Consider the following 56775-nt stretch of genomic DNA (forward strand, 5'->3'; position numbering starts at 1 on the left):
GGGCATCGCCAACCCGATCGCGATGATCGCCTCCTTTGCCATGTGCCTGCGTTATTCCTTCAACCTGGTGAGGGAAGCCGACAATCTGGAGAAGGCGATCGCCGCCGTGCTCGACCAGGGCATCCGCACCGGCGACATCATGGCCGAGGGTGCGAAGAAGGTCGGCACGACGGAAATGGGCGACGCCATCCTCGCCGCGTTCAAGGCACTGTCGGCCTGAGCCACCAACGATTCCAGTCGGCGTGATCTGACGCCGACCTGCAGACAAGAACAGACACCTCCGGCACACATCCGGAGGTGTTTTGCGTTTGCTGATCTCGTACAAACAAGATTGCGAGCTGTTACTGCGACGTCGCAGAAAGGAAGAGGACGTAACCAGATCCTCCTCATTTCTGTGCCTGTCACAGAAATCCAGCCAGACCAAGTCCTTGGGCTGAAAGGCCCTTGACCCGACGGACGTCGGGTCGCTGGATCCCCGCCACAGGGGCGAGGATGAGGGAGATTGGGTTGGCTCCTCTCGGAAAATCGAAAACTTCCGGGTTGAGCAGCGGTCCTCTCCGATGATGTTGCGCCGCCTGTCAGCGGGCGGCCGCGTGCGTCAGATCGTAATGCCACCATCGATATTGATCGCCTGGCCGGTGATGAAGGCTGCTTCGTCGGAGGCGAGGAAGGCGCAGATGGCGGCAACCTCCTCCACCGTGCCGAAGCGTCCGGCCGGCTGGCGGCTGATGAAAGACCGGTAAGCCTCGTCACGGCTTCCCAGCTTCTCGCCGAGTTCGCCGATGCGCTCCTCCAGAGAAGGCGACGCGATCGTTCCGGGGCAGATCGAATTGCAGCGAATGCCATGGGACACATAGTCGGCGGCGACCGCCTTGGTGAGACCGATGACACCGCCCTTGGCGGCACCATAGGCGGCGCGCCGCGGAAAGCCCTTGATCGACGAGGCAACCGAACCGATGGTGATGATGCTGCCGCCTTCGGCCTTCATCTTCGGGATCGCGCCGGCAATGACGTTATAGGCGCTGTCGAGCGTGATGTTGACCGAGCGACGCCAGTCCTCGGCCGAGCACTCCTCGATCGTGCCCTGGTGCACATAGCCGACCGCATGGACGAGAATGTCGACCCGTGCGAAGCCGGCGAAGTAGGCGGCGACTGCCGCGTGATCCGTCGCATCGAGCGTCGTCGTTGCGGCACCGTCGAGCGTTGCGAGCAGGTCGGCATTGATGTCGCTGGCGTGGACCTCCGCACCCTCGGCCATCAACCGCTCGGCAACGGCACGGCCGATGCCCTGGCCTGCGGCGGTGATCACGGCCACGCGTCCGGCCGATCGTCCCGTATTTCCATTCATGGTCAGGCCTTTCCGTATCGATCTAGAGGGACTGAACGATCAGCCGCTGGCGGCCGAGGCCGTCGATCCCGAGTTCCACCACATCGCCGGGCTTCAGATAGCGCGGCGGCCTTTTGCCCATGCCGACGCCCGGCGGCGTGCCGGTGCAGATGAGATCGCCCGGCTCCAGCACGCAGAACTCGCTCATGTAGGAGACGATGGTCGCGACATCGAAGATCATGCGCGCGGTGGTGCCTACCTGCATGCGTTCGCCGTTGACGTCGAGCCACATGGAAAGCGCCTGCGGGTCCGGCACTTCGTCGCGGGTGACGAGCCAGGGGCCTGTCGGGCAGAAATTGGGAAAACTCTTGCCCTTCACCCATTGGCCGCCGCGCTCCATCTGCCAGGCGCGCTCGGAGACATCGTTGACAACTGTGTAACCGAAGACGTGATCCATCGCGTCGGCGCGCGATACGTTCAGCGCGCGCGCGCCGATGACGATGCCCAGTTCGACTTCCCAGTCGAGCTTCGACATTTTTTCGGAATGGAGAAGCGGCGCGTTCGGACCGCAATAGGTGCCGGCCGCCTTGTTGAAAAGGATCGGTTCAGTCGGCACCGGCAGGCCCGCTTCTTCCGCGTGGTCGGAATAGTTGAGCCCGACACACCAGATCGTTCCCGGCCTTGCGACCGGCGGCAGGATATCGGCGTCGATCACCGGCACCACGGGCAGGGCCGATAGATCAATACCAGACAGCGCCACCCTGACAGCTGACAGGGTTTCCGCCGTGAAGTCCTGCACGAGCGAGGAGACATCCCGCGCCCGACCCTCGCCATCGAGGATGCAGGGCACGGCGAAGCCGTCGACGGTGAGGCGCAACAATTTCATTCTCTTGGCCTTTCAATGCGAAATGTCTGGGCGAGCGACGCTCAGCCCAAGCGAGCGGCTTCGACGGAAAGCCGGTAACGGGTGGTGAAGGTATGGCCGGGCTCGAACGCGATTGCCGTCGCAATGCCGGATGCCGCCAGAGGGTTGGCAGCCGTTGAGATGGAAGGTCCGAGGTCGAAGGCGGAGGCGATCGGCTCGACGCCGAGCGCCACATGTCGTCCGTCCCAGGGATAGGCCTTGCGGCCGCGGTTGCTGTACCAGAGCAGCAGGCTCGGAAAGTGTTCCTTCTGCCAGGAAAGCCGCGCGCGAAAACCTTCGTCGCGGTAGTGAAGCGCGACGCTGCCATCGATGCCCGAGAGCTGCAGCAGGTCCTCGGTGTCTTCCATGAGCGGCACCTGGGTCGCATCCATCGTCGCACCGCAGCGCGCCTCGGCTTTGTCGAGCGACGACCATTGCCGATCGGGCGTGAACAACGCTGCACCCGGTTCGACATCGCCGGGAACACTCCAGACGCGATCGTAGGCGCCGGGTTCAATGACGACCGAGCCCGGCCGCGGCGACAGGCGAAATGTCGGATGTAGCCCGATCGGAAGGCGGCATGGCCGCCGCGCCTCGATTTCCAGCGTGATGTCGATGGCAGCCGCGCTTTGATCCGGAACGATCCGCCGGCGAAGCAACCGGATCGGATGGTCGTCGGGGTAGTGGCATTCCATGGTGATCTGGCGGACATCGCAGTCGCCCGAGGTCCAATGGACATTGGAGCCGTGACCATGTGGCACACCGGCACCCTCGAAGCTCTCGCCCGTTGCGGACCAGCCTGCGGGGAGCGACCGGTTGGTGTCGCTGCCGAAGGGGACGCAGGGCCATTCGCCGCGCAGTTGTTGCAGAATTTCCGGCAGTGTCTCGCGCTCGGGATCATTGCCCCAAGGCGCGACATGCAGCGGGCTGACCTGACGTCCATCCGGCAGCAGGAACAGCACGGGGCCGAGCATGCCGCCGAGCGACTGCACCGAAAGGCACCCATGCGCCCAGGCAAGGGCGCGTCGTGTCGTCTCCGCGCTCACTTGGTCGCTACCCCGTAGCGGTTTTCCGGAAGGCCCGCGACCTCGACCCGCATTGCATAGAGGCTGCCGGCCAGGCGCTCCTCCGGCCCCGAGCCGGCGGTGGTGATGTAAAGCGTCTTCAGATCCGCCCCGCCAAAGGTGCAGGTGGTGATGTTGGTGACCGGCATGTCGATCGCCTCGGCAAGACTGCCGTCGGGCGCGATGCGCGTTATGCAACGGCCGCCATAGCGGCAGTTCCAGAGAAAGCCTTCGCTGTCGATCGCCGAACCGTCGGGCGAACCTCGGTCGAACCCGGTGAAGAAATGCCGCTCTTCCGATATCGCCCCCACCTTGGCATCGTAGTCGTAGGCGTAGATCTCGTTTGCCAGCGTATCGCCGAAATAGAAGGTGCATCGGTCCGGACTCCAGCAGAGGGTGTTGGAAATACCGAGCCCATGCCGCCATTCGCTGACGGCGCCATCCGGCGCGATCCGGTAGAGAATGCCCTCTCCCGGCCCAACCTCGCCAAGCTGACCATCGGGCAGAACGTTGTTCTTCATCGAACCGACCCAGAAATTCCCGGCCGGGTCGGCGCGACCATCATTGAGCCGCACCCGCGGCGTACCGGGCAGGACGAAGCCGTGATCCTCGCGCCGGTCGGTCTGCGGCCACCACCAGATCAGCTTCGATCCAAGCGCGACGAGCAGCCGGCCGTCTTCCTCAGTCAGCGAGATCGCGACCACCGGCTCCTCGAACAACCAGGTCCGGACGGCACGCGTCGCTTCGTCATAGCGATGGATCAGGAAGCGGTTGATGTCGGTCCAGTAGAGCGCCGCCTCCGCCGTCGACCAGACGGCGCCCTCGCCGCAGCGGTCGCCGACGGGCGCGACACAGATGAGATCGCGTGCCATCTGCGTCTCCTATTCCGCTGCCACTCTCGTCGGGATCGACTGCGACGGCCCAAGCGCCTCAGCGTTTTGCACCAGCGCCTTCATGTAGCCGAGCGCAAAAGCCTTGCCGGCGTGCCAGGAGGCGCCGCAGGTCATCGCCGGCGTATGATCCGGGATCATCACGCCCTGATAGTTCTCGTCACGTAGGATGCGGATGATTTCGGCCATGTCGATATCACCCTCGTCGACGAAGGTTTCGACATAACGCGGCATCTTTCCGCGTACGTTGCGGAAATGGATGTAGCCAATGCGGCCGGAGCGGGCGAAACGGCGGACGTGCTCATAGATATCGCCGCCCGGCATCTCCTGCAGCGAGCCGAGGCAGAGCTCCAGGCCGTTCGACGGCGAGTCGACGATGGCCATCAGCCGGTCGTATTTTTCTGGCCGATTGACGAGCCGCGCAGTCCCGCGCAACTCCTCCGCCGGCGGATCATCCGGATGGGCGCCGAGCACCACACCCGCCTCCTCGGCGACCGGGACGACTTCCTTCAAGAAATGGGCAAGCCGATCCCAGAGCTCCGCCGAACTGACGGAGACCGAAGCGGCTCCCGCGACACCACGGCGGTAGCGCATGTTCCAGACCATGCCGTCGGGAATCGGCGCATCCGGGCTTGGCGCGATGCTGTTTTCGACCCCGAAGCCGACGGACTCGGCGCCACCACGGGCATAGGGGCCGCGTGTCCAGCCATAGACGCCGGCGAGCGAGAAGTTATAGCCGATGCAGGGGATGCCGGCGCGACCGGCATCGCGGATCAGCTGTTTCAGCCCCTCGATCTGCTGGGCGCGCTCAGGTCCATCGAGAAGCACGTCGAACCAAAAGCGCGGCGAGAAATTCTCGATCGCCGCGATCTCCAGGCCGCCGGCGCGCACGTCCTTCACCAGTGCCGACAGCTCCTCGTAAGTCCAGAGCCGGTCGCCGGAACAATCGCCCCAGCCGCCCTGGTCACCGCTGTCAATCTTCGGATCCTTGCCGGCGAAATAGTTGGTCAGATGCGCGACCACATGGGTCGCACCTGCCTGCTGCGCAAACTGAAAATTGTCCGGGGTGAGCTGTTCCCGGTAAAGCCCGAGGCCGATCTTCATCTTATCAATTCCTGTCTGATTACTTGACGCCGATACCGGCAGTGAGGCCGCCGTCGATGCGGAAATCCGAACCGGTGACGAAAGCGGCGCGGTCGGAGGCGAGATAGGCGACGAGTTCCGCCACCTCCTCCGGCTCACCGATGCGTCCGACCGGGTGCGCGGCGCCGAAGCGGGCGAAGGCTTCCGCCTCGCTGACGCCCTCGCCGCCATAGGTGCGGGCCGCGAGCGAGAGCAGCGGCGTGCGTACGGAGCCGGGACTGACCGAGTTTACCCGAACCTTCGCCGCCGCATGGTCCAGCGCCATGGCACGGGTCAGCGCATGGATCGCGCCCTTGGAGGCGACATAGGCCGCAACGTTCTGCTGGCAGGCATGGCCCTGCACCGAGGAAATGTTGACGATGGCGCCGCCGCCGCGCTTCATCATTTCCGGAATACCGAAGCGACCGGTCAGATAGATCGAGCCGACATTGACCGAGAGGCAGCGCGCAAAGGTCTCGGCGCTGGTATCGAGAACCGTGCCATAGGGATGAACGGCCGCCGCATTGACGATGATGTCCAGCCCGCCACGGCGCAGCACCGCTTCGCGCACCGCTGCCTCCACCTCAGCCTCGACGGAGACGTCCGTCAGCCGTGTCGACATCGGCAGGTCGCGTTCTTTGGCAATCCGATCGAAGATCTCATTGATGGCGACGTCATTGCCGCAGGCCAGCACAGTCGCCCCTGATGAAGCCAGACGGATTGCCGAGGCGAGGCCGATCCCTGAGGTGCCGGTGACCAGCGCGATTTTTCCCTTGAATTCAGTCATGATTGTCTCCGCGATGGATCGCGATGGTCTCGGGCCGCACAGACCCGAAATCACAAGCGTGATCGATTTTCTTGAGGGAGCGGGATGCGAGCACCCCGCTCCGGTCTCAACGCACCCGTTCCAGGACCTGGTTGAGAAGCACGGCGCCGAGGATGATCCCGCCGCGCACGACGTATTGCCAGTACTCGCTGACATTCATCAGCGTCATGCCGTTGGAGATGCAGCCGAGGAAAAGGACCCCGATCAGCGTGCCCCAGATACGGCCCTTGCCGCCGAAGAGTGACGTGCCGCCGATGATGACGGCCGCGATCACGTCGAGCTCCATGCCGGTTGCCGTCGTCCCGGTTCCAGCCCCAATCTGCGAGGCGATCAGCGTGCCGGACACGGCGGTCAGCGCGCCGGTGAGGCCGAGCGTCAGCGCCTTCACCTTCCAGATGTCGATGCCGGAAAGGCGTGCGGCCTCCATATTGCCGCCGACGGCATAAACCTCGCGGCCGAAGCTCGTGTACTTCATCAGGAAGTGCATGCCGGCAAAGGTCAGCGCGAAGATATAGACCGGGAACGGAATGCCGAAGAGATAGCCGCCGCCGAGGAAATCGAAGCCCAGCGGGAAGGACGACATCGGGAAGCCGCCGGTGATCAGGTTGGCGACACCGCGCAGCGCCGCGAAAAGCGCGAGCGTGGTGATGAAGGTCGGCACGTTGAACCATTGCCGGAAGCGACCGGTGAGGTAGCCGAGCGTGAAGCCGAGTAACAGCGCCACGCCAAAACCGACCGTGACCGCACCCCAGTCGCCGAAGACACCGGCGAAGCGGTCGGCGAACCAGGCGACGATGCAGCCGGCGAGCGCGGCACCGGCTCCGACCGAAAGGTCGATTTCGCCGCTGATGATCACGGCGGTCATGCCGAAGGCGATGATGCCGAGCATCGAGACCGTGCGCAGCACGTTCAGCACATTGCCGGTAGAGGCGAAGCCGGGCGCGACCAGGATCAGAAAGATCACCAGCGCCGCGAGAATGATCTCCATCGGGTAGGTTTTGAGGAACTTGAGCGGCGTGTTCTGGCCACCAGCTTCGGTCGTTTGGCTCACAAGTGTCATTGCTTGGCCCCTTCCATGCACAGGCCGTAAAGTTCGGTAAGGTCGGTTTTCGTCGGATCCACCTCGGCGACGACAGCGCCGTGGTGCATGACGAGGATGCGGTCGGCGACTTCCAGCACTTCCTCGAGTTCCGTCGAGACGAAGAGGCTGGCGAGACCGTCAGCCGCCTGCTGCCAGATGATGTCGAAGATCTGCCGCTTGGCCTGGACATCGACGCCGCGGCTCGGCTCGTCGAAGAACATCACCGAGGGCTGCCGGTTCAGCCATTTGCCGATCACCACCTTCTGCTGGTTGCCGCCTGACAGCGACGACACCGGCAGTTCCGGATCGCCGCACTTGATGTGCAGATCGGCAATCTGACGGCGGACATGCGGCTGCTCGCGCCGGCGCGAGATGAAGCCGTTGCGTGAAATCGGCCCGAGGCTCGCCATGCAGAGATTGTCCGCCGTCGAGAGCGACTGCACGAGGCCGACCTCCTTGCGGTTTTCCGGCGTATAGCCGAGCCCGGCCTTGCGCATGTCGCGCGGGCTGGCACCGGTCATGTCGCGACCGTCGAACGTGACCGAACCGCCGTCGATCCGGTCGGCCCCAAAAATCGCCCGCATGAGCTCGGTGCGGCCGGCACCAAGCAGACCGGCGATGCCGAGGATCTCGCCGGGATAGAGATCGAAGGAGACATCCTGAAAATGTCCGGCCCGACTGAGATTGCGGACCTCGAGCACGGGTTTGGCGCGGTCAAGCGTTCGCCGCGGCGGACGTGTGGCGCGCGCCGCATCGCCGAACATCATGCCGACAATCGCGGAAGGCGTCGTCTCCTTCATCGCAACGGAACCGATATAGTGGCCGTCGCGGATCACCGTGCAAGTATCGGCGATTTCGAAGAGTTCGCTCATGCGGTGGGTGATGTAGATCATCGTCACGCCACGGGCGCGCAGCCGCTCGATCAGCGCGAAGAGCTGCTTGACCTCGCGGGAAGCGAGCGCCGAGGTCGGCTCGTCCAGAAGCAGGATAGACGGGTTGAAGGACATTGCCTTGACGATCTCGACCACCTGCTGCTGGCCGACGCTGAGTGCGGAGACCGGTTGGCGGGAATCGATCGCAAGCCCCATGTCGGCGAGCAGTTCGCCGGCGCGCCGGTGCAGGCCGGCCCAGTCGACGACGCTAAAGCCGGCGCGGCGGCGGTGCGGCAGCCGACCGAGAAAGATGTTCTCGCCGACAGAGAGCTCCGGCACCAGCGAGAGCTCCTGGTGGACGGTGACGATGCCGGCGGCAAAGGCATCATGCGGCGATGTGAAATGGCGGTCCTCGCCATTGACGCTGATCGTGCCGGATGTCGGCTCGGTCACGCCGGCGAGAAGCTTGACAAGCGTCGACTTGCCCGAGCCGTTCTTGCCCATGAGGGCATGCACCTGGCCGGGTGCGAAGCTGTGGGTGAATTCGGAGAGGGCTACAGTCGGGCCGTAACGCTTGGTCACGGTCCGAAAGTCCAGCCGTCCCTGCACCCCTTGCAACGCGGCTGACCTTGGCTGCGGATAACTCATGCGGATTTCCTGCTGTCGGCGGCGAAGGAGCGGCGGGCGATGCCCGCCGCTCGGTTCACTCTTAGGCTCTTACTTCAGGGCCTTCAGGCCTTCCTTGTAGGCAGCGACCCCTTCAGCGTTGACGCGTGTCAGAGGCAGAACGGGCACGTTGACCTTGGTCTCGATCTTTTTGCCGTCGAGCAGGTTCTGCGCGGCTTCGATTGCCTGCTTGCCGACCTCGAGCGGCTGCTGCGCCGTCGTCGCCTGCAGCACGTTGTCGGAGTTTAAGAGCATATTGGCGAGTTGCTCGGAACCGTCGGTGCCGAAGACGAAGACCTTGCCTTCAAGGCCCGCCTTCTTGACCGCCTGCACTGCACCGATCGTGCCGCCTTCGTTGGCAGCATAGATCACCCGGATATCGGGATTGGCCGTCAGCATGTCGCTTGCGACGGCGAGTGCCTTTTCGGCGAGCCAGGCGTCCTGTTGCGCGACGATGTCCACCTGATCCTTGACGACACTCAGGAAACCATCGACGCGGGCATTCGACTGTTCGGGAAGCAGCGCCTTGAAGGCGAGCGTGCCGATCTTGACCTTCTCGCCGTTGCCGAGCGTCTTCAAGAAATCGGTCGCGGCCTTGCCAGTGCCGATGCCGATATCGCGGTCCGAGCTCGTCACCGTCGCCTGGGCGACGTCGCCATTGGCCGAGGTGCCGTAGGTGACGACCGTGATGCCGGCGTCACGCGCTTTCTTCAGAGCCGGCACCGAAGCGTCGGCCGAAAGCGGCGCGACGACGATCGAGTTCACGCCGCGGGCGATGTAGGTGTCGATGAGCTGAGCTTCCTTCTCCAGCTTGCTGTCGCTGTTGCCGGCGAGCAGTTCGTCGCCGGCGGCTTCGGCCGCCTTTTCCATCCCGATCTGGATGCCGCGGAAATACTGGTCCTGCTGAAAGACGATGCCGGCGATCGCCTTGCCGCCGGCATGTGCCGCACCCGGCGCAAGGCTGACGGTGGCAAGCAATGCTGCAAGCGCCAGAATGTGACGTTTCGAATTGTTCATGTCGGTTCTCCTCCCAAGTGCCCTGTTCGTGCCGCCGGACCAACGGGCGAGCGGATCCGGCAAACGGATGCCAGCACCGCCCATTTGGGGAGCGGTCCAGGCGAAAATCTCTATGTGCTCATCGCGACGGCTGGCCGCCGGGCGCGGCATCGACGAAGCGGATGCCGAACTCCAGGTGGCGGCTCATCAGGTAGACGTAGGCGATGCGGTCGCGGGCCCTCAGCGCCCTGATGATCTCGGCATGGGCCTCGAAAGTCGCCGCATGCACCGGGCGCTCCGCCTTGCCGAGCCGCATGACCTCCTCGATCACCGAGCGCAGCATGTGGTAGGCGGCGACCGTCGTGCGATTGCCGGATAGCTCCACGATCGCCTGATGGAACTGGTAGTCGCACTGCGCCGCTTCCTCGACGCTGTCCGCTTCTAGGATCCGCGCGTTGATCGCATCCAGCCGGTCGAAATCGGCGTCAGCAGCCGTCAGGATGATGTGCTCGCCGACACCCGTCTCGATGATGCGGCGGAAGCCCTGCAGGTCGCGGAAAGAGTCCGGCGAGATGCCGTTGTGAAAAGCAAAGAGCCGGCGGATCGCCTCGCCGTGGCCGCCGCTGATAACGGCGCCGACCTTCGGTCGCGTCTCGACCATGCCATAGGCGCGCAGCACCTGCAGCGCCTCGCGCACCGTGTTGCGCCCGGCCTGGAATTGTTCGCCAAGATCGCGCTCGGTCGGAAGCGCATCGCCGATACCGAGACCGCGCTCGGAGATCATGTCGCGGATCTGCTCGACCAGCCGGTCCACGGCCGAGGTCTTGCCTGGCTCGACGGGCTCCACACCCGACAACGCCTCTTCTCGTACAGAACTGCTCACCGGCCATCCTCCCTGCGATGCTCTATTTGTTGGTCCAGTTTGCGCGTTCAGTCAAGCGCAATCTCTCAAAATTCGCGCAAAGTTGCCAACATCGTCCGAAATTGCGCCCATAAGGCTTGAATTGTTGGGCCAATCGGACATTATTGACAGGCGTGGTCCAACAATAGCCACTGACGCGGGGTAGGAGTTCTGCATGAGACTGATGGAAGAGTGTTTTCGCTGGTATGGGCCAAATGATCCGGTGCCGCTCAGCCATATCCGGCAGGCGGGGGCCACGGGGATCGTCTCGGCGCTGCATCATATCTATGACGGATCGCCCTGGTCGGATGAAGCGATCCTTGCCCAAAAGGCGCTGATTGAAGACGCCGGTATGCGCTGGAGTGTCGTCGAGAGCATCCCGGTGCACAACTCGATCAAGCTCGCGACCGCCGACAGCGCCCGCTACATCGGCTGGTACAAGGACACGCTGCGAGCGCTGGCGCGCGCGGGTATCACGACCGTCTGCTACAACTTCATGCCGGTGGTCGACTGGACGCGCACGGAGTTGATGCAGCCGTTGGCGAATGGCGGTTACGCATTGCGATTCGATGCGATCGACTTTGCCGCCTACGACCTCTTCGTGCTGAAGCGGCCGCGCGTCGCGGATAGTTACTCCGAGCGGCAGATTTTCGCCGCCCGCCAGCGTTTCGATCAGATGGACCAGGCGAAGATCGACCGGATCGAACGCAATCTCATTGCCGGCCTGCCGGCAACCGAGCGGCAGTTCAATCGGTCGAGCTTTCTGGCCGCCCTTGCCGAGTATGACGGCGTGACGGCAGACGCCCTACATGCCAACCTGGCGCGCTTCCTCAAGGAGATCGTTCCGGTGGCGGAGGAGGTCGGTATCCGGCTTTGCATCCACCCCGATGATCCGGCCTTTTCGCTCTATGGCCTGCCGCGCATCGTTTCGACGGCCGCGGATGTAAGGCGCATCCTCGCCGCCGTCGACAGCCAAGCCAACGGCATCACCTTCTGCACCGGATCCTATGGCACGCGCACCGACAATGATCTGCCAGCCATGGTTCGTGAATTCGGCCCACGCATTCACTTTGCCCACCTTCGCAATGTCCAGCGGGAGGAGGACGGCTCCTTCTACGAGGCCGATCATCTCGGCGGATCGAGCGACATGCCGGCAGTGATCCTTGCGCTGATGCAGGAACAGGAGCGTCGGCTACAGGAAGGCCGCGCCGACTGGCAAATCCCGCTTCGCCCGGATCACGGGCACCTCCTGGCCGACGACATCGGCAAGGAGCGGATCAACCCCGGCTATTCGCTGATCGGCCGGTTGAAGGGCCTCGCGGAAATCAGAGGCGTGATGCAGGGCATCGCTACCGCCATGGCACACATGGCTTGAGGGAAGAGAAATGACACGTTTTGAAGACGATACCGAACTGTTTACCGCCATGCGCAGCCGTCTGTTCACGGCCGTGGTCGGCGACATCCTCGACACGATGGGGCTGCAACACCAGTTCCTGCCGCCGCAGATCCGGGCGCTCCGCGACGACATGGTCGCCGTCGGGCGGGCGATGCCCGTACTCGAAGCCGATTTCTTCGCAACCGCCGAGGCGAGCGGCCATTCGGAATTCAGCTCGAAACCGTTCGGCCTGATGTTCCACGCGCTCGATAGCCTGAAACCCAACGAGATCTATGTCTGTTCCGGCTCCTCGCCACGTTACGCCGTCTGGGGCGAGCTGATGTCGACCCGTGCAATGAAACTAAAAGCCGCCGGCGCGATCTGCGACGGCTATTGCCGCGACAGCGCCGGCATTCTTGCGCTCGATTTTCCGACTTTCTGCTACGGATCCTATGCGCAGGACCAGGGGCCGCGCGGCAAGGTCGTCGACTACGGTATCCCGATCGAGATCGGCGGCATCCGCATCCGGCCGGGCGATATCCTCTTCGGCGACCGTGACGGCGTGCTCGTCATCCCGCGCGAGGCGGAACGGGAAGCAATCGCGCTGGCGCTGGAAAAGGCCGAAACCGAAAGCAAGGTGCGCCTCGCGATCGAGGCCGGCATGAGCACGGTCGAGGCCTTCGAGCGCTTCGGCGTGATGTGACCACAAAATGGGGCGCCGGAGCCCGGCGCCTTACTTCAACCGGCTGAGATCCACCGGGCGATTGTTGATGATCGCCTCCATGGAAAAGAAGCCCGTGACCGTGGCGAGATCGAAGTTGGTGATGAGCTTCTGATAAAAGGCGTCGTAGCCGCCCATGCCCCGGGTCACCACCTTGATTAGATAGTCCCAGTCCCCGCCGATCCTGTAGAAGTCGATCACTTCCGGCAGTCGCTCGACATGCTGCCGGAAGCCGTCGCTCCATTCCTTGGAGTGATGGCGTGTGCGGATCATCACGATCACCGTCAGATCCAGGCCCAGAGCACTGAGATCGATGTCGCAGTGCGAACCCCGGATCATGCCGATCGACTGCAGACGCTGAAGGCGCCGCCAGCAGGCATTTTGCGATAACCCGACCCGCTCGGCCAACTCACGCTGCGAGAGGCTCGAATCCTTTTGCAGCAACGTCATGATCTTCAGATCAAAACTATCTATTTTTGATGATTCTTCGATCATTTGACACAATACAGCGCGACTGGCGCAGGAAGATAGGTGAATTTTTTGACCATGAAGGGGAATATAATCGCTGTCAATGTTCGCTCCAAGGGAGGTCAGCGAGATGATCGTTCCAACAGTTCACCGCCACTCCTGTGAGGAGCTTAGCCCGCTTGCCAAGTTCCGCCAGGCTTTGAACCGCCCGGGCGTGATTGCCGATCTTCGCGACGATCTCGTCGGCGCGAAGGCGCAGATCGTCGGCCCATACGGCACGAAGCCGCTCGTCTATGCTGACTATGTCGCTTCCGGCCGGGCACTGCGGGTGATCGAAAGCTTCGTGCTCGACGAAGTCCTGCCCTATTACGCCAACAGCCACACGGAAGCCTCCTATTGCGGCGGCTTCATGACCCGGTTGCGGCGGGAAGCGCGCGCGCTGATCGGCGAATTCTGTGGCGCGACTGCCGACCACGCCGTGATTTTCACAGGTTCCGGCGCCACTTCGGGCATCAACCGGTTGGTCAAGCTGTTCGGCGTCACCGCGGCGGCTGAGGCGGGCAAACAGGTCCGCGTCATCATCGGCCCCTATGAGCACCACTCCAACATCCTTCCCTGGCGCGAAAGCGGCGCCGAGATCGTGGAAATCGCCGAATGCCAGGCGGGCGGTCCGGATCTTGGCCAACTTGCCCAAGCGCTAAACGCCGGTTCACGGGACCTGACGGTCTGCACGCTCTCTGCCGGTTCGAACATCACCGGCATCACCAGCGACGTCGCGGCGATCACCCGGATGGTCAAGGCGGCCGGCGCGAAGATGATCTGGGACTATGCAGGCGCCGGTCCTTACGTTCCGATTTCCATGTCGCCTGCCGGTTTCGAGATCGACGCCATTGTCGTCTCGCCGCACAAGTTCATCGGCGGTCCGGGCGCCTCCGGCATCCTGATCGTTCGCCGCGACCGCGTCGTGACCGACAAACCGACCTGGCCGGGTGGCGGCACCGTGAAGTTCGTTTCGCCTGATACCCACGACTACAGCGGCAATCTCGAAGCACGCGAAGAAGCGGGAACACCGAATGTCGTCGGCGACATCCGCGCAGCCCTCGCCTTCATCGTCAAGCATGCGATCGGTCTTGAAGAAATGGAAAGGCGCAACCGCGCGCTGGCCCAACAGGCCCTTGCCGCCTGGAAGACCGTCCCGCAGCTGGAGCTGCTCGGCCTTAAGGAACCGGATCGCCTGCCGATCTTCTCCTTCCGCATCAGGAACGGCAAGGGCGGCTATGTCCACCAGCAGCTCGTTACTCGCATGCTCAGCGATCGCTTCGGCATCCAGGCACGCGGCGGCTGCGCCTGTGCCGGGCCCTACGTACACCGGCTGCTGTCGATCGATGCCGAACACTCCGAACAGATCCGACAGGCGATCCTCGCCGGCGAAGAGATCGAGAAGCCCGGGTTCACACGGCTGAACTTCAGCGTCCTGCTTTCGGACGAAAAGGTGAAGTTCATCCTCGATTGCGTCGCCCAGCTGGCGGCGGACGCGCCCACCTTCGAAGCCGATTACGATTTTGACCCCGCTCGCGCAATCTTCTTCCCGTGCGCAACGGCTGAAGAGGCGCTCGCCTATGCATAAGCCCGATGTGACCGGCTTTTACGACGTCCGCACCGGCAGCATCCAGTATGTTGTTGCCGATCCGGCGACGGGCAAATGCGCGATCATCGACCCGGTGCTCGATTTCGACGAGAAGTCGGGCTCGACCGCCACGCGGAATGCCGACGCGATCCTCGACCATGTCGCGGCCAAAGGCCTGACCGTCGAATGGATCCTCGACACCCACCCTCATGCCGACCATTTCTCGGCGGCGCGCTATCTCAAGGCCCGGACGGGAGCGCCGACGGCGATCGGCGAACACGTGAAGGGCGTGCAGGGGATCTGGAAAGCGATCTATAACTGGCCGGATTTCGCCTGCGACGGTTCGCAATGGGACCGGCTGTTTACTGACGGCGAGACGTTCCGGATCGGCGAGCTCAAGGCTCGCGTCCTGCATTCGCCCGGCCACACACTCGCGTCCATCAGCTATGTGATCGGCGACGCAGCCTTCATTCACGACACGCTGTTCATGCCCGATAGCGGCTCGGCCCGCGCCGATTTCCCGGGGGGCAGCGCTGCCGACCTCTGGCGTTCGATCCAGGCGATCCTGGCACTGCCGGATGAGACTCGGCTGTTCACCGGCCACGATTATTGCCCGGGCGGCCGCAAGGCGCGCTGGGAAAGCACGGTCGCCGAGCAGAAGTCCAAAAACCCCCATGTCGCCGGCAAGTCCGAGGCCGATTTCGTCGGCTTGCGCGAGGCGCGCGACCGTACCTTGCCGATGCCGAAACTCATTCTGCATGCGCTGCAGGTGAATGTCCGCGGCGGCGAGCTCCCGGCCACCGAAGACAATGGCCGGCGCTACCTGAAAATCCCGCTCGACGCCCTTCCCGGTTCGGTCTGGGGGTAGAGGCATCGTGGCGGATCCTTTCCAGCAAATGCTGCTCGCGATCGGCTCCGGCTCGCTCACCGGCTTCACGCTCGGCCTGATCGGTGGCGGCGGCTCGATCCTGGCAACCCCGCTCCTCATCTATGTGGTCGGCATTCGCGACGTGCATACGGCGCTCGGCACCGGAGCGCTCGCCGTTTCCGCAAACGCCTATCTCAACCTCATCAGCCATGCGCTTCGCGGCCACCTCTGGTGGCGGTGCGCTCTGATTTTCACGGTGGCCGGCTCGCTCGGCGCCTATCTTGGCTCTAGCCTCGGCAAACTGGTCGACGGCCAGCGCCTGCTGTTCCTGTTCGGGCTGGTGATGATGTTCGTCAGCTTCGCCATGAAAAAGGTAAAGTGCGACACGGCGGCCACGCCGCAATCGCTTTCGATCGGGACGCACGGCAAGACCGGAGTGACGGCGCTTTTGACCGGTACCTGCTCCGGTTTCTTCGGCATCGGCGGCGGTTTCCTGATCGTCCCCGGCCTCCTGCTTGCAACCGGCATGCCGCTCATCAATGCGGTCGGCACGTCGTTGCTTGCCGTCGGCACCTTCGGCCTGACGACCGCGATCAACTACGCTTCCTCGGGTTTGGTGGACTGGCGCATCGCCGGCTACTTCATCGCCGGCGGCATTTTGGGCGGAATCGTCGGCACCTTCGTCTCCACCCGGCTTGCGACCCAGCGCGATACGCTGACGCAGATTTTCCGCGCCATCATCTTTTCCGTCAGCCTCTATGTTCTCTGGCGCAGCTACGGGGCACCGTGACCCGGCCGCGGTGGTCGGCAACCGACCTGGCGGCGATACTGAGCGGTCCTTGGCCGGAAACATACGCAGCCAGTCCGAAATCGTACTGTTTGCATCATTCAAGACAAAGGTGTAGCGTGTTTTAATCCTGTCAGCACTCTTTCGGACAGGAACAAGCCAATGACCGTTCAATCCATAGATCTCTCGAACAGCACGCCGCTGACCAAGCGGTCGATCTCGCAGCTTCCGATCAACCTGTTCGCATCGGTAATGGGCATCACGGGCCTGAGCCTCGCCTGGCGCGAAGCCACCAGGACGATCGGACTGCCGGCCCTTCCCGGGGAATATGTCGGCTGGCTCGGTACCTCGATCTTTCTGAGCCTTGCCCTGGGCTATGCCATCAAATGGCGCCGGTACCCTGGCTTGGTCGCCGCTGAATTCGCCCATCCGGTTCAAAGCAACTTCTTTGCGACCGTCGCAATCGGCCTGCTTCTGCAGTCTGCCTTTCTGAACCTTTACAGCCCGCTGCTGTCAGAGGTCGTCTGGACCATCGCGTCTGCGCTGACCTTCGCCCTCGCCTATGTCGTCGCCAGAGGCTTCCTCGGCCGGCAGCAGTCGCGCGATACCACCCTGCCGCCGCTACTCATCCCCGGCGTCGCCACCCTTGATATCGCCGTTACCGGCCACGCCATGCCGTTCTCCTGGGCGCATGAAGTCAATATGCTTGCCTTTTCGGTCGGCAGCGTCATCGCCGCGGTCTTTATCGCGCTCATCTTCTCGCGGTTGCGCCACGAAGATCCGCTTCCGGCGCTGGCTCGGCCGTCCCTCATGGTTCTCGTCGCCCCCTTTGCCGTCGGCTTCCTCGCCTATACTAACGTCACGGGTTCGGTCGATCTCTTCGCCACGGTCCTGTTCTACTTTGCCCTGTTTCTCATGCTCGTCCTGTCGCCGATGGTGTTCCGCTCCCATGTTCCCTTTAGCGTCACCTGGTGGGCCATCAGCTTTCCGCTTGCTGCCCTGTCGATCGCCTTCTTCCGGTATGCCGCTTCTGCCGGGAGCGCTATCCTGACCGGCCTGGCGGGACTGTTCTTCCTGTTTCTGGCCGGCGCCATCGCTGTCGTCTTCTATCGTACGGTCAGCATCGTCCTGACCGGCAGATTGTTCGAGGTTCGTTAATGGCCGTTCACAAGATCGCCATCGTCGCCATGCAGGGCGTGCAGCTTCTCGACGTCATCGGGCCCTCGGACGTGTTTGCGGAGGCCAACCGTCAGAGCGGCACCGACCATTATTCCGTGGAGGTCGTCAGCGCGTCCGGCAGTCCGGTGCGCGGATCTTCCGGGTTGACGCTGCTGCCGGATCGGTCGCTGGAGGAAGGTTTTTCCGACATCGATACGTTGCTTGTGGCCGGGGATCCGCTCATTCATGAACGGCCACTGCCGGCATCGCTTCTCGCCTGGGTGAAGGAAGCATCGGCTCGCGCCAGCCGTTTCGGATCGGTGTGCTCCGGCGCCTTCGTGCTCGGCGAGGCGGGCCTCTTAAACGGCAGGCGGGCGACGACGCATTGGTCGCAAGCGGCGGAATTCGGCAAGCGCTTCCCGGAGGTGAAACTCGAGCCCAACCGCATTTTCACCAAGGACGGCAACGTCTGGACCTCAGCCGGCGTAACGGCCGGCATCGACCTGGCGCTTGCCATCGTCGAGAAGGATCTCGGCCTGGACATCGCTTTGAAGGTCGCGCGTGAACTCGTTGTCTTTCTCAAGCGGCCCGGAGGCCAGACCCAGTTCAGCACCCTTCTCGCCGGCCAGCTTGCACAGAAGACACCCATTCGTGCGGCTCAGGATTTTATTGCCGACAATCTCTCTGCCGACCTCAGCGTCGCAGCGGTTGCCCGGCGCGTCGGCATGAGCGAGCGAAACTTCTCCAGGCAGTTCAAACAGGAGGTGGGCATGACGCCCGCCGACTATGTGGAGAGCATGCGGCTGGAGGCGGGGCGCAGGCTTGCCGAAGACACCGGCATTCCACTCAAAAAGATTGCCACGGATATCGGCTTCCATGACGATATCGCCTTCCGTCGTTCCTTCGTTCGTCGATTCGGCACGTCGCCGGCCGCCTATCGCAAGAGCTTCGGATCGTAGGCATGCCAGCTTGGTCCACAAGCGGCGCTGACATCTGGAGAAGCCAGCCATGTTCGACCTGATCATCCGCAACGCCAACCTTCCGGACGGACGCCAGGGCATTGATGTCGGTGTTGTGGGCGGAAAGATCGCCGCAATCGAGCCGGACCTTGCCGCGACCGCAGGCGAAGAGATCGACGCCACCGGCCGGTTGCTGAGCCCACCCTTCTGCGATCCGCATTTCCACATGGACGCAACGCTGTCGCTCGGCCTGCCACGGATGAACGTCTCCGGCACCCTGCTTGAGGGCATCGCGCTCTGGGGCGAGTTGCGCCCAACCTTGACCAAGGAGGCGCTGGTCGAGCGGGCGCTGCGTTATTGCGATCTCGCCGTCAGCCAGGGGCTTCTCGCCATCCGCAGCCATGTGGACACGTCGGATCCTCGGCTGGTCACGGCCGAAGCGCTGCTCGAGGTCAGGCAGAAGGTCGCGCCCTATATCGACCTGCAGCTCGTTGCCTTCCCGCAGGATGGCTACTACCGCGCGCCCGATGGCGTCGCATCGCTTGAGCGTGCGCTCGACATGGGCGTCGATATCGTCGGCGGCATTCCCCATTTTGAGCGGACGATGGAGGATGGCGCACGCTCGGTGGAGGCGCTCTGCCGCATCGCTGCCGAGCGCGGCCTGCCCGTCGACATGCATTGCGACGAGACCGATGACCCGCTGTCGCGCCACATCGAGACGCTGGCGGCCGAGACCGTGCGCTTCGGATTGCAGGGACGCGTTGCGGGCTCGCATCTCACTTCGATGCACTCGATGGACAACTACTATGTTTCCAAGCTCATCCCGCTGATGGTGGAAGCGAAGATCAACGTGATCCCCAATCCGCTGATCAACATCATGCTGCAGGGGCGCCACGACAGCTATCCCAAACGCCGCGGCATGACACGAGTGAAGGAGTTGATGGCGGCGGGGCTCAACGTCGCCTTCGGGCACGATTGCGTCATGGATCCCTGGTACTCGATGGGGTCGGGCGACATGCTGGAAGTCGCCCATATGGCTGTTCACGTGACGCAGATGGGCGGCATCGAGGACAAGCGCAGGATCTTCGACGCGATCACCGTGAACTCGGCGAAAACCATGGGCCTTGAGGGCTATGGGCTGGAGGTGGGCTTCAAGGCCGATCTGGTCCTCTTGCAGGCGGCCGATGTCAGCGAGGCCCTGCGGCTGAAGCCAAACCGGTTGTTCGTGATCAAGGCTGGCAAGGTCATCGCCCGGACGGCGCCGCGCATCGGTGAGCTCTTTCTCGATGGGCGCCCGACATCGATCGATATTGCGCGGGATTACATCCCGCAGGCGACCCAGGGCTGAACGGAGACTTCGAATTTTGGACGCGATTCCGGACAGAAAACCGCTGCACACTTTTCCTGGTATCGCTGCCTAGAGCATCCTGCCCTCAAGTGGAATCATTTGAGGCAGAAAGATGCTCTAGAATCAAAGTGCTAGAGCGTCCTTTGTGCGTTCAAACGAACGCACGGCGCTCTAGTCCTCGAAATCGCCGAAGATGTTCTGCAGCCGGGTCAGCTGGGCGACGCGCTCACCGACATCATCGCCGAGCACGACAATGATGTTGCTCAAGAGCAGGTCCATGACCGCGACGGTTGTCGCCGCCCCGTCCCACAGCGGACCGTGCGACCCGGGCACAATGAGGCAGATATCGGAGACCTCAGGTGCCCAGGGGCAGAACTCGTCGGTATAGAGGATGACCTTGACGCCGGCGCGGCGGGCTTCCTCGGCAAGCGGCCGCGCCTTGGCGGCGAAACGGCGCACATCGTGCAGGAACAGCACACGCCCCTCGACCGAGCCATCGAGCAGCTCGGCATAGGTGCCGTTGAGGCCGTCGACGAACTGCACGCGCGGCCGGGTATAGGACAGTTGGCTGGCGAAATATTGCGCGATGCCGCGAACGTTCTGATAGGCGGCGACATAGACTTCGCTCGCAGCAATCAGGGCGTCGATCGTCTGCTGCCATTCCGGCGCGGTCGTCAGCTCGTAGATCATGCCGAGATTGTCGACCTGCTGCTGGATCAGGCCGGCAAGCAGCTTGCCTTCGCGGTTATCCTCCCGCAACCGGCCGACAGAGCCCTTGACCTGCCAGGCGGGATTGTTGGAGCCGTCACGCCTGAGCTCGTGCTTCAGCTGGTCGAGGCCATCGAAGCCTAAACGCCGGAGATAGCGCCCGACGGTCATCGGCGAGACCTCGAGGCGGGTCGCGATCGAGCGCGCCGTTTCGAAGGGGATCTCGGCGAGGTTGCGCTCGATGTAGTTGGCGATGAGCTTGTCCGACTTCGAGCGTCTCATCTCGTCGCTGCGCAGCAGCTTCAGGATGCGCGGTGCCACGTCCCCTCCCATTCTACAGCGCCACCGGTCTTATCAGACGGAAAAAGGTCGCTGCAGCACTTTGAATTGCTGCATGTTTATCCTCAGCCACGAGGTAAGGAAACACGCAAGTCTGCCGAAGCGGATGCCGGGTAACAAACCCGCATCCGCTCCTGTCATCGCATCGCGTGTTTATTCCGCCGTCTTCACCTTCGTCCAGACCCGGTCGAGCTGGCGCACGCCGGGGCCGAGGTCTTCGAAGATTTGCAGCTTCTGCATGGTTTCCGGCGGCGGGTTGATTTCCTTGCTGTTCTTGATCTGCTCGGGGGTCAATTGCCGCGCCGGCACGTTGGCCGTCCCGTTGGTCTGCTGTTCAATATTGAGCGCCGCGACGTCCGGGCGCGTATAGAACTGCAGGAACTTGACCGCGTTGTCCTTGTTGGGGGCCGACTTCAGGACGCAGATATCCTCCTGGTACATCGTCGCCCCTTCCTCCGGGATCACGTAACCGAGATCCTTGGGGTTGGCGAAGACATCGACCATCGAGCCGACGAAGAAGTGACCAGCCGCGACATCGCCGGCGGCGACCATCGGGCGGGTGTCATAGGTAAAGGCGGCAACGTCGGGCTTCATCGCGATGATCGTATCGGCAGCCTGCTGCAATTCCGCCGGGTCGGTGGAATTGACCTTGTGACCGTTGAGGATCAGACCCACCGAAAGCACCTCGCGCATGTCGTCGAGCAGCGTGAACTTCAGCCCTTTCGCCTTCACCGTCTCGATCAGGTCGCGCCAGCCGGTCACGTCCTTGCCGAGAAGTTTTCTGTTGTAGAGGATGCCGACCGAGCCGAAGGCGTAAGGGAGGCAATACTCGCCCTTCGGATCGCTCTTGGCCCGAAGGAAGGTCGGGTCGATATTCTTGAAGCCCTCGTAGTCGTTGATGTCCGTCTTTTCGAGCAGGTCGAGCTTGGCCATAATGTCCTGCATGTGGACCGACGGGAAGACGATGTCGTAACCCGTGGCCCCACCCTGGATCTTCGCCAGCATCTCCTCGTTCGAGGAATAGGTGGAGAGGTTGACCTTGATCTGGGTCTCTTCCTCGAACTTCTTGAGGACAGCCGGATTGATGTATTCGCCCCAGTTGTAGATGTTGAGCTCGGCCGCTTCGGCGGTGCCGAACAGAGCGGAAAGTGTCGTCAGCAAAACGGCCACGCCACGTGCGCGGGTGGCGAAAGGCCTCTTGCCTTCACACGTCACCCCATTCGTCATTGTCATCATCATTCTCCTCTGATGGTCATGGCCGTTCGGCCCCTCTACGGCCCTTGCCGGCCGCTTCCGGATCACGGCTTCTGGTGGCCGTTGACTCCGATAGGCAAATGGTATCCATATATCGGAAACGCACAAGCGTTATTTGCATAACATTTTGGGGAACAGAAGTATGCAGAATTCCATCGTCCGGCTGGTGGAGGCGAGCAAGGCCTTCACCACTCCGGAAGGCGGCATCGTGACCGCTCTCGACAGCATCGATCTCGACGTCCGCCGCAACGAATTCCTGACCTTGCTCGGGCCTTCCGGCTGCGGCAAGACCACCCTGCTGCAGGCGATCAGCGGTTTCGTCGAACTCGACGGCGGCTCGATCCTCATCGACGGCGAGGACATCACCGACCGGCCGCCCTACCGCCGCCCGGTCAACACGGTCTTCCAGAACTATGCGCTGTTTCCGCACATGACGGTCGGCGAAAACGTCGCCTATTCGCTGGAAGTCGCGGGCGTCGCCAAGCCGGCGCGCCGTGAAAAGGTCTCCGCCGCCTTGAAGATGGTAGGACTGGAAGGTATGGAAGGCCGCAGGCCGCGCCAGCTCTCCGGCGGCCAGCAACAGCGTGTGGCGCTGGCCCGCGCCATCATCGCCCGGCCGAAACTCTTGCTGCTCGACGAACCGCTGTCGGCGCTCGACAAGAACCTGCGTCAGGCGATGCAGATCGAACTGAAGACGCTGCAGAACGAGCTCGGCATCTCCTTCATCTTCGTCACCCACGACCAGCAGGAAGCGCTGACGATGTCGGATCGCGTCGCCGTGCTCTCCGGTGGCCGCATCCAGCAGCTCGATACGCCGCGCGCCATCTACGACCACCCGGTCAACACCTTCGTCGCCACCTTCATCGGCGCCAGCAACCTGTTCGAGGGCACGCTCGACGGCGACCGGCTGATGACGGCGGATGGCATGGCGATCCGCCACCAGCCCTGCGACAAGAAAATTTCGACCAAAGCGACGGCATTGATCCGGCCGGAACAGTTCTTCCTTGCGGAGGAAAACGCCCCCTTTCCGACGATCGACGTCGATCTCGACCAGATCGTTTTTGTCGGCTCCACCTTCGAGCTGTTCGGCCGCACTGCCGAGGGACGCAAGGTGATTGCGGAAGTTCCCGCCAATCGGCGCAATCTCGTCGGCACGGTCGAACGGACACGCAAGGCGCGGCTTGCCTATGACCCTGCTGCCGTGCACTTCATCGGTGCCAATGCCGGGGGTGCGTGAGATGTCGATCGCCAGCCGCCGCCGCTTTCAGCTCGCCGTTTTGCTCGGACCCGTCTCGGCCTTCCTTGCCGTCTTCTTCCTCGGGCCGCTCGCGATCATGGTCGTCACCAGCCTTCTCGCGCCCGGCCTCTATGGTGGGGTGGAGTGGACCTTCTACCCGCATAACTTCGGTCGCATCCTCGGTTTTGCCGATCCGATGTTCGAGGAGTTCGATCCGATCTACATCGCGATCTTCCTGCGCTCGGTCGAGATCGCGGCCCTGACGGTGCTCGCGACCCTTCTCGTCTGCTATCCCGCCGCCTTCTGCATCGCCCGGCTTTCCGAGCGCTGGAAGAATTTCTGCCTGTTCCTGATCACGCTGCCTTTCTTCACCAGCCTGATCGTGCGGCTCTTCGTCTGGGTGTTGATCCTGCGCCAGACCGGCCTCGTCAACGAGATGCTTCTGTCAACGGGGCTGATCGAGCGGCCGCTCGACCTGATCTACACCAGGGGCGCGATCATCCTCGGCATGACCTATGTGTTCATTCCCTTTATGTTCATGCCTGTTTATGCCAGCGTCGAGAAACTTGACTGGACGCTGGTGCGCGCCTCGCTCGATCTCGGCGCCGGGCCGCTGCGCACCTTCTGGCGCATCATCCTGCCCCTGACCGCTCCCGGCATTGCCGGCGGCGCGGTCATCGTCTTCATTCCGGCGCTTGGCAACTTCGTCGTGCCGGCGGTGCTCGGCGGCGCCAAGGTGATGATGTTCGGCAACCTGATCGAACAGCAGTTCCTCGCGGCCCGCAACTGGCCCTTCGGGGCCGCACTGGCGATGATGGTGATGACCGTCATGCTGATCATGATGATCGCCCATGTGGTTCTTTCCGGTCGGCGCAGCGCCGCCGCTGCGCTGGCACGGTGAGGTGATCCATGAAGATCGCTCGAACCCTCTTTACCGGTAGCCTGCTCGCCTATACCGGCCTCTTCTTCGCCTTCATCTACATTCCGCTCGTCGTCATCGCCGTCTATTCGTTCAACGCCAATCCGGTGAACATGATGACCTGGACGGGCTTCACCACCGAATGGTACGCCCAGGTTCTCGGCTTCAAGACCAAGGTCTCCGAAAGCGCTCTCTACATCGAATCGACGGGCCAACTGCTGCAGGCGGTCTGGAACAGTCTGGTGATCGCCGCCTCTACGACAGCCATTGCGACCATCTTCGGCACGGCGATCGCCATCGGCCTCTATCGCTTCGAATTCGTCGGCCAGCGCTTCTACCGCGTGGTGATGTTCATGCCGATGCTGATGCCGGATATCGTGCTCGGCATCGCGCTTCTGATCTTCTTCGTCAATTCCGGCATCCGGCTGGGGCTGACGACGATCATCATCGGCCAGTGCACCTTCCTGATCTCCTACGTCTTCATCGTCGTCTCGGCCCGACTTGCCGGCATGGACCGGACGCTGGAGCACGCGTCCGCCGATCTCGGCGCCAATGAATGGATGACCTTTCGCCGGGTGGTGCTGCCGCAGCTCTTTCCGGCAATCGTCGGCGGCGCGCTGCTCGCCTTCATCATCTCGATGGACGATCTCGTCATCACCTATTTCATCGCCGGCGTCGACGTCACTACGCTGCCGATGTTCATCTTCTCCATGCTTCGGCGCGGCATCAAACCGGAGATCAACGCGATTGCCGTGATGATGCTCTCCTTCTCCTTCGTCGTCGCCTCGCTCGGCCTCTACCTTCGCTCTCGGCAGAAATGATCATGAACGATAAAACTCCCGCCTCGCCCACCGCTCGCGCCCGCGATATCGGGCTGCCCTTTTCCGGCCGCACCGGCCGCTTCAACGCCATCACCGACGTCGAAGGCATAACCGTCGGCTTCCGCACGATCGCGGAAGAGACGCCGCGCCCGGGCCGCAAGCGTCCTGTCCGCACCGGCGTCACCGCCATCCTGCCGCATGCCGCTTCGGCCACCCCCGTCCCGGTCTACGCTGGGGTGCATCGCTTCAACGGCAACGGCGAGATGACCGGCACCCACTGGATCGAGGACGGCGGCTTCTTCCTCGGGCCGGTCATGATCACCAACACCCACGCCGTCGGCATGACCCATCACGCCACCATCAGGTGGATGCTGGAGCGCTACCGGTCGACCTACGACAGCGACGACTTTCTATGGTTGATGCCGGTCGTGGCGGAGACCTATGACGGCGTTCTGAACGACATCAACGGCCAGCCGATCACCGAGACAGATGTGCGCGCAGCACTCGACAGCGCCACCTCGGGCCCGGTGCAGGAGGGCAATTGCGGTGGCGGCACCGGCATGATCGCCTATGGCTTCAAGGGCGGCACCGGCACCGCATCCCGCGTCGTCGAATTCGGCGGTCGCGACTATACGATCGGCACGCTGGTGCAGGCCAATCACGGCCAGCGCGACTGGCTGACGATCCGTGGCGTTCCGGTCGGCGAGCACATGCGCGACGGCACGCCGCAAAGCCAGATGCAGGAGCGCGGCTCGATCATCGTCGTGATCGCCACCGACCTGCCGATGGCGCCGCACCAGTTGAAGCGGCTGGCGCGACGGGCGGCGATCGGCATCGGCCGCAATGGTACTCCGGGTGGCAACAATTCCGGCGACATCTTCCTTGCCTTCTCCACGGCCAATACCCAGCCGATGGCGCACAAGGCGCCGCCGCGCCTCTCGCTGGAGATCGTCAACGACGACCTGCTCGACCCGGTCTATCTCGCGACTGTCGACAGCGTCGAGGAAGCGGTGGTCAACGCGATGATCGCGGCGGAAGATTCCGGCGGCACCGCCCATGATCGCTTCAAGATCCAGGCGATCCGGCATGTGCCGCTGATCGAGGTGATGCGGAACTACGGCCGATAGTCGGCGACCAACGTGGCAATGCGTTATCTTTTCGGGACCGGCAATCTTAGCCGGCTCCTGACGAGCTCACCCGCGCGCGGCGCCAGTCGCTCGGCGCCTCGCCCACGCGTAACCGAAAGAAGCGCGAGAAATAGGCGGCATCGGCAAAGCCGATCTCATAGGCGATGTCTTCCAGCGGCCGTACAGTGAAGAGCAGCAGGCGCTTGGCCTCGAGCAATCGACGCTCGTTGATGAGCTCCTTGACCTGCATGCCGAAGGCGTCCCTGCTCGCCTTGGCGATGAGGTGCGGTGTCGTTGCCAGCGCGTCGGTGTATTGCGCGACGCTCCAGTTTTCCCGGAAGTGCAAATCGATAAGCCGGCGCAGCTGAGCCGCCAGCATCGCCTGCGACGGCTGGGCCGGAGATGGCGTGGCGGATGCCAGACGGGCGATCTGGGTGAGGACGGCCGCGACCAGCGAGGCGAGCATCTGTTGGGTGCCGGGCGCACCGCCGGCATATTCGTCGGCAACGATATCGAGCAGTTCGGCAAGACGGCGCCAGCCCCGGTCCTCGCCGTCGCCACGGATCATGACCGGCGCATCAACAGGAAGCGTGGTGTTCTCCCGGATCGAGAGCAGCGCGCCATCAGCGACCGAGACGACGACCGCGTCGCTCGTCTCAGGATCGACGGAAAAACCATGCACGATGCCGCTCGGCACGAAGCTGACGGCCGGTGCCAAAAAGTCCAATGGCCTGTCGTCGATGAAATAGGTGCCGCGGCCGCTCATCCAGAAGGTGATCTGCCCCATCTGATCGTGTTTATGCGCCTTCACCTGTCCCTGATGCAGGTTACGCCGCGCCATCACCGTCTCGACATGGAAAAATCCGGGTTCGAGTTGTTGCTCCGGTTCACCGTAGACGAAGAAACTTGGAATGGCGTCGGTCATGGCCCACCGAAAAAAGTACAAGTCATTTTGCCATTCTGTCCATGGCGGCCAATGATTTCAACGCCTAGCCTTGACGAAACTCAAGGAGGAGAAAATGAGAGCAGAGGATTTCCGCGCCGACAGGACGCGGCCCTTCACCGGCGCCGAATATCTGGAAAGCCTGCGCGACGGCCGCGAGGTCTATATCAACGGCGAACGCATCAAGGACGTGACCAGCCATCCGGCGATGCGCAATTCCACCCGGTCGCTCGCCAGGCTCTATGACGCGCTGCATGATCCGGCAAAGAGGGACATCCTGACGGCGCCGACCGACACGGGCTCCGGCGGCTACACCCACAAATATTTCCGCGTCGCCCGCTCCTCCGCCGATCTTGCCGCCCAGCAGGGCGCGATCGCCGAATGGGCACGCATGTCCTATGGCTGGATGGGCCGCACCGCCGACTACAAGGCGGCGCTGATGAACACGCTCGGCGCCAATGCCAATTGGTATGGCCCGTTCAAGGACAACGCGCTCGCCTGGCATAAACGCGCCCAGGAAGCGGCGCTCTTCATGAACCACGCGATCGTCAATCCGCCGATCGATCGGCACAAGCCGGCGGACGCGGTCAAGGACGTCTTCGTCCACATCACCAAGGAAACGGACGCCGGCATCTACGTCTCAGGTGCCAAGGTGGTCGCGACCTCCTCGGCACTGACGCACTACAATTTCCTGGCGCAAAGTTCGGCGACGGTAACGGAGGATCCCTCGCTCTCGGTGATGTTCATCGTTCCGATGAACGCGCCCGGGATCAAGATGTTCTGCCGCGTCTCCTACGAGCAGACAGCCAACACCGTCGGCCATCCCTTCGACTATCCGCTGTCGTCGCGCTTCGACGAGAACGATGCGATCCTGGTGCTCGACAACGTCTTCGTGCCGTGGGAGGACGTCCTGGTCTTGCGCGATGCCGCCAAGATCCTCTCCTTCCACCCGGCTTCCGGCTTCATGCACGGCTACTGCTTCCAGGGCTGCACCCGTTTCGCCGTGAAACTCGACTTCCTGGCAGGCCTGCTTGCCAAGGCGCTGCGCGCCACCGGCGGCGACGCCTTCCGCGGCAATCAGGCAGCACTCGGCGAGGTGATCGCGCTCCGCCACATGTTCTGGAGCTTCTCCAATGCCATGGCCCACAATCCCATTCCTTGGGCCGACGGCGCCGTGCTTCCCAATCTGGAAGCCGCGCTTTCCTATCGAACCTTCATGTCGGAGGCCTATCCGCGTGTCGTCGAGACGATCCGCAAGGTGATTGCATCGGGGCTGATCTACCTGCCGTCCTCCGTGCGTGACTTCGGCAATCCCGAGATCGACCGCTACCTGGCGCAATATGTCCGCGGCTCTAACGATATGGGGCACATCGAGCGCATCAAGATCATGAAACTGCTCTGGGACGCGACCGGCACGGAGTTCGGCGGACGCCACGCGCTCTACGAACTCAACTATGCCGGCGCGCCTGAAGAGGTTCGGCTGCAGGTATTGAAAGGGGCCGAACGCGGCGGGCGTCTCAAGGAGATGGAAGCGCTCGTCGACCAGTGCATGGCGGACTATGACGAGAACGGCTGGACCGGCAGCACCTGGCTGCCGCCGCTCGACGATGCGTCCGCTCTGCGCAACGCCGCCGAATGAGGCCCGTCATGGAACCGCTCGTTTCGAAGACGGAGTTTCGCAACGCCATGGCGCGGGTCTGCGCGCCGGTCAACGTCATCACCACCAACGGACCCGCCGGACGCGGCGGGTTCACCGCCACCGCCATGTGCTCGGTGACCGACGAGCCGCCGACGCTGCTCGTCTGCATGAACCGCAACTCCACCCAATGCGGCCTTTTCATCGACAACCGGCGCTTCTGCGTCAACGTGCTCAGCCACGACCATAGGGATCTCGCCGGCCACTTCGCCGGCGCGACGCAGGATATGGCGGCCCGCTATGCCGCGGCCGACTGGGTCGAGATGCAATCCGGCAGCTTCGCGGTCAAAGACGCCATCGTCTCGCTCGACTGCGAACTCGCCGAGGCGCGGCTGCTTGGAACACACCACATCCTCATCGGCCGGGTCGTCGGCATCCGCTCGCGCAGCGACGGCAATGCGCTGCTCTATTTCGATCGCAACTACGTGCATGTACCGACGCAGCTCGGAAGTTTCGGCGGCTAGGCGTAGGCGGGGTCTCGCCCCGCCTACATGAACACGGCCCATTGACGGACGTTTCGCCAAAGAGCCGAGGCAATCCACATCCACGTGCTGTTCAGTGCCTTTTGTTTTTTCCGTAAAACGCTCTATTTGCTTGGCGCGCAATGAGAAAGGAAAACGGAATGGTGGTTGCTGAGCCAGCCGGGCGGCCGACGACGGACGCGAAAGGCAGGGAATTCGATCGCCTGACCGCCCTTGGACATCTCGACATTCTCGACACGCCGAAGGATCAGGGCCTTGAACGGATCGTGCGGCTGATAAAGCAGATCTTCGCCATCGACATCGGCATCATCTCTTTGGTCGACGCACATCGACAATGGTACAGGGCCTGCTCGGGGCTTGCATTAGACGAAGTTCCCCGGGAAGACACTTTCTGCCGATATGTTGTCGCCTCGGAGGAACCGCTTGTCGTGCACGACGCCACGCAGGATCCGCGGTTTTCGCGACATCCCGCCGTCACCGGCCCGGAACATGTTCGGTTCTACGCAGGCGTTCCGTTCAAGACGCGGGATGGTCATACGGTCGGGACCGTATGCGCGATCGACCGCGCGCCGAGACACTTCACCGACAAAGACCTGACGATCCTGACCGAACTGGCGGGCGTGGCGATGGACCGGATCGATTTGCTCCGGTCGGCCGCGACGGATGGGCTCACCGGCACGTTGACGCGCCGCGCCTTCCGCGAGGAGGCGGACAAGCTGATTTCGCTCGCCATAAGGCACCAGCACGACGTGTCGTGCATCGTCCTCGACGTCGACCACTTCAAGCGGGTCAACGACACGCACGGGCATGCGGCAGGAGACGAGGTCTTGAAGGCCGTGAGCGCCGTCTGCCAGTCCAATCTGCGGGCAAGCGATCTGTTCGGGCGGCTCGGCGGCGAGGAGTTCGCCATCGTGCTGCCGCACGTCGACGCGAACGGCGCACTCGCCGCAGCGGAAAAGCTGCGGGCAGCGATTGCCGCTCAAACAATCCACGGAGACTTTGGTCAGCTTGCAGTCACCGCGAGCTTCGGCACATCGGCGCTATCGCTCAAGAGCAGGGAGATCGGTACATTGCTCGCCCAGGCGGACGCGGCAATGTATCTCGCCAAGGCCAGCGGACGGAACCGCTGCGTCGAGTGGAGCAGTCTCGAAGTCGGCTATCCGCTGGGTCCTCGTCAGCGCGTACTGAAAGCCGGCACCATTCTTTTCGACGACAGGCATTCAAAGATAGAGTGCACTATCCGGTCGCTTGGTGCCGATGGCGCTGCGGTCACGGTTTCGAATTCGGCCGGCATACCACCGGAGCTGGTTCTGGTCGTCGCCGGCGAGGGTTTCGAGACCAAATGCCATGTGGTGGCGCGAGACCGGCAAAATCTCGAACTCGCCTTCGGATAGCACGGTCCCGACAGACACGCGCGGTCGTCCGGCCCCGGTCCCTGCGAGCCCGGTCAGAGCTGAATCCAGGCGGTCTTCAGATCGGTGTATTTGTCCAGCGCGTGCAACGACTTGTCGTGGCCGTTGCCCGATTGCCTGACGCCGCCGAGCGGCACCGTGTTGTCGGCGCCGCCATAGGTATTGACGTGCACGACGCCGGCGCGGATGCCGCGCACCATCCGGTGCGCGCGCGACAGGTTTGCGGTCCAGACTGCGGAAGCCAGCCCGTAGTCCGTCGCATTGGCGATCCGGAGTGCGTCGGCATCGTCGTCGAAGGGAATGATTGCAAGTACCGGCCCGAAGACCTCTTCCTTCGCCAGCTTCATTTCAGGCTGAATGTCGAAGACGGTCGGCTGCATGTAATAGCCGCCAGTCTCTTCAAGGATGCGCTTGCCGCCCCAACGCAGGCGCGCGCCTTCCACTTCCGCTTCACGGACGAAATCGAGGTTCTTGCTCAGCTGGACGCTGCTCGAAATCGCTCCAGCCTCGGTCGAAAGAAGCAGCGGATCGCCAACCTTCATACCTGCCGCGATCGCTGCCACCTTCTCCGCGAAGGCTTCGTGAATGGAGCGCTCGACCAGCAACCGTGAACCGGCAACACAGACCTGGCCGGAGTTGCGGAAGATGCCATAGGCCGAGATGCGCGCGGCCTGATCGAGATCCGGCGCATCGGCGAAGACGACGTTCGGCGACTTGCCGCCGAGTTCGAGATAGACGCGTTTCAGGTTCGAGCGTGCCGAATATTCGAGCAGCCGGCGGCCGACACCGCCCGAGCCGGTGAAGGCGAGCACGTCGATATCTCCATGCAGCCCGATAGCCTCACCCGTCGTCGCACCCAGGCCGGTCACAACATTCAGAACGCCCTCCGGCAGGCCGGCTTCGGCGCAGATTTCGGCGAGCCTGAGCAAGCTGAGCGAGGCGCCCTCCGCCGGCTTCAGCACCACGGAATTGCCGGCGGCGAGCGCCGGCGCGATCTTCCAGGCGCCGATCATCAAAGGGAAATTCCAGGGAACGATCGCGGCGACCACGCCGATCGGTTCGCGATGCACGAGGCCGAGAATGTTGTCGGCGGTCGGCGCGATTTCGCCATAGACCTTGTCGAGCGCCTCGGCATAGTAGCGGAAGGTTCCGGCGGCGCTGCCAGGCTCGGCCTTCAGCGCCATCGAAATTTCGGTGCCATTGTCGCGCACGCCAAGGACCGCAAGCTCCAGCGCCTGCGCTTCGATGATTTCGGCAATGCGCGTCAGCACCTTCTTGCGGAACGCCGGAGCCGCCTTCGACCAGCTTCCTTTTTCGAAAACGGCGCGCGCGGCACGGACCGCCGCGTCGACGTCGGATGCGCCCGCGTCTGCTATCGTCGTCAGGTGGCTGCCGTCGATCGGCGAGACGACGTCGAGCGTTTCGCCGGACAAGCTCTCCTGCCAGTGGCCGTTGATGAACAGCTTTTGGCCCTCGACGGCGAGGCTACGCAATTGGTCGATCTTGTCCTGCATGATGTCTGCTCCCGTTTGCATTGCCGGGACGGCGGAGGGTCCGCCATCCCTTCTTAGGTGATACGCAGTTCCGGACGGAAGCCGCTTGGCGTCGTTCCGGGAACTGCGTGGCAGCGATCAGATCTCCTGGCCTGCGCCAAGGCGGGCGAACTCGATCGGATTGCCCGACTTCAGCGATGCCGCAAGCGCCAGACCGATAACACCGAAGATCACGACAAGGCCCGGCAGGAACACGGCGAGCATGCCGGTGGCGCCTGCCAGGTCACCGAAGTTGACCGCAATTGCGATGATGACGGCAACGAGGATCAGGCCGGTGACGACGGGAATGACTTTGGTCACCAGCGGGTTCCGTTCGAGGCCGGGATTGCGGCTGAAGAAGGCGACGATCGCGAAGGCGGTGAAGGCCATCAACGTCATGACGGCGAGCGTGCCGACATTCGTCAGCCACGAGAACAGCGCCAGCACCGGATCCTGACCCGTTGCCGCAAAGAGTGCCACGACGAGGACGGCGATCACGGTCTGGATCAGCGAGCCGACATGCGGGCTGTGGTAGACCGGATGGGTGACGCCGATCGAGGCGGGCAGCAGCCGTTCGCGGCCGGCGACGTAGAGATAACGGGCGACGCCGTTGTGGAAGGCCAGAACACCGGCAAAGAGGCTGGTGACGAAGAGCACGTTCATCAGCGGCGGCAGCCAGCCGCCGGCATAACGCTCGGCGAGGCCGAAGAGGAAAGTGGTCGGATCGGCAAGGCCCTGCAGTTCCGGCACCAGCTTGTCGGCGCCGGCGGCGTTCACCATCAGCCAGGAGGTGAACATGTAGAAAACGCCGATGATCAGCACCGAGATATAGGTGGCGCGCGGCACCGTCCTTGCCGGATCGCGGGCCTCCTCGCTGTAAATCGTCGTCGCCTCGAAGCCGATGAAGGCGGCAAAGCAGAAGAGAATGCCGATCGACGGCGAGCCGGACAGAACGGCCGAAGGCGTAAACGACGTCATCGTCAGCCCGCTGTCGCCGCCCTTGGCAAGGATCGCCACGTCAATGACGAGCACGACAAGATATTCGAGGATGACGAGAACCGTCAGCACCTTGGCGGAGAGGTCGACGCGGCGATAGCCGAGAACGCCGACGGCGGCGATGCCCACGAACGTCCAGACCCACCAGGGTAGATCGACCCCCAGACCAGCGAAGAGCCCGGCGGTCGCCGCCCCGAACAGGCCGAAGACGCCGATCTGCATGGCGTTGTAAGCAAGGATCGCGATCATCGCCGCGGCACCGCCCATCAGGCCACCGAGGCCCTGGGCCGTATAGGCGTAGAAGGCGCCGGCATTGCGGATATGCCGTGCCATGGCGACATAGCCGACGGAAAACAACAGCAGGATCAGCGTGACGAGCAGGAAGGTGCCGGGAATGCCGGCGCCGTTTCCAAGCATCATCGACAACGGCACGCCGCCGGCGACCGCGGTCAGCGGTGCGGCAGCGGATACGACAAGAAAGGTGACCGCGCCGACGCCAAGGGCGTTCTTGCGCAACTGGTTCGCGCCGGTCACGGGCGAAGATGGATTGTCCATAGTCTTAGGCTCCCCTGGTTGGCGCGAACGCCTTTTCGCCTCCGGTCCTTCTCTCCGGAAGCAGCTCCCTGAAGCGGACTGGAAGCGCGGGGGTTTGCTTTTTTCTTGGCCGCGCAAGTCTTTCGGTTCAATATATGAACCTTAGCTTCAAATATAGACTTGCAAATTGCGTTCGGCCCTGTCAAGTTATTTCGCATGTTAAGTATCTCAGCTGGAGACAATGAGGGCGGCCGCACCGCCCCATGGCGGGAACAGGCGGAGATGACTTGCGACGGCGCTCAACGAGGAGGAATGGATGAGCACCATCGGTAAGGCCCTAACTTTGCTCGACACGATCTCGCGCCTGGAGAAGGAAGCGGGCTTGAGTGACATCGCGCGGCACTGCGGGCTCGACAAGGCGACCACCCGGCGCTTTCTGGTCGAACTGGAGAAACACGGTTTCGTTGAACAGGATCCGGAAACGCGGCGCTATCGCCTCGGCGGCGCGCCGGTGCGCCTTGCCCGCATCCGCGAGACGCGCTTCCCCTATCTGAGCGTGGCGACCCCCTTCGCCCGGGAGCTTGCGAGCCTAGCGGGCGAGACCGTTCACCTTTCTGAATACGCCGCCGGCCGCCTTTCGACTGTTCATGTGGAGGACTCGCAGCGGGCCCACCGCGTCATCGTCGATGTCGGGAGCATCCTGCCTTTCCACGCGACCGCGTCCGGCCTTGGCTTCCTTGCCTTCTGCCCGCCGAAGGACATCGACGCGGTCCTGTCGGCGCCGCTCGAGGCCTTTACCGATCAGACGCTGACGGACCCCGCAATCCTGCGCCAGACCCTGAGCGAGACTCTCCGGCGCGGCTACTCGATCTGCCATCACGGGCTCGAAACCGGAGTCGTCAGTGTCGCCGCACCGATCCGCGCGCCAGGCAGCACACCGGTCGGCGCGATCGCCGTCGCCGCCCCGGCAACGCGGGCGGAGAAGGAGACGGTGGAGCAGATGGGCCGCGCCGCGATGACAGCGGCCAGACGCATTTCCGAAAGACTTTTCGGGTTGGAGCAGGTTGCTGCCGATCCGCTGGCAAGGAGGGCCGGCTGATGAATGCAATGAACCGTCTCCCCAACATTCTTGTCGTGGGTACGGGAGACACCAAATGCGACGAACTCCAGTTCATGGCGTCCGTCATCCGCGAAGCCGGCGGCCTGCCCGTGATGATGGATGTCAGCATTCTCGGTGATCCGCCCTATGTGCCCGAATACTCGCGCCATGACATCGCCGAAGCCGCGGGTGTCACCATTGAAGCGATTGCGGCCAGCGGCGACGAACACAGCGCCATGGCGCTGATGGCAAGTGGTGCTTCTGCCCTCACCCGTTCCCTTTACGAAGCCGGCCAGGCCGATGGCGTCATCATTCTCGGCGGCTCGATGGGCACGGATCTCGCCCTCGACGTCGCCGCGGCCCTGCCGCTCGGCGTGCCGAAATTCATCGTCTCGACCATCGCCTATTCGCACCTGCTGCCGCCCGAGCGCATTGCGCCCGACCTGATGATGATCCTGTGGGCCGGCGGCCTCTACGGCCTCAACGGCATCTGCCGCTCGGTTCTCTCCCAGGCCTGTGGCGCGGTCGTTGGTGCCGCACGTTTCGGCACCAGGCCGGACAAGACGCGGCCGCTGATTGGCATGACCTCGCTCGGCTCGAGCTGCCTCAAATACATGAAATACCTGAAGCCCGAACTCGAACGCCGCGGCTATGACGTCGCTGTCTTCCATTCGACCGGCATGGGCGGCCGCGCCTTCGAGGCGATCGCGGCTGAGAAGGGCTTTACCGCGGTTTTCGACTTCTGCATTCAGGAGGTCAGCAACCATCACCACGGAACTGTCGTCACATCAGGGCCCGACCGGCTGGAGAATGCCGGACGTGCCGGAATCCCACAGATCGTCGCGCCAGGCGCCGTCGACATGGTCGACCTGCCGGCCTGGCAACCGATTCCGCAGGCCTTTGCCGATCGCCCCTATCACGCCCACAACCGGCTGCTCGGCTCGGTGACCACATCTTCCGAGGGACGACGCGAGATCGCCCGCGTCATCGGCGGCAAATTGAACGGCACCAGTGCCGAGGTCGCCTTCATCCTGCCGCTCAAGGGGATTCAGGAATGGGACCAGCCTGACGAGCCTCTCTACGAACCGGAAGCGCTCGACGCCTTCATCGACGAGATGCGCCGGCAGATCCCCTCAGGCGTCGCCCTGCATGAGGTCGACAGCCACATCAATGCGCCGGCGTTCTCGCAAGCCGCGCTTGCGATCTTCGACGACTGGGTGGCGCGTGGCATCGTGCCCGAGGGCCGGCCATGACGAACACTATGCCCGACACCATGAGCGACAAGGCACTGATCCTCGATTTCGGCGGCGTCGTCACCCGCACGCTGTTCGAAACCCACGACATCACGGAGCGTGCGCTCGGGCTCGCGCCCGGCACTCTTACGTGGCGCGGTCCCTTCGACCCCGCAACCGACCCGCTCTGGGCCGCCATGCAGCGGCGCGAAATCACCGAACGGGACTACTGGACGGAACGCACCCGCGAAGTCGGCCGCCTGCTTGGCGAAGACTGGAGCGACATGAAAACCTTCGTGCAGCGGGCGCGTGGGGCGGAACCGGAACTGGTGCTCCGGCCCGAGACGCGCGACGCGATCCTCGCCGCCCATAAGGCCGGCATTCGGCTCGCGATCCTCTCCAATGAACTCGACCTCTTCTATGGCGTCGCGTTCCGTCAGCGCTTCCCGCTGATCGAGCTCTTCGAGACGATCGTCGACGCCACCTACACCAACATCCTGAAGCCCGATCCGCACGCCTACGAGCTGGTGCTGAGCCAGCTTGGCCTGCCGCGCGAAGCCTGCGTCTTCGTGGATGACCAGTTGAAGAACATCGAGGGTGCGCGGGCCGTCGGCCTGCCTCACGTCCATTTCGACGTCACCCGACCCGCAGAAAGCTACGCCAGAGCGCTTCAGATGCTCGGCCTCGAACTGACAGGAGCATGACCATGCGCGAAACCAACTTCCTCATCGAGAACAACGCCCGCCACCTCTGGCACCCGATGGCGCATCCGGCCGAGATGCAGGCAACGCCACCGCGCATCATCAATGCCGGCGAAGGTGTCGAGATCGTCGACATCCATGGCAAGAAGGTGCTCGATGCGGTCGGCGGCCTCTGGAACGTCAATCTCGGCTATTCCTGCGAACCGGTGAAGGAGGCGATCCGTCGCCAGCTCGACGAGCTGCCCTATTACTCGACGTTTCGCGGCACCACCAACTCACCGCTGATCGAGCTTTCCTACGAGCTCGCCGAATGGTTCCGCGAGGATGGGCTGACGCGCTCGTTCTTCACCTCGGGCGGTTCCGACTCCGTCGAGACCTGCCTTCGCCTCGCCCGCCAGTACCACAAGCTCAACGGCCAGCCGGAACGCACCAAGTTCGTCGCGCTGAAGAAGGGCTACCACGGCACCCATTTCGGCGGCGCCTCGGTCAATGGCAATGCCAATTTCCGCCGCAACTACGAGCCGCTGCTGCCGGGCGTCTACCACCTGCCGGCGCCCTATACCTATCGCAACCCCTTCGACACGACCGATGGCGCCGTAATCGCCAAGGCGATCGCGCGGCTCTTCGAAGACGAGATCGCCTTCCAGGGCGCCGACACGATCGCGGCGCTGATCATGGAGCCGGTGCTCGGCGCCGGCGGCGTGATCGTGCCGCACGAAATCTTCATGCCGCTGATGCGCGAGATCTGCGACCGCCACGGCATCCTCCTGATCGCCGACGAGGTGATCACCGCGTTCGGCCGCACCGGTGCCTGGACCGGCTCGCGTCTCTTTGGCGTGAAGCCGGATTTCATGTCGACCGCCAAGGCGATCACCAATGGCTACTATCCCTTCGGCGCCGTGATGATCTCGGACAAGGTTGCCGAGGCTTTCGAAAGCAACAAGACGGCTGCCGGTTCGATCGGCCATGGCTACACCTATTCCGGCCATCCGGTGGGTGCTGCGGCAGCACTCGCAACCCTGAAGGAAACGCGCAAGCACAATGTCGCTGCAAATGCCAAGGCACGCGGCGATGAGCTGATCGCCGGCCTCGAAGCGCTGAAGGCCCGGCACGAACTGATCGGCGACGTGCGCGGCAAGGGGCTGATGTGCGCGATCGAGCTCGTCTCGGACAGGGAGAAGAAGGCCGGTGCCGCAAAGGATGTCGTCCAGAAGGTTCAGGACGTGACCTATGATGCCGGCGTCATGGTGCGCACATCCGGCGCCAACGTCATCCTGTCGCCGCCGCTGATCGTGACCGCAGGCGACGTCGCCCGTATCCTCACGGCCCTCGACGCCGGCCTGACCGCAGCACGGGGCTAGCGCGATGGGCGACAACCGGGACCTGATTGCGCGCCGCGAGCGGCTGCTCGGGCGCAACATGTCGCTGTTCTACGAGGAGCCGGTGCATCTCGTGCGTGGCGAAGGCGTTTGGCTTTTTGATGCTGACGGCCGCCGCTACCTAGACTGCTACAACAACGTACCGCATGTCGGCCATTGCCATCCGCGGGTGACCGAGGCGATCGCCCGGCAGGCCTCAACCCTCAACACCCACACCCGCTATCTGCATGAAGGCATTCTCGACTATGTCGAGCGTCTGACCGCCACCTTCGACAACAGCCTCGACACGGCGATCCTGACCTGCACCGGCAGCGAGGCGAACGACGTGGCGCTGCGCATGGCCCAGGCCGTGACCGGCAAGACCGGGGTGATCGCCACCGACCACACTTATCACGGCAATACCGCCGCCGTTTCTCAGCTTTCGACCCGGATGCCGCCGGTCGGCGGCTTCGGCGGCCATGTCCGCCACGTGCCGGCGCCCGACAGCTACCGGCCGCTTGGCGGCGAGCCGGGCGCCGCTTTTGCCGCGGCCTTCACCGCCAAGGTCGAGGAAGCGATCGCCTCGCTGCAGCAAAGCCCGCACGGCTTCGCCGCGCTGATCATCGATCCCTTCTTCGCCAACGAAGGATTTCCGGAACTGCCCTCCGGCTTTCTCGACGGCGCCGTCGCCGCCGTCAGAAAGGCAGGCGGGCTCCTGATAGCCGACGAAGTGCAGCCGGGCTTCGGCCGAACCGGCGGCCATATGTGGGGGCACCAGAAGGCGGGCATCGTTCCCGATATCGTCACGCTTGGAAAGCCGATGGGCAACGGCCACCCGATCGGCGGCGTCGTTGCGGGCACCGAAACGCTCAACGCCTTCCGCAAAGCGTTTCGCTACTTCAACACTTTCGGCGGCAATCCGGTCTCCTGCGCAGCGGCCATGGCCGTGCTCGATGTGATCGCAGACGAAAACCTCATCGAGAACGCCGCCCAAGTCGGCGCCTATGCCAAGGCCGGCCTCGCGCGGCTTGCGGACAAACATGGAATGATCGGCGACATCAGGGGCAGCGGACTATTCTTCGGCGCGGAGCTCGTCACCGATCGCGCGGAAAAAACGCCAGCAAGCGCGCTCGCGACCAAGGTGATCAACGACATGAGCGAGCGCGGCGTGCTGATGGGCAAGCTCGGCATCCACCAGTGCACGACCAAGATCCGACCGCCGATGCCCTTTACCCGCGACAATGCGGATTTGATGCTGTCGACGCTCGACGACGTGCTTTCGGGCCTATGAGCGACTGATGACGGCGGACCTGCCCAAACCCTTTCGCGACGCGCTCGACAACCGGGCGTGCCAGGCACTTGCCCATTGGGGCGTTGCTGACCAAGAGCCGGAGTTGCTGAAGTACCGGGAAAACGCCGTGTTTCGCGTCCACCTGGCCGATGGTCGCCCGGCGGCGCTGCGGCTGCACCGCGCCGGCTATCACAGTGCGGCGGCACTGCACTCGGAACTGCAATGGATGGCAGCACTCGGCAACAGCGGTCTCGCGGTGCCGCAACCGATCGCGACGACGGACGGGCGCTTACTTGTCGCCCTGCCTGAAGGTGGCGCGTTTGCCGCACAGCATGCCGATGTGATCAACTGGATGGATGGAGAGCCATTGGGCGAAAGCGGTAAACCGCTGTCCCACTCACCCGAGAGGCTCGTCGAGATCTTCTCGGCGCTCGGCGCCTCCATGGCCGAGATGCATAACCTCGCCGATCGCTGGACGCCGACCGAGGGCTTTTGGCGTCCGACTTGGGATGAGGAAGGCCTGCTTGGGGATCGTCCGTTGTGGGGGCGCTTCTGGGATTGCGAGGGCCTATCGCCGGCCCAAGCCATGGCGCTATCGGCTTTGCGCGGTGACCTCAGGCGGCGCCTCGCAACTCTGCCGACTCCGGCTAAGGATTTCGGCCTCATCCATGCGGACCTCGTTCGGGAAAATGTGCTGGTCGGCGAGGCGGGCGTCAAACTCATCGACTTCGACGATGCTGGCTGGGGTTACCGCCTGTTCGATATCGCCACCGCCCTGCTGAAGAACCGACGCGAGCCGGCCTATGGAGCGATCGAGGCGGCGTTGATATCAGGCTATCGCAGCCGGCGCGCGCTCAGCGCCGAGATGCTGTCCAGCCTGCCGCTGTTTCTTGTGCTTCGCAGTCTCACCTATATCGGCTGGTTCTCGGCGCGGCCGGAACTGCCGGGCGCCCGCGAGCGTGTTCTGCGCTACGCCGACGAGGCGCTGGCGCTTACCAAAGAGCTGGGCTTCACATGATGACCGAGAGCCAAAAACGCTCAGTCGTTGAGGCTGGCCAGTTCGTCCAGCATGTCGAGCAGGACTTCGACGCGCTCACGACCGTAGCGGGTTTCGAGGTCCTCGTAGATCGCCCGGCTCTCGGGGCTGACGTCGGCGATCACCCGCATGCCCTCCGGCGCGATCTCAAGCAAAACGCGCCGGCCGTCGTCAGCATCCTTGTGCTTGGTGATCAGGCCCCGCTCCTCGAGCGAGCGGATGATGCGGGTGAGGCTCGGCGCCAGGATGAAGGCCTTGTCGGCCATTTCCGACGCATCGACCCGGCCGGCTTCCGCAAGGATGCGGATCACCCGCCATTGCTGCTCGGTAATGTCGTGGCGCGCCAGCATCGGCCGGAAATGCGCCATGACCGCTTCGCGTGCCCGCAACAGGGCAATCGGCAGCGAACGGCGGGTGTTGTGCGGCAAAAGGGCGTCGTGGCCAAGGTCAGCAGGGGTTTTCTCGCGGCTCATGAGCGTTCTATCGGACATTTTCTTTCGTTCTGCAATTGGCAGGCGCGGGCAGAGACTTCGACCTTCTTGACACCGCCATCGATTTCGTTAACGTGTTAAATATATGAGAGCGCATCGGGAGGAAAGATGCCGCACCTGACAATCGAATACTCAGGCAATCTCGACGACCGCGTCGACTTCGCCCGGCTTTGCCGGACCGTCCACAAGACGATCCTCGGCACCGGCCTTTTCGAGCTCGGCGCCGTCAGGGTGCGCACGATCCGCAGCGCCGATTACGCGATCGCCGACCTTTTGCCGGACAACAGCTTCATCGACATGTCCTTCCGCATCGGTCGCGGCCGCAGCGAGGCAGAGAAGAAGGCCACCGGCGAAGCCATCTTCAAGGCCGTGAGCGACGAACTTTCGGAGCTTTTCGCCACACCGCATTTTGCTCTCAGCCTGGAGATCCGCGAGATCGACCCGGATCTGAGCTGGAAGAAAAACGCCATTCACCCCCGGCTGCGCGCCACCAAAGGCTAGACGCAGCCACCCCCAAAGCACAGCAGCGCGCGGCGAAAGTCTGCGCCAGCATCGGAGAACACCATGTCCAAGCTCGATGAAAACCTCGCCAAGGCGGAAAGCTACCTCGCCCGCTTCAAGAGCGAAGGCGTGCTCAATCACATCAACGGCGAAGCGATGCCGGCACTTGACGGTGAGACTTTCGAAACGATTTCGCCCGTTGACCTGAAACCGCTTGCGAAGATCGCCCGCGGCAAGGCTGCCGACATCGACCGGGCGGCAAAGGCCGCGAAAGCTGCTTTCGCCGAATGGGCCGCTATGCCCGGCGAAACGCGCAAGAAACTGCTGCACAAGATTGCCGACGCGATCGTTGCCCGCGCCGAAGAGATCGCCTTTGTCGAGTGCATGGACACCGGACAACCGCTGAAATTCATGGCCAAGGCGGCGTTGCGCGGTGCCGAGAACTTCCGCTTTTTCGCCGACCGGGCGCCTGAAGCGCGCGACGGCAAGGTGCTGCGTGGCGGCAATCAGATCAACATGACGACACGCGTGCCGATCGGCCCGGTCGGTATCATCACCCCCTGGAACACGCCGTTCATGCTGTCGACCTGGAAGATTGCGCCTGCGCTTGCCGCCGGCTGCACGGTCGTGCACAAGCCGGCGGAATTCTCGCCGCTGACGGCGCGGCTGCTGGTCGAGATCGCCGAGGAAGCCGGCCTGCCGAAGGGCGTGTGGAACCTCGTCAACGGCTTCGGCGAGGATGCCGGACGCGCACTCACCGAGCACCCCGACATCAAGGCGATCGGCTTCGTCGGCGAAAGCCGCACCGGCTCGATGATCATGAAGCAGGGTGCCGAGACGCTGAAGCGGGTTCATTTCGAACTCGGCGGCAAGAACCCGGTGATCGTCTTTGCCGATGCCGATCTCGAGCGCGCCGCCGATGCGGCGGTCTTCATGATCTACTCGCTGAACGGCGAACGCTGCACCTCGTCCTCACGCCTGCTGGTCGAGGACAGCATCTACGAACGCTTCACCGGGCTCGTCGCCGAAAAGGCGAAACGCATCAAGGTCGGCCATCCGCTCGATCCGGAAACCGTCGTCGGCCCGCTCATCCATCCGGTGCATGAGAAGAAGGTATTCGACTATATCCGCATCGGCCGAGAGGAAGGTGCTACTGTTGCCGCCGGCGGCGAGAAGTTCGCGGGGCCTGGCGGTGGCTGCTACGTCACCCCGACGCTCTTCACCGGCGCCAACAACCGCATGCGCATCGCCCAGGAGGAAATCTTCGGGCCAGTACTGACGGCGATCCCGTTCAAGGACGAGGCAGACGCGCTGGCGCTTGCCAATGACGTACAATATGGCCTCACCGGTTATCTCTGGACCTCCGACGTCACCCGCGCCTTCCGCTTTACCGATCACCTCGAAGCCGGGATGATCTGGGTAAACTCGGAGAACGTGCGCCACCTGCCGACGCCGTTTGGCGGCGTCAAGAGCTCGGGCATCGGCCGCGACGGCGGCGACTGGTCGTTCGATTTTTATATGGAAACCAAGAACATCGCCTTTGCCAGCTCGGCGCATGCGATCGCCAAGCTTGGCGGTTGAGCGCGCTGGCAGAAAAATCTGGAGGAGACATCAATGCCCTTGCCGAAACCGAACCTCTACCCGCCCTTCAACATCGTGCGGCTGAGCCATGTGGAACTCGCCGTCACCGATCTCGCAAGATCGCGCGCCTTCTATGTGGACGTGCTGGGTCTGCAGGTCACCGACGAGACGGCGGACACGATCTATCTCAGGGCCATGGAGGAGCGCGGCCACCATTGCATTATCTTGAAGAAGGCGGCGACTGCCGAGGCCCGCGACCTGGGGTTCAAGGTCTATGGCGAGGAGGATCTCGAAAAGGCCGCGCATTTCTTTGGGGCCAAGGGCCTGCCTGTCGAGTGGATCGAACGCCCCTACCAGTCGCGGACCTTCCGCACCCGCGACCCGCAGGGCATCTCGCTCGAATTCTATTCGAAGATGGACCGCTTGCCGCCGATCCACCAGAAGTATGCGCTTTATCGCGGCGTGAAACCGCTGCGCATCGACCACTTCAATTGCTTCTCGCCCGATGTCGATCAGGCGGTCGCCTTCTACAACGAGATCGGTTTCCGGGTAACGGAATACACCGCCGACGAGGAGACCGGACGGCTCTGGGCCGCCTGGACCCATCGCAAGGGCGGCGTGCACGACATCGCCTTTACCAACGGCCGCGGACCGCGGCTGCACCACACCGCGTTCTGGGTGCCGACGCCGCTCAACATCATCGACCTGCTCGACCTGATGTCGACCTCCGGCTGGCTCGCCAATATCGAGCGCGGCCCGGGCCGACACGGCATCTCCAATGCCTTCTTCCTCTATGTGCGCGATCCGGACGGCCACCGCATCGAGATCTACTGCTCGGATTACCAGACGGTCGATCCCGATCTCGAGCCGATCAAATGGGACCTGAAGGACCCGCAGCGCCAGACGCTCTGGGGTGCGCCGGCACCGAAATCCTGGTTCGAGGAAGGCAGCGCGTTTGCCGGTGCCGAGACACGGGACTCGATCCTGAAAACCCAACCGATCATCGCGCCCTGACAGTTGGCAACAGGGATCGGGTAGGGCCAAGAGAGCAGGACGGGAGGAAGCAGATGGATCAGAAGACTTTTGGAGAATGGTCGCTAAGGGCAGCGCAGTGGGGTGCCGACTATCGAGCATCACTGCGCGACCGGCGAGTGCGTGCCCAGACGGCACCGGGTGCGATCGCCGCGCAGATACCATCGCGTCCGCCGCAGACGGGCGAGGACATGGAAGCGATCTTCGAGGATTTCGAGAAGATCATCCTGCCGGGCATGACCCACTGGCAGCATCCGCGGTTCTTCGCCTATTTCCCGGCGAACGCCGCACCCGTCTCCGTCGTTGCGGAATACCTGGTCACCGCCATGGCGGCGCAGTGCATGCTCTGGCAAACCTCGCCGGCGGCGACCGAGCTCGAAACGAAAGTGCTCGACTGGCTGCGCCAGGCGATCGGCCTGCCGGAGGGCTTCTCCGGGGTGATCCAGGATTCGGCCTCTTCGGCGACGCTCTCGGCCGTCCTTGTCATGCGCGAGAAGGCGCTTGGCTGGAACGGCAACAAGAAAGGCCTCGCAGGCCAGCAGCATCTGCGCATCTATTCCTCTGACCAGGTGCACACCTCGATCGACCGGGCGATCTGGGTGTCGGGCATCGGCGAGGAAAATCTCGTACGCATCCCGGCTAAGGGACCGCGACGCGCGATGGATGCGAGCGCGCTGGAAGCAGCCATCCTCAGGGATAAGGCGGCGGGGCTGCTACCCGCGGGCGTGATCGCCTGCACCGGCGGGACGAGCACCGGCGCCTGCGACGACATCGCCGAGGTGGTGCGCATCGCGCACGCGCATGGTCTCTACGTCCATGTCGATGCCGCCTGGGCGGGTGCCGCGATGATCTGCGAGGAATTCCGGGAACTCTGGGTCGGCGTCGAGAAGGCGGATTCGATCGTCTTCAACCCGCACAAATGGCTAGGCGCCCAGTTCGACTGCTCGGCGCATTTCATCCGCAGCCCGGACGATCTGGTCAAGACGCTGGCGATCCAGCCGGAATATCTGAAGACCCATGGCCGCGACGGCATCATCAACTATTCCGAATGGACGATCCCGCTCGGCCGGCGCTTCCGGGCGTTGAAACTCTGGTTCCTCTTGCGGTTCCACGGGCTCGCCGGTCTGCAGACGATGATCCGCAATCACGTGCGCTGGTCCGAGCGCCTCGCGGAGCGGCTCGCCGAACACAGGGATTTCGAGATCGTCACTCAACCCATGCTGTCGCTGTTCTCTTTCCGCCACCGCACCACCGGAGATGCGGACGCCCACAACATTGCTCTCGTCAATGCGATCAATGACGATGGCCGCATCTACCTGACGCAAACCCGCGTCGACGGCCACGTGGCGATCCGGTTCCAGGCTGGTCAGTTCGACATGACCGAAGAGGATGCCGACACCGCCTTCGAGGTCATCACCGAAGTCGCCGGTGCGCTGAACAAACATCGGAACGGAACGAAAGCCGCCCTATGACCCACCCCCGACTTGTCACCTTTTCAGCCGGCGAAAGACGGGGCTACGGCCTCGTTTCCGGAAGTGGTCTGATCGATCTTTCCAAGCGATATGCGTCGACCTGGCCGACGTTGCGCGAGGTGATCGAAGCAAGCGCGCTCGTTCGCCTTGCCGACGAGGCAGGCGGGCTGCCGGCAGACATTTCGCTCGATGACATCCGCTTTGAGATCCCGGTGCCGGCGCCGGAAAAAATCATCTGCGTCGGCGTCAACTTCCCCGACCGCAACGAAGAGTACAAAGACGGCCAGGCGGCACCCTCCAACCCGTCGCTGTTCATCCGCTTCCCGCGCTCGTTTACCGGGCACGGGCAGCCGCTGATCCGCCCGCCGGAAAGCCCGCAGCTCGATTATGAAGGCGAGATCGTCATCGTCATCGGCAAGGGCGGCCGTCGTATTCCCGAGGCGTCAGCACTCGACCACATCGCGGCTCTTTCGCTCTGCAATGAGGGCACGATCCGCGACTGGGTGCGCCACGCCAAGTTCAACGTCACGCAGGGCAAGAACTTCGACCGAACCGGCTCGATCGGCCCCTGGCTGGTGCCTTTCACCGATGAGGCACAGCTTGCCGATATCAGGCTCGAAACGCGGGTAAACGGCGAGGTGCGGCAGCAGGACCGCACCAGCCGGATGATCTTCTCCTTTCGCAAGATCATCAATTACGTCTCGACCTTCACGACGCTGGTTCCCGGCGACGTCATCGTTACCGGCACCCCCACTGGCGCTGGCGCGCGCTTCGATCCGCCGGTCTGGCTGAAACCCGGCGACATCGTCGAGGTCGAGGCCGAAGGCATCGGCACGCTCATCAACCCGATCGCCGACGAGGCCTGACCCATGCTCGACAAGATCCAGATCGAGGCGGCAGCGACCGCCCTCGACACCGCCGAGCGCGAGCGCGTCCAGACCGGACTACTCTCGCTCAAGCACCCCGAGATGACCATGGACGATGCCTATGCGGTGCAGGCCGCGTGGATAAGGCAGAAGATTGCCGCGGGCCGGCGGGTGATCGGCTGGAAGATCGGCCTTACCTCCAAGGCGATGCAATATGCGCTCAACATCGACATTCCCGATTCCGGCGTGCTGTTCGACGACATGCTGTTCGAGGACGGTGCGCGCATCCCCGGCACCCGCTTCATCCAGCCGCGCATCGAGGCCGAGATCGCGTTCGTGATGAAGGCGCCGCTTACCGGTCCCAACGTCACGGTTTTCGACGTGCTGAATGCGACGGATTACGTGACGCCGGCGCTCGAAATCCTCGACACCCGCATCCTGCGCGTCGATCCGGAAACCAAGAAGGCACGCACCATCGTCGATACCATCTCCGATAACGCCGCCAATGCCGGCATCGTGCTCGGCGGCCGGCAGATGCGGCCCGACGCGGTCGACATGCGCTGGATGGGCGCAATCGTCTCACGCAACGCCGAGGTGGAGGAGACGGGGCTCGGCGCTGGCGTGCTCAACCATCCGGCCCGCGGCATCGCCTGGCTCGCCAATCGTCTCTCGCTTTACGGGGACCGGCTCGAGGCCGGCCAGATCGTGCTTGCCGGTTCCTTCATCCGCCCGGTCGAGGCCCGCCATGGCGATACCATCGTCGCCGATTTCGGACCATCCGGCACCGTCAGCTGCTTCTTCGAATAGGAACGACCATGCCCGCTCCCCGCAATCCGTTCAAACAGGCTCTCGCCGAGAAACGCACGCAGATCGGGCTGTGGCTGGCGCTCGCCAATCCCTATACCGCGGAGGTCTGTGGCGGCGCCGGCTTCGACTGGCTGCTGCTCGATGCCGAGCACGCCCCGAACGACGTGCCGCTTCTGGCGGCACAGCTTCAGGCACTCGCAGCCTCGCCAAGCCACACGATCGTCCGGCCGCCGATCGGCGAAACCTGGATGATCAAGCAGATCCTAGATATCGGCGCACAGACGCTGCTGATACCGATGGTCGAAAGCGCCGAACAGGCTCGCGCGCTGATGCGCGCCGTGCGCTATCCGCCCCACGGTGTGCGCGGTGTCGGCGCGGCCCTTGCGCGGGCGTCCGCCTTCAACCGCATCCCGGATTACCTGCAGACGGCCAACGACGAGATCTGCCTGCTGCTGCAGATCGAAAGCCGCGCCGGCCTTGCCGCCCTTGACGAGATCGCCACGATCGATGGCGTCGACGGCATCTTCATCGGCCCGGCCGACCTTGCTGCCGACATGGGTTTCCTCGGCAAGCCCGGCGCGCCGGAAGTACAAGAGGCAGTCGAAGCGGCGCTGCTGCGCATCCAGTCGCACGGTAAAGCGGCCGGCATTCTCACGTCCGATCAGACGCTCGCACGGCGTTACCTCGAGCTCGGCGCCACCTTCGTCGCCGTCGGCAACGACGTCAGCCTGCTGGTCGGCGCAACGTCTAAACTGGCCGCGGAGTTCAGGGGGGCCAAAGGTGATGCCGGAGCAGCGGGGCGATTGGGCGGTCCGTATTAATCTTGCCGGCAGCGGCACCGAATGCGAGCAGGCGCCCGATATCCCGACACCACCGGAACGCTGAACATCGTCGACTTAATCAGATTTAATCGCTATGATTAAGTTCGATCAATGGAGATGCATATGGAAACGAAAGTACTGACGGCGCATGTTCCATTGCCGCTTGCGGAAAAGGTCGACCAGCTCGCCGCCCGCCTGGAAAGACCGCGCGGCTGGATCATCAAGCAGGCGCTTGCGGCCTGGGTTGACCAGGAAGAAGAACGACGCCGTTTGACGCTCGAGGCGCTCGCCGACGTTGATGCCGGAGGCGTCATCGATCACCAGTCGGTCCAGGCCTGGGCCGATAGCCTCGACAGCGACACGCCGCCTTCCGTTCCGCAATGATGGAGCTGAAATGGACGAAAAAGGCGCTGTCCGATCTGGCGCGCCTTTTTGAGTTTCTGGCACCAGTCAACAGAAAGGCTGCGGCGCGAACCGTCCAATCCTTGGTTGCCGCTCCGACCCATCTGGTCGAGCAGCCCCGACTCGGCGAGCGGCTGGACGAATTCGCACCCCGCGAAGTTCGCCGCCTGCTCGTTGGTCATTACGAGATGCGTTATGAGATTGACAAGACAACGATCTACATCCTCCGCATCTGGCACACACGCGAAGATCGTTGACGCATCGACATCAAGTGAGCGCGACGCGCTCCGTCGCTCAATTCATCATAGATTCCGATTTTGAGAATTCATGCGGCGGGAGTATAGCGATTCCACGCCCACCAGCATTGGATCCCGCCCATGACCGATACCGTTCTCGACCGCTTCCTTCGTTACGTCGTCATCGACACCCAGTCCGACCCGAAGTCGAAGACGCAGCCTTCAACGGAGAAGCAGAAGAACCTCGGCCGCGTGCTCGTCGAAGAATTGCTCGCCATCGGTCTTAAAGACGCGCATCTCGACGAAAACGGTTATGTCTACGCCACCATTCCTTCGAACGTGGACAGGCCAGTGCCGGTCATCTGCTGGTGCTCGCATATGGACACGGCGCCCGATTTCACCGGCACCAATGTCAAACCGCAGATCCTCAGCAACTACCAGGGCAGCGACATCCGGCTTGTGGGTGACCCGCAGCAGGTTATCCGCGTCAGCGATCACCCGGTTCTGAACGACCAGATCGGCAACGACATCGTTACCACCGACGGCACGACGCTGCTCGGCGCCGACGACAAGGCCGGCCTCGCTGAAATTGTCACGGCTGCACAGATCCTGGTCGACAATCCCGACATTAAGCACGGCACGATCAAGCTGCTCTTCACCACCGACGAGGAGATCGGCCGCGGCGTCGACAAGGTCGATCTGAAGAAGCTCGGCGCCGACTTCGCCTATACCGTCGACGGCGAGACGGCCGGGCATATCGAGGACGAGACGTTTTCCGCCGATGGCGTCGAGATCATCATTCACGGCGTTGCCATCCATCCCGGTTTCGCCAAGGACAAGATGGAGAATGCCATCAAGATCGCCGGCACGATCATTAGCCGGCTACCTCGTGACGTATCACCGGAGGGAACAGAGGGCCGAGATGGCTTCGTGCATCCGACCGGTGTGACCGGCTCCATGGACAAGGCGCAGCTTGACTTCATCGTGCGCGATTTCGACGAGGCCGGCTTGGCCAAGAAGGAGGCCATGCTCGAGGCGATCGTCAAGGACGTCATGACCGCTTTCCCGGGCTCGACCTACAGCTTCGAGGTCAAGGAACAGTATCGCAACATGAAGGCAGTGCTCGACCGCAATGCGGAAATCGTCGAGAACGCCATCGAGGCGATCCGGCGCGCCGGCATGCAGCCGGTGCGCGGCAGCATCCGCGGCGGCACGGACGGCTCGCGGCTCTCCTTCATGGGCCTGCCCTCGGCCAACCTTTTTGCCGGCGGTCATGCCTTCCACTCGCCGCTCGAATGGGTCAGCCGCCAAGACATGGAGCGGAGTGTCAAGACACTCGTCGAACTAGCGAAGATCTGGGCGGAGCGCGCCTGAGGCAACAACCTCTGCGAAGGGAGACAACGATCGGCATTTCGCGAACAGAGATCGGGCGATGAGTGCGGCGCGAGGCTCGAAACGGCCGCCGGCCAAGCCGGCTTCGCTGGCGACCAATCCGCCGACCTTCGAGCACATCGTCACCGGCGTCAACGAGACGTTTTTATGGCGTCTCGACAACTATCCCTGGGAACGGAACGTCTGGAACTTCCATCCGGAAATCGAGATCCATCTCATCCGGAAAGCCTCTGGCCTTGCCTTCGTCGGCGATCACATCGGCCAGTTCGATCCGGGCTACCTGACGGTCATCGGCAGCAATCTGCCGCATGACTGGGTGACGGCGACCGAGCCCGACGAAATCATCGAAGGTCGCGACATCGTCATCCAGTTCCATCCGGACCGGATGCGCGAGATCACCGACGCCTTGCCGGAGTTTGCCGAGCTCGAGGCCTTTTTTGCCCGCGCCGAACGCGGACTGGTATTTCACGGTGAAGCCCGCGCCGAGGGCGCGGATCTGATCGAACGCATGGGCAGCCTTCAGGGGTTCTCCCGCTTCTCGCTGTTCATCCAGCTCCTCGATCTTCTCGTCAACACCGAGGAATACGAGCTGCTCTCCTCGCCGGAATTCGCGCCAGAGCTCGACCAGCAATCGCTCGACGTGCTGCGCGGCGCTCTGGCCTTCATCTACGAGAACATCGCAACCGATATCCATCTGGCCGATCTCGCCAGGCGCGCCGGCATGAGCGAGACGGCCTTTTCCCGCTTCTTCAAGAAGAACACCGGCAACACCTTTACCGACCACGTCAACAAGCTGCGGATCTGGCAGGCTTGCAAGCTCTTGGCCGAAACCGACATGCCGATCACCGACATCTGCTTCGAGGTCGGATACCTCAACATCTCCAACTTCAACCGCACCTTCCTGCGCCAGCACAAGATGACGCCGTCGGCCTATCGACGGCTGACGGGACAGCGCCGTCCGGCACGCTTTTAGGGTCGGCTCCCGAACGCAGACGATGAATCCTTGCGTTTGCTGCACCGCAAATAGCTGATGATGGGTAGAATTACGCAAGAAAGTACAGATTAGCCGCATCGAGCGCGCTAGCTCGGTGCGTCATTGCGCCTATCATCAAGACCAGCGAAACGGTTCGCTATCGGGAAGAGCGCGTTGGATCTGAGGAGTTTCCGGCGCGTATCGCAAAGACCTTGGGGAGGTCCTTCACATGACAAAACCAAAGACGCTCGTTTCGAGCATCGCCTTCGCATGCCTTCTTTCCACCGGCCTGACGACACTGGCGGTCGCTGCCGAATGCTCCGACACGATCAAGGTGCTGGCCCAGCCGCGCGACGGCCTGACGCTGCTCGAAGACTACAAGTCCGAATTCGAGAAGCTCTCCGGCGGTGCATCCTTCGAGATCGACTATCTCAACGAAAACGACCGGCGCGCCAAGACCAAGGCCGACGCTTCGACCATCGGCAAGTACAACGTCTATTACATCGACGAGGCCAACGTCGCGCTCTTTGCGTCCGCCGGCTGGGTCGCGCCATTGATGGACTACTATCCTGCAGACTACGACTATGCCGATTTCGATCCCGGCCGGCAGAAGGTCGCGACCTATGACGGCAAGGTCTGGTTTGCGCCGATCACCGGCGGCGGTGACCTCATGGTCTACCGCAAGGACCTGCTCGAAGCGGCCGGCATCGCGCCGCCGAAGACGCTCGACGAATACATCGCCGCGGTGAAGAAGCTCAATCAACCGGACCAGGGCATCTATGGCACGGCACTGCGCGGCCAGCGCGGCTCGGGCGCCAATGTCTGGCGCTGGATGCCATTCTTCAAGGGGTTCGGCGGCAACTGGTTCGACGGCAAGACGCCGGTCTTCGACGGCGAACAGGCAGTCAAGGCGACCGAGACCTATCTCGAACTGTTCAAGTACTCGGCACCGGGCAGCCAGACCGGCGGCTGGGACGAGGCAGTCGGCGCCTTCACCTCCGGCCAGGTGGCGATGCTCATCGAATCCACCCCGCTCGTCGGCATGGCGATCGATCCGAAATCCTCGAAGGTGGCGGGCAAGGTCGGCTACCTGCCGCCTCCGGCACCGCTGACGGGCGGCGGCTACGGCCATGGTCTCGCGATCGGCGTGAAGGCCAACAAGGACGAGGCCTCCAAGACATGCGCCGGTCTGTTCATCGCGTGGGCGACCTCCAAGGAAAACGAGGCGCGGCGGCTCGAGGCCAATCAGTTCAGCGAGCTCAACCGTACCAGCATCATGACCAGCCCGAAATTCGCCGAGCTCTACGGCCCCGATCTCGGCCAGGCGCTGGCCGAGACCGGCAAGCTCACCGCCGTCAATTTCTGGCAGAGCCCGCAATGGCCTGACCTCGGCGACCGTTGGGGCATCATCCTGGAAGAGCTGATCACCGGAACGCGCAGCGACATCAAGGAAGGCCTCGACGAGCTCGACGGCTTTGCCAAGGACCTGGTTGCCCGCAGCCAGTAAGCCGTTTCCTCCCAAGGGCCATCGGCCGGCGAAGCCGCGCCGGTGGCTCGCACCATCGGGGGCGTTCCACGCCCAGCCGTAGGACGTCTCACATGAAGCAGAAAAACAGCCTGCCGGCGGTGTTCCTCACCCCGGCCATGGGGATCCTCGCCGTCCTGGCCCTCGTGCCCACGGCCTATGCGATCTACATCTCCTTCCAGAACCGGGAGCTCAGCCGTCCGGACGGCAGCCTCATTGGCCTCGCCAACTACATCGACCTGTTCTCGGATCGCCGTTTCATCAACGCCATCGGCGTCTCCCTGACCTGGGAAGCGGTGACCGTCGGCATGACGCTTCTGATCGCCGTCGGCCTCGGCATCCTTCTGTTCGAATGCGTCTCGCCGCGCACGCGCAATCTGCTGGCGCTGCTCTTCCTCGTGCCAGTGATCCTGCCGCGCGTTTCGGCCGCCTTCGTCTGGAAATTCGCCTTTCATCCGCTCTATGGCATCGCCACCTATCCCTACAAGGCGATCACAGGCCAGCCGCTCGACCTGCTCTCCAATCCAGCAACCGCACTTGCGACCGTCGCGCTGGTTGACGTCTGGCAATGGGGCCTGTTCTTCGCCGTCATCGTGCTGAAGCTGCTGGAAACGCTGCCGCCGCAGCCCTTCGAGGCGGCACGGCTCGACCACGCCCGCACCTGGGAGATCTATGCCTTTATCGCCTTGCCGATGCTGAAGGCGCCGCTGATCTCGCTCGCCTTCGTCAAGATGATCGAGTCGCTACGCGCCTTCGACTTGATCTACGTCATGACCCGCGGCGGCCCTGGCATCGCGACCGAAACGCTCGACATGTACGCCTTCTCGCAAGGCTTCATCGAGTCCGGCCGCATCTCCTATGCCTCCAGCATGGCCGTGCTGATGATGATCGCCACCTCGATCGCCTTCACCTTCATCTGGAAGAGGGTTCAGTGATGACTGCCCACACTCTTGGCCGCCTCATTGGCCGATTGATCCTCGCCCTTGCCGCTTTCTCCGCCGTCTTTCCGATGTTCTGGACGGCGCTCAACGCCTTCAAGAACCGCGTCGACATCGTCACGCCGACACCGCTGTTCATCTTTGAGCCGACGCTCGACAACTTCGCCTACGTGCTTGGCCGTGAAAGTGTCTTTGCCGGCCTCGTCAACTCGCTCTTGATATCAGGCGCTGCGGTTCTGATCGGTGCCATGCTCGGCCTGCCGGCGGCTTATGCGATCGCGCGCTATCCCAACCGCTGGTCCCGCGACATCCAGTTCTTCGTGCTGTCGCTGCGCTTCCTGCCGCCGGTGGCGATCGCCATTCCGCTGATGGTGATCTGGCTCGACTTCGGGCTTTACGACACGCGCCTGTCGATGATCGTCACCTATTCGCTGCTGACGCTTGCGACCATCATCTGGCTCAGCGTTCCGGCCTTCGCCCGAGTGCCGAAGGAAGTCGAGGAAGCCGCCCGCGTCGACGGTTATGGCCCCTATGCGATCTTCTTCCTCATCGCGCTGCCGATAGCGCTGCGCTCGCTCATCGGCGCCGTCGCCTTCGCCTTCGTGCTCGTCTGGAACGAGTTCCTGATCGCACTGATGCTGACGACGTCGGACGCCAAGACCCTGCCGATCGTCGCTTCGGAACTGACCCAGCTCGGCCGAGACGTGCCCTGGGGCATTCTCAACGCCTCCGTCGTGCTTCTGTCCATCCCGCCGCTGCTCTTCATCGGGGTCTTAAGCGGCATGCTCAACAGCGCCTTCAAGCGCAAGACCCAATGAAACCCGAGACTGGAAAAACAAGGAAATCCTTCATGCAAGCGTTGGTCCTCGAGCAAAAAGGCAAGCTCGCGCTCAGGGAGATCGATCTCCCGCTGGAGCTCGGCCCGGATGACGTCAAGATCGCTATCCACACAGTCGGCGTCTGCGGCAGCGACGTGCACTATTACACCCACGGCGCGATCGGCCCCTATGTGGTGCGCGAACCGATGGTGCTCGGGCACGAGGCGGCCGGCACCGTCGTCGCGGTCGGCAGCAATGTCGAAACGCTTGAAGTCGGCGACCGCGTCTGCATGGAGCCGGGTGTTCCCGATCTTTCGTCTCGTGCCTCAAAGCTCGGCATCTACAATGTCGACCCCAAGGTGCGTTTCTGGGCGACGCCGCCGGTGCACGGCGTGCTCGCCCCCTTCGTCGTCCATCCCGCAGCCTTCACCTACAAGCTGCCGGATAACGTCTCCTTTGCCGAAGGCGCGATGGTCGAACCTTTCGCCATCGGCATGCAGGCCGCCGCCCGCGCCCGGATCGCACCGGGCGATGTCGCTGCCGTCATCGGCTGCGGGCCGATCGGCATCATGGTGGCGTTGGCAGCCCTCGCCGGCGGCTGCAGCCGCGTCTTCATCTCCGATTTCAGCGCCGAGAAGCTGGCGATCGCCGCCCAATATCCGGGCATCATCCCGGTCAACATCGCTGATCGCGCCTTTGCCGACGTCATCGCCACCGAGACCGGCGGCTGGGGCGCTGACATCGTGTTCGAAGCAAGCGGCAGTGCCAAAGCCTTTTCGGGGATCTTCGATCTCGTTCGACCGGGCGGCGCCATCGTGCTGGTCGGTCTGCCGGTCGAAGCCGTCCAGTTCGACGTGCCGGGCGCGATCTCGAAGGAGGTCCGCATCGAAACGGTGTTCCGCTACGCCAATATCTTCGACCGCGCGTTGCAGCTGATCGCATCGGGCAAGGTCGACTTGAAGCCGCTGATCACAGACACGTTCCGGTTCGAAGACAGCATCAAAGCCTTCGAGCGAGCCGCATCAGCCCGGCCAACCGACATCAAGCTGCAGATCCTCATGGACAGCGGGAAGGATTGAGCCATGGCGAACATCGTCTGCTCCAGCGTTGACAAGCAATATGGCGCCGTCGACGTCATCACGGATTTCAACCTCGATGTGGCCGATCACGAGTTCATCGTGTTTCTCGGTCCTTCGGGCTGCGGCAAGTCCACACTTCTGCGCATGATCGCCGGTCTTGAGGATATTTCCGGCGGCACCGTGTCGATCGGCGGGCGGACGGTCAACGACCTGCCGCCACGCGACCGCGGCGTCGCCATGGTTTTCCAGAACTACGCGCTCTACCCGCACATGACGATCTACGACAACATCGCCTTCGGACTGAAGCGAATGAAGGTGCCGAAGGCGGAGATCGACACGCGCATCCGTGCTGTGGCTGCGACGCTGGGGCTCGAGCCCTATCTCACCCGCAAGCCCACAGAGTTGTCCGGCGGACAACAACAACGCGTCGCCATCGCCCGCGCCATGATCAAGACGCCGCGGGTCTTCCTCTTCGACGAACCGCTTTCCAATCTCGACGCCAAGCTTCGCAACCACATGCGCGTCGAGATCGCACGGCTGCACCAGAAGCTGAAGACCACGACCATCTATGTGACGCACGACCAACTGGAGGCGATGACGCTCGCAGACCGCATCGTGCTGATGAAGGGCGGTGCGATCGAACAGGTCGGAACGCCGGCCGAAATCTACGAGCGCCCGCGCACGCTCTTCGTCGCCGGCTTCATCGGCACGCCCAACATGAACTTCATCGACGTCACCACCGAGAAGACCGAAGGCGGATGGCTGCTGCGCAGTGCCGGCGGTAACTTCTCGATCTCGGATGGAAAGTTCGCCCTGCGCCATGGCCAACCGCTGGTGCTCGGCATACGGCCGGCGGATCTGAAAATCGCCGAGGCCGGCGCCAATCGCATGTCAGGTATTGCCGATCTCGTCGAGTTTCACGGCAATGACGCGTTGGTGACCTTCCTTTTTGCCGGCAAGGAAATCGGCGCGCTGGTCAAGGCCAGCGCCTGCCCGAAACCGGGCGACGCTGTCACCTTCGCGGTCGAGCCCGAAGGTCTCCACCTCTTCGATCGGGAAAGCGGCATCTCCCTGCTGAAATCCTGAGACGCCTTCGTCAGTTCGGATTTGCAAATGAGGCGGCCCGGAGCGGTCCGGCCGTCATCAGCGTAAAATCGAACGGCG

Annotated in this window: 56 protein-coding genes (1 of these 56 only partly in view); 38 read left to right on the forward strand and 18 right to left on the reverse strand. The window is 63.2% G+C overall.

Features of this window, described 5'->3' with window-relative positions; translation table 11 throughout:
* Positions 1-220: isocitrate/isopropylmalate family dehydrogenase (locus ASE60_RS14100; protein WP_244495611.1), on the forward strand; the 220-nt coding region annotated here is incomplete at its 5' end.
* Between the two features lie 378 nt (positions 221-598).
* On the opposite strand, the gene ASE60_RS14105 is transcribed toward ASE60_RS14100, so the two are convergent.
* The 10 genes from ASE60_RS14105 to ASE60_RS14150 form a co-directional block, all read right to left on the reverse strand.
* On the reverse strand, positions 599-1348 hold the full coding sequence (locus tag ASE60_RS14105; protein WP_057251194.1) for an SDR family oxidoreductase: 750 nt from the start codon (positions 1346-1348) through the stop codon (positions 599-601).
* A gap of 22 nt (positions 1349-1370) precedes the next feature.
* Positions 1371-2213 (reverse strand): fumarylacetoacetate hydrolase family protein, encoded by an 843-nt coding sequence (locus ASE60_RS14110; protein ID WP_057251195.1) that lies wholly within the window; start codon positions 2211-2213, stop codon positions 1371-1373.
* A 41-nt stretch (positions 2214-2254) separates the two neighbouring features.
* Positions 2255-3277, reverse strand: a complete 1023-nt coding sequence (locus tag ASE60_RS14115; protein WP_057251196.1) for a hypothetical protein — start codon at positions 3275-3277, stop codon at positions 2255-2257.
* Positions 3274-4167 carry an SMP-30/gluconolactonase/LRE family protein gene (locus ASE60_RS14120; protein WP_057251197.1) on the reverse strand — a complete coding sequence of 298 codons (894 nt, stop codon included), beginning with the start codon at positions 4165-4167 and terminating at the stop codon, positions 3274-3276. The genes ASE60_RS14115 and ASE60_RS14120 overlap by 4 nt, the downstream gene beginning before the upstream one ends.
* A 9-nt stretch (positions 4168-4176) precedes the next feature.
* Complete coding sequence (locus ASE60_RS14125; protein ID WP_057251198.1) at positions 4177-5289, reverse strand: mannonate dehydratase; 1113 nt, start codon at positions 5287-5289, stop codon at positions 4177-4179.
* Between the two features lie 19 nt (positions 5290-5308).
* Positions 5309-6094: an SDR family oxidoreductase gene (locus tag ASE60_RS14130; protein WP_057251199.1), complete on the reverse strand. Its 786-nt coding sequence runs from the start codon at positions 6092-6094 to the stop codon at positions 5309-5311.
* Between the two features lie 106 nt (positions 6095-6200).
* Positions 6201-7193, reverse strand: coding sequence for an ABC transporter permease (locus tag ASE60_RS14135; RefSeq protein ID WP_057251200.1), 993 nt, complete (start codon positions 7191-7193; stop codon positions 6201-6203).
* Positions 7190-8734, reverse strand: coding sequence for a sugar ABC transporter ATP-binding protein (locus ASE60_RS14140; RefSeq protein ID WP_082615855.1), 1545 nt, complete (start codon positions 8732-8734; stop codon positions 7190-7192). Before ASE60_RS14140 ends, ASE60_RS14135 begins: the two co-directional genes overlap by 4 nt.
* A gap of 69 nt (positions 8735-8803) precedes the next feature.
* Positions 8804-9769: a substrate-binding domain-containing protein gene (locus tag ASE60_RS14145; RefSeq protein ID WP_057251201.1), complete on the reverse strand. Its 966-nt coding sequence runs from the start codon at positions 9767-9769 to the stop codon at positions 8804-8806.
* Between the two features lie 118 nt (positions 9770-9887).
* On the reverse strand, positions 9888-10631 hold the full coding sequence (locus tag ASE60_RS14150) for a FadR/GntR family transcriptional regulator (RefSeq protein WP_057251202.1): 744 nt from the start codon (positions 10629-10631) through the stop codon (positions 9888-9890).
* A gap of 202 nt (positions 10632-10833) precedes the next feature.
* On the opposite strand from ASE60_RS14150, the gene uxuA reads away from it, so the two are divergent.
* Both uxuA and ASE60_RS14160 read left to right on the forward strand, forming a co-directional pair.
* Positions 10834-12024 (forward strand): mannonate dehydratase, encoded by a 1191-nt coding sequence (gene uxuA / locus ASE60_RS14155; protein ID WP_057251203.1) that lies wholly within the window; start codon positions 10834-10836, stop codon positions 12022-12024.
* A gap of 10 nt (positions 12025-12034) precedes the next feature.
* Positions 12035-12727 (forward strand): RraA family protein, encoded by a 693-nt coding sequence (locus tag ASE60_RS14160; protein ID WP_057251204.1) that lies wholly within the window; start codon positions 12035-12037, stop codon positions 12725-12727.
* Between the two features lie 30 nt (positions 12728-12757).
* Here the strand turns inward: ASE60_RS14160 and ASE60_RS14165 are convergent, their stop codons facing one another.
* The gene (locus ASE60_RS14165; RefSeq protein ID WP_057251205.1) at positions 12758-13240 is read right to left on the reverse strand and encodes an Lrp/AsnC family transcriptional regulator; all 483 of its coding nucleotides are present in this window, start codon (positions 13238-13240) and stop codon (positions 12758-12760) included.
* Between the two features lie 103 nt (positions 13241-13343).
* Between ASE60_RS14165 and ASE60_RS14170 the strand changes: the two genes are divergently transcribed.
* From ASE60_RS14170 to ASE60_RS14195, 6 genes are all read left to right on the forward strand, one after another.
* Entirely contained in the window at positions 13344-14840 is a 1497-nt protein-coding gene (locus ASE60_RS14170) for an aminotransferase class V-fold PLP-dependent enzyme (RefSeq protein ID WP_057251206.1), read from the forward strand.
* Entirely contained in the window at positions 14833-15708 is an 876-nt protein-coding gene (locus ASE60_RS14175) for an MBL fold metallo-hydrolase (RefSeq protein ID WP_057251207.1), read from the forward strand. Before ASE60_RS14170 ends, ASE60_RS14175 begins: the two co-directional genes overlap by 8 nt.
* A gap of 28 nt (positions 15709-15736) precedes the next feature.
* Entirely contained in the window at positions 15737-16498 is a 762-nt protein-coding gene (locus tag ASE60_RS14180; protein ID WP_057251208.1) for a sulfite exporter TauE/SafE family protein, read from the forward strand.
* A gap of 159 nt (positions 16499-16657) precedes the next feature.
* The gene (locus ASE60_RS14185) at positions 16658-17653 is read left to right on the forward strand and encodes an SLAC1 anion channel family protein (RefSeq protein ID WP_057251209.1); all 996 of its coding nucleotides are present in this window, start codon (positions 16658-16660) and stop codon (positions 17651-17653) included.
* Entirely contained in the window at positions 17653-18612 is a 960-nt protein-coding gene (locus ASE60_RS14190; protein ID WP_057251210.1) for a GlxA family transcriptional regulator, read from the forward strand. The genes ASE60_RS14185 and ASE60_RS14190 overlap by 1 nt, the downstream gene beginning before the upstream one ends.
* Positions 18613-18661: 49 nt before the next feature.
* Positions 18662-19960: an amidohydrolase family protein gene (locus ASE60_RS14195; RefSeq protein WP_057251211.1), complete on the forward strand. Its 1299-nt coding sequence runs from the start codon at positions 18662-18664 to the stop codon at positions 19958-19960.
* Positions 19961-20131: 171 nt separating this feature from the next.
* On the opposite strand, the gene ASE60_RS14200 is transcribed toward ASE60_RS14195, so the two are convergent.
* Both ASE60_RS14200 and ASE60_RS14205 read right to left on the reverse strand, forming a co-directional pair.
* Positions 20132-20989, reverse strand: coding sequence for a MurR/RpiR family transcriptional regulator (locus ASE60_RS14200; RefSeq protein ID WP_057251212.1), 858 nt, complete (start codon positions 20987-20989; stop codon positions 20132-20134).
* Between the two features lie 171 nt (positions 20990-21160).
* Positions 21161-22240 carry a spermidine/putrescine ABC transporter substrate-binding protein gene (locus ASE60_RS14205; RefSeq protein ID WP_244495612.1) on the reverse strand — a complete coding sequence of 360 codons (1080 nt, stop codon included), beginning with the start codon at positions 22238-22240 and terminating at the stop codon, positions 21161-21163.
* Positions 22241-22403: 163 nt separating this feature from the next.
* Here ASE60_RS14205 and ASE60_RS14210 point away from each other — a divergent pair, with 163 nt between their 5' ends.
* The 4 genes from ASE60_RS14210 to ASE60_RS14225 are packed head-to-tail and all read left to right on the forward strand — an operon-like array spanning position 22404 to position 26365.
* Positions 22404-23498 carry an ABC transporter ATP-binding protein gene (locus ASE60_RS14210; protein WP_057251213.1) on the forward strand — a complete coding sequence of 365 codons (1095 nt, stop codon included), beginning with the start codon at positions 22404-22406 and terminating at the stop codon, positions 23496-23498.
* A gap of 1 nt (position 23499) precedes the next feature.
* The gene (locus tag ASE60_RS14215; RefSeq protein WP_057251214.1) at positions 23500-24399 is read left to right on the forward strand and encodes an ABC transporter permease; all 900 of its coding nucleotides are present in this window, start codon (positions 23500-23502) and stop codon (positions 24397-24399) included.
* Positions 24400-24407: 8 nt separating this feature from the next.
* On the forward strand, positions 24408-25238 hold the full coding sequence (locus tag ASE60_RS14220; protein WP_057251215.1) for an ABC transporter permease: 831 nt from the start codon (positions 24408-24410) through the stop codon (positions 25236-25238).
* A gap of 2 nt (positions 25239-25240) precedes the next feature.
* Positions 25241-26365: a P1 family peptidase gene (locus tag ASE60_RS14225; protein ID WP_057251216.1), complete on the forward strand. Its 1125-nt coding sequence runs from the start codon at positions 25241-25243 to the stop codon at positions 26363-26365.
* Between the two features lie 46 nt (positions 26366-26411).
* Here the strand turns inward: ASE60_RS14225 and ASE60_RS14230 are convergent, their stop codons facing one another.
* Complete coding sequence (locus ASE60_RS14230; protein ID WP_057251217.1) at positions 26412-27290, reverse strand: helix-turn-helix domain-containing protein; 879 nt, start codon at positions 27288-27290, stop codon at positions 26412-26414.
* Positions 27291-27384: 94 nt separating this feature from the next.
* Between ASE60_RS14230 and ASE60_RS14235 the strand changes: the two genes are divergently transcribed.
* From ASE60_RS14235 to ASE60_RS14245, 3 genes are all read left to right on the forward strand, one after another.
* Entirely contained in the window at positions 27385-28947 is a 1563-nt protein-coding gene (locus ASE60_RS14235) for a 4-hydroxyphenylacetate 3-hydroxylase N-terminal domain-containing protein (protein ID WP_057251218.1), read from the forward strand.
* A gap of 8 nt (positions 28948-28955) precedes the next feature.
* Positions 28956-29468, forward strand: coding sequence for a flavin reductase (locus ASE60_RS14240; RefSeq protein WP_057251219.1), 513 nt, complete (start codon positions 28956-28958; stop codon positions 29466-29468).
* Positions 29469-29626: 158 nt separating this feature from the next.
* The gene (locus ASE60_RS14245) at positions 29627-30880 is read left to right on the forward strand and encodes a sensor domain-containing diguanylate cyclase (RefSeq protein ID WP_057251220.1); all 1254 of its coding nucleotides are present in this window, start codon (positions 29627-29629) and stop codon (positions 30878-30880) included.
* Between the two features lie 53 nt (positions 30881-30933).
* Here ASE60_RS14245 and ASE60_RS14250 read toward each other — a convergent pair whose 3' ends face one another.
* On the reverse strand, positions 30934-32412 hold the full coding sequence (locus tag ASE60_RS14250) for an aldehyde dehydrogenase (protein WP_057251221.1): 1479 nt from the start codon (positions 32410-32412) through the stop codon (positions 30934-30936).
* Positions 32413-32529: 117 nt separating this feature from the next.
* The gene (locus tag ASE60_RS14255) at positions 32530-33981 is read right to left on the reverse strand and encodes an APC family permease (protein ID WP_057251222.1); all 1452 of its coding nucleotides are present in this window, start codon (positions 33979-33981) and stop codon (positions 32530-32532) included.
* A 295-nt stretch (positions 33982-34276) separates the two neighbouring features.
* On the opposite strand from ASE60_RS14255, the gene ASE60_RS14260 reads away from it, so the two are divergent.
* The 6 genes from ASE60_RS14260 to ASE60_RS14285 are packed head-to-tail and all read left to right on the forward strand — an operon-like array spanning position 34277 to position 40659.
* Entirely contained in the window at positions 34277-35059 is a 783-nt protein-coding gene (locus ASE60_RS14260; protein ID WP_057251223.1) for an IclR family transcriptional regulator, read from the forward strand.
* Positions 35059-36312: a Tm-1-like ATP-binding domain-containing protein gene (locus tag ASE60_RS14265; protein ID WP_057251224.1), complete on the forward strand. Its 1254-nt coding sequence runs from the start codon at positions 35059-35061 to the stop codon at positions 36310-36312. The genes ASE60_RS14260 and ASE60_RS14265 overlap by 1 nt, the downstream gene beginning before the upstream one ends.
* Positions 36313-36332: 20 nt before the next feature.
* Positions 36333-36995, forward strand: coding sequence for an HAD-IA family hydrolase (locus tag ASE60_RS14270; RefSeq protein ID WP_057251280.1), 663 nt, complete (start codon positions 36333-36335; stop codon positions 36993-36995).
* Between the two features lie 2 nt (positions 36996-36997).
* Positions 36998-38353, forward strand: a complete 1356-nt coding sequence (locus tag ASE60_RS14275) for an aspartate aminotransferase family protein (RefSeq protein ID WP_057251225.1) — start codon at positions 36998-37000, stop codon at positions 38351-38353.
* A 4-nt stretch (positions 38354-38357) separates the two neighbouring features.
* Positions 38358-39641 (forward strand): aspartate aminotransferase family protein, encoded by a 1284-nt coding sequence (locus ASE60_RS14280; protein ID WP_057251226.1) that lies wholly within the window; start codon positions 38358-38360, stop codon positions 39639-39641.
* 7 nt (positions 39642-39648) lie between these two features.
* Positions 39649-40659: a phosphotransferase gene (locus ASE60_RS14285; protein WP_057251227.1), complete on the forward strand. Its 1011-nt coding sequence runs from the start codon at positions 39649-39651 to the stop codon at positions 40657-40659.
* A gap of 20 nt (positions 40660-40679) precedes the next feature.
* On the opposite strand, the gene hpaR is transcribed toward ASE60_RS14285, so the two are convergent.
* Positions 40680-41150 carry a homoprotocatechuate degradation operon regulator HpaR gene (hpaR, locus tag ASE60_RS14290; protein ID WP_082615862.1) on the reverse strand — a complete coding sequence of 157 codons (471 nt, stop codon included), beginning with the start codon at positions 41148-41150 and terminating at the stop codon, positions 40680-40682.
* 126 nt (positions 41151-41276) lie between these two features.
* Between hpaR and ASE60_RS14295 the strand changes: the two genes are divergently transcribed.
* From ASE60_RS14295 to ugpC, 16 genes are all read left to right on the forward strand, one after another.
* Positions 41277-41669 (forward strand): 5-carboxymethyl-2-hydroxymuconate Delta-isomerase, encoded by a 393-nt coding sequence (locus tag ASE60_RS14295; RefSeq protein ID WP_057251229.1) that lies wholly within the window; start codon positions 41277-41279, stop codon positions 41667-41669.
* 63 nt (positions 41670-41732) lie between these two features.
* Positions 41733-43250, forward strand: coding sequence for a 5-carboxymethyl-2-hydroxymuconate semialdehyde dehydrogenase (gene hpaE / locus ASE60_RS14300; protein WP_057251230.1), 1518 nt, complete (start codon positions 41733-41735; stop codon positions 43248-43250).
* A 33-nt stretch (positions 43251-43283) separates the two neighbouring features.
* Positions 43284-44264, forward strand: a complete 981-nt coding sequence (gene hpaD, locus ASE60_RS14305) for a 3,4-dihydroxyphenylacetate 2,3-dioxygenase (protein WP_057251231.1) — start codon at positions 43284-43286, stop codon at positions 44262-44264.
* 53 nt (positions 44265-44317) lie between these two features.
* Positions 44318-45754, forward strand: a complete 1437-nt coding sequence (locus ASE60_RS14310; RefSeq protein ID WP_057251232.1) for a pyridoxal-dependent decarboxylase — start codon at positions 44318-44320, stop codon at positions 45752-45754.
* A complete protein-coding gene (locus ASE60_RS14315) occupies positions 45751-46620 on the forward strand; it encodes a fumarylacetoacetate hydrolase family protein (RefSeq protein WP_057251233.1) in 870 nt (289 codons plus the stop codon). Before ASE60_RS14310 ends, ASE60_RS14315 begins: the two co-directional genes overlap by 4 nt.
* Before the next feature lie 3 nt (positions 46621-46623).
* A complete protein-coding gene (gene hpaH / locus ASE60_RS14320; RefSeq protein ID WP_057251234.1) occupies positions 46624-47427 on the forward strand; it encodes a 2-oxo-hept-4-ene-1,7-dioate hydratase in 804 nt (267 codons plus the stop codon).
* Positions 47428-47435: 8 nt separating this feature from the next.
* Positions 47436-48248, forward strand: coding sequence for a 4-hydroxy-2-oxoheptanedioate aldolase (gene hpaI / locus ASE60_RS14325; RefSeq protein WP_057251235.1), 813 nt, complete (start codon positions 47436-47438; stop codon positions 48246-48248).
* A gap of 123 nt (positions 48249-48371) precedes the next feature.
* A complete protein-coding gene (locus ASE60_RS14330; RefSeq protein WP_057251236.1) occupies positions 48372-48632 on the forward strand; it encodes a ribbon-helix-helix domain-containing protein in 261 nt (86 codons plus the stop codon).
* Positions 48632-48907, forward strand: a complete 276-nt coding sequence (locus ASE60_RS14335) for a type II toxin-antitoxin system RelE/ParE family toxin (RefSeq protein WP_057251237.1) — start codon at positions 48632-48634, stop codon at positions 48905-48907. The genes ASE60_RS14330 and ASE60_RS14335 overlap by 1 nt, the downstream gene beginning before the upstream one ends.
* 120 nt (positions 48908-49027) lie before the next feature.
* Positions 49028-50260, forward strand: coding sequence for a peptidase T (pepT, locus tag ASE60_RS14340; protein WP_057251238.1), 1233 nt, complete (start codon positions 49028-49030; stop codon positions 50258-50260).
* 58 nt (positions 50261-50318) lie between these two features.
* Positions 50319-51251, forward strand: coding sequence for an AraC family transcriptional regulator (locus ASE60_RS14345; RefSeq protein ID WP_082615857.1), 933 nt, complete (start codon positions 50319-50321; stop codon positions 51249-51251).
* A 229-nt stretch (positions 51252-51480) separates the two neighbouring features.
* A complete protein-coding gene (locus tag ASE60_RS14350; RefSeq protein WP_082615858.1) occupies positions 51481-52758 on the forward strand; it encodes a sugar ABC transporter substrate-binding protein in 1278 nt (425 codons plus the stop codon).
* 92 nt (positions 52759-52850) lie between these two features.
* Positions 52851-53711 (forward strand): sugar ABC transporter permease, encoded by an 861-nt coding sequence (locus tag ASE60_RS14355; protein ID WP_057251239.1) that lies wholly within the window; start codon positions 52851-52853, stop codon positions 53709-53711.
* Positions 53711-54532, forward strand: a complete 822-nt coding sequence (locus tag ASE60_RS14360; protein ID WP_057251240.1) for a carbohydrate ABC transporter permease — start codon at positions 53711-53713, stop codon at positions 54530-54532. The genes ASE60_RS14355 and ASE60_RS14360 overlap by 1 nt, the downstream gene beginning before the upstream one ends.
* A gap of 32 nt (positions 54533-54564) precedes the next feature.
* Positions 54565-55611, forward strand: coding sequence for an NAD(P)-dependent alcohol dehydrogenase (locus ASE60_RS14365; RefSeq protein WP_057251241.1), 1047 nt, complete (start codon positions 54565-54567; stop codon positions 55609-55611).
* 3 nt (positions 55612-55614) lie between these two features.
* A complete protein-coding gene (gene ugpC, locus ASE60_RS14370; RefSeq protein ID WP_057251242.1) occupies positions 55615-56697 on the forward strand; it encodes a sn-glycerol-3-phosphate ABC transporter ATP-binding protein UgpC in 1083 nt (360 codons plus the stop codon).
* Positions 56698-56707: 10 nt separating this feature from the next.
* Here the strand turns inward: ugpC and ASE60_RS14375 are convergent, their stop codons facing one another.
* Positions 56708-56775, reverse strand: the 3' end of a protein-coding gene (locus ASE60_RS14375) for a hypothetical protein (protein WP_057251243.1). Its footprint extends 1081 nt past the window's final position; the window shows 68 of its 1149 coding nt (coding positions 1082-1149); the start codon falls outside the window, past its right edge — the gene reads right to left on this strand; the stop codon is at positions 56708-56710.

It is taken from the genome of Ensifer sp. Root278, assembly GCF_001429285.1.
GTDB lineage: Bacteria > Pseudomonadota > Alphaproteobacteria > Rhizobiales > Rhizobiaceae > Ensifer.

Excerpts from the sequence above, each read along its gene's own strand:
- ASE60_RS14110 (WP_057251195.1), bottom strand. The coding sequence starts at position 2,213 with ATGAAATTGTTGCGCCTCACCGTCGACGGCTTCGCCGTGCCCTGCATC.
- ASE60_RS14335 (WP_057251237.1), top strand. The coding sequence starts at position 48,632 with ATGGAGCTGAAATGGACGAAAAAGGCGCTGTCCGATCTGGCGCGCCTT.
- ASE60_RS14285 (WP_057251227.1), top strand. The coding sequence starts at position 39,649 with ATGACGGCGGACCTGCCCAAACCCTTTCGCGACGCGCTCGACAACCGG.
- ASE60_RS14280 (WP_057251226.1), top strand. The coding sequence starts at position 38,358 with ATGGGCGACAACCGGGACCTGATTGCGCGCCGCGAGCGGCTGCTCGGG.
- ASE60_RS14355 (WP_057251239.1), top strand. The coding sequence starts at position 52,851 with ATGAAGCAGAAAAACAGCCTGCCGGCGGTGTTCCTCACCCCGGCCATG.
- ASE60_RS14270 (WP_057251280.1), top strand. The coding sequence starts at position 36,333 with ATGAGCGACAAGGCACTGATCCTCGATTTCGGCGGCGTCGTCACCCGC.
- ASE60_RS14315 (WP_057251233.1), top strand. The coding sequence starts at position 45,751 with ATGACCCACCCCCGACTTGTCACCTTTTCAGCCGGCGAAAGACGGGGC.
- ASE60_RS14240 (WP_057251219.1), top strand. The coding sequence starts at position 28,956 with ATGGAACCGCTCGTTTCGAAGACGGAGTTTCGCAACGCCATGGCGCGG.
- ASE60_RS14350 (WP_082615858.1), top strand. The coding sequence starts at position 51,481 with ATGACAAAACCAAAGACGCTCGTTTCGAGCATCGCCTTCGCATGCCTT.
- ASE60_RS14245 (WP_057251220.1), top strand. The coding sequence starts at position 29,627 with ATGGTGGTTGCTGAGCCAGCCGGGCGGCCGACGACGGACGCGAAAGGC.
- ASE60_RS14250 (WP_057251221.1), bottom strand. The coding sequence starts at position 32,412 with ATGCAGGACAAGATCGACCAATTGCGTAGCCTCGCCGTCGAGGGCCAA.
- uxuA (WP_057251203.1), top strand. The coding sequence starts at position 10,834 with ATGGAAGAGTGTTTTCGCTGGTATGGGCCAAATGATCCGGTGCCGCTC.
- ASE60_RS14235 (WP_057251218.1), top strand. The coding sequence starts at position 27,385 with ATGAGAGCAGAGGATTTCCGCGCCGACAGGACGCGGCCCTTCACCGGC.
- ASE60_RS14225 (WP_057251216.1), top strand. The coding sequence starts at position 25,241 with ATGAACGATAAAACTCCCGCCTCGCCCACCGCTCGCGCCCGCGATATC.
- ASE60_RS14345 (WP_082615857.1), top strand. The coding sequence starts at position 50,319 with ATGAGTGCGGCGCGAGGCTCGAAACGGCCGCCGGCCAAGCCGGCTTCG.
- hpaE (WP_057251230.1), top strand. The coding sequence starts at position 41,733 with ATGTCCAAGCTCGATGAAAACCTCGCCAAGGCGGAAAGCTACCTCGCC.
- ASE60_RS14145 (WP_057251201.1), bottom strand. The coding sequence starts at position 9,769 with ATGAACAATTCGAAACGTCACATTCTGGCGCTTGCAGCATTGCTTGCC.
- hpaD (WP_057251231.1), top strand. The coding sequence starts at position 43,284 with ATGCCCTTGCCGAAACCGAACCTCTACCCGCCCTTCAACATCGTGCGG.
- ASE60_RS14170 (WP_057251206.1), top strand. The coding sequence starts at position 13,344 with ATGATCGTTCCAACAGTTCACCGCCACTCCTGTGAGGAGCTTAGCCCG.
- ASE60_RS14125 (WP_057251198.1), bottom strand. The coding sequence starts at position 5,289 with ATGAAGATCGGCCTCGGGCTTTACCGGGAACAGCTCACCCCGGACAAT.
- ugpC (WP_057251242.1), top strand. The coding sequence starts at position 55,615 with ATGGCGAACATCGTCTGCTCCAGCGTTGACAAGCAATATGGCGCCGTC.
- ASE60_RS14165 (WP_057251205.1), bottom strand. The coding sequence starts at position 13,240 with ATGATCGAAGAATCATCAAAAATAGATAGTTTTGATCTGAAGATCATG.
- ASE60_RS14120 (WP_057251197.1), bottom strand. The coding sequence starts at position 4,167 with ATGGCACGCGATCTCATCTGTGTCGCGCCCGTCGGCGACCGCTGCGGC.
- ASE60_RS14160 (WP_057251204.1), top strand. The coding sequence starts at position 12,035 with ATGACACGTTTTGAAGACGATACCGAACTGTTTACCGCCATGCGCAGC.
- ASE60_RS14215 (WP_057251214.1), top strand. The coding sequence starts at position 23,500 with ATGTCGATCGCCAGCCGCCGCCGCTTTCAGCTCGCCGTTTTGCTCGGA.
- ASE60_RS14330 (WP_057251236.1), top strand. The coding sequence starts at position 48,372 with ATGGAAACGAAAGTACTGACGGCGCATGTTCCATTGCCGCTTGCGGAA.
- ASE60_RS14180 (WP_057251208.1), top strand. The coding sequence starts at position 15,737 with ATGCTGCTCGCGATCGGCTCCGGCTCGCTCACCGGCTTCACGCTCGGC.
- hpaI (WP_057251235.1), top strand. The coding sequence starts at position 47,436 with ATGCCCGCTCCCCGCAATCCGTTCAAACAGGCTCTCGCCGAGAAACGC.
- ASE60_RS14135 (WP_057251200.1), bottom strand. The coding sequence starts at position 7,193 with ATGACACTTGTGAGCCAAACGACCGAAGCTGGTGGCCAGAACACGCCG.
- ASE60_RS14220 (WP_057251215.1), top strand. The coding sequence starts at position 24,408 with ATGAAGATCGCTCGAACCCTCTTTACCGGTAGCCTGCTCGCCTATACC.
- pepT (WP_057251238.1), top strand. The coding sequence starts at position 49,028 with ATGACCGATACCGTTCTCGACCGCTTCCTTCGTTACGTCGTCATCGAC.
- ASE60_RS14105 (WP_057251194.1), bottom strand. The coding sequence starts at position 1,348 with ATGAATGGAAATACGGGACGATCGGCCGGACGCGTGGCCGTGATCACC.
- ASE60_RS14365 (WP_057251241.1), top strand. The coding sequence starts at position 54,565 with ATGCAAGCGTTGGTCCTCGAGCAAAAAGGCAAGCTCGCGCTCAGGGAG.
- ASE60_RS14185 (WP_057251209.1), top strand. The coding sequence starts at position 16,658 with ATGACCGTTCAATCCATAGATCTCTCGAACAGCACGCCGCTGACCAAG.
- ASE60_RS14195 (WP_057251211.1), top strand. The coding sequence starts at position 18,662 with ATGTTCGACCTGATCATCCGCAACGCCAACCTTCCGGACGGACGCCAG.
- ASE60_RS14265 (WP_057251224.1), top strand. The coding sequence starts at position 35,059 with ATGAATGCAATGAACCGTCTCCCCAACATTCTTGTCGTGGGTACGGGA.
- ASE60_RS14130 (WP_057251199.1), bottom strand. The coding sequence starts at position 6,094 with ATGACTGAATTCAAGGGAAAAATCGCGCTGGTCACCGGCACCTCAGGG.
- ASE60_RS14205 (WP_244495612.1), bottom strand. The coding sequence starts at position 22,240 with ATGACAATGACGAATGGGGTGACGTGTGAAGGCAAGAGGCCTTTCGCC.
- ASE60_RS14190 (WP_057251210.1), top strand. The coding sequence starts at position 17,653 with ATGGCCGTTCACAAGATCGCCATCGTCGCCATGCAGGGCGTGCAGCTT.
- ASE60_RS14360 (WP_057251240.1), top strand. The coding sequence starts at position 53,711 with ATGACTGCCCACACTCTTGGCCGCCTCATTGGCCGATTGATCCTCGCC.
- ASE60_RS14260 (WP_057251223.1), top strand. The coding sequence starts at position 34,277 with ATGAGCACCATCGGTAAGGCCCTAACTTTGCTCGACACGATCTCGCGC.
- ASE60_RS14295 (WP_057251229.1), top strand. The coding sequence starts at position 41,277 with ATGCCGCACCTGACAATCGAATACTCAGGCAATCTCGACGACCGCGTC.
- hpaH (WP_057251234.1), top strand. The coding sequence starts at position 46,624 with ATGCTCGACAAGATCCAGATCGAGGCGGCAGCGACCGCCCTCGACACC.
- ASE60_RS14140 (WP_082615855.1), bottom strand. The coding sequence starts at position 8,734 with ATGAGTTATCCGCAGCCAAGGTCAGCCGCGTTGCAAGGGGTGCAGGGA.
- ASE60_RS14310 (WP_057251232.1), top strand. The coding sequence starts at position 44,318 with ATGGATCAGAAGACTTTTGGAGAATGGTCGCTAAGGGCAGCGCAGTGG.
- ASE60_RS14275 (WP_057251225.1), top strand. The coding sequence starts at position 36,998 with ATGCGCGAAACCAACTTCCTCATCGAGAACAACGCCCGCCACCTCTGG.
- hpaR (WP_082615862.1), bottom strand. The coding sequence starts at position 41,150 with ATGAGCCGCGAGAAAACCCCTGCTGACCTTGGCCACGACGCCCTTTTG.
- ASE60_RS14175 (WP_057251207.1), top strand. The coding sequence starts at position 14,833 with ATGCATAAGCCCGATGTGACCGGCTTTTACGACGTCCGCACCGGCAGC.
- ASE60_RS14230 (WP_057251217.1), bottom strand. The coding sequence starts at position 27,290 with ATGACCGACGCCATTCCAAGTTTCTTCGTCTACGGTGAACCGGAGCAA.
- ASE60_RS14255 (WP_057251222.1), bottom strand. The coding sequence starts at position 33,981 with ATGGACAATCCATCTTCGCCCGTGACCGGCGCGAACCAGTTGCGCAAG.
- ASE60_RS14210 (WP_057251213.1), top strand. The coding sequence starts at position 22,404 with ATGCAGAATTCCATCGTCCGGCTGGTGGAGGCGAGCAAGGCCTTCACC.